Origin of the sequence: Polaribacter sp. P097 (assembly GCF_036864555.1) — a bacterium.
Classification (GTDB): domain Bacteria; phylum Bacteroidota; class Bacteroidia; order Flavobacteriales; family Flavobacteriaceae; genus Polaribacter.
In genome coordinates this window covers 57,672-115,342 of record NZ_JAZETJ010000003.1, presented here as the reverse complement: position 1 = coordinate 115,342, position 57,671 = coordinate 57,672, and the positions used below count along the sequence as shown (strand labels likewise).

Below are 57,671 nucleotides of genomic sequence, written 5' to 3'. Positions count from 1 at the left end.
TCATGTAGTCTTTACGAACTAAAAGATACACTTTAGAACAAATATTAGCCAAATATGTAGCCTCTTCAGCAGCAGTATCTCCACCACCTACTACAACAACTTCTTGACCTTTATAGAAAAAACCATCGCATGTTGCACAAGCAGAAACACCTCCACCAATTAATCTCATTTCGCTCTCTAAGCCTAAATATTTAGCAGTTGCTCCTGTAGAAATGATAATGGTATTTGCTTCAATCTCTTTGTCCTCGTCAATAGTAACTTTATGTATACCACCAACTTCGTTACTTAAATTAACTGCAGTTACCATACCAAATCGTACATCTGTTCCAAATCTTTCAGATTGCTTTTTAAGATCTTCCATCATTGCAGTACCATCTGTTCCTTCTGGATATCCAGGAAAATTATCAACCTCTGTAGTTGTTGTAAGCTGACCTCCCATTTGCATTCCAGTATACATTACTGGTTTCATATCTGCTCTTGCTGCATATATAGCTGCAGTATAACCTGCAGGACCAGATCCTATAATTAAACATTTTATTCTCTCAGTAGTTTCTGACATAATTAAATTCTCTTTTTTGAACAGTAAAAATATAGATTTTTATCACCTTATATAATGATTGTTTATAAGTTTTAATAATGAAAAAATAGAGGTTTAAAATAGCTATTCGTTAACCAAATCTATTGTGGTAAAAGTTTAATAATTCCTAAATTTTCTACGCCCAGATAAATAAAACCATCTAAGCCTTGTTCTATAGATCGAACTCTACCTATGCCTTCTAAAAGCTTAACTTCTTTAAAAACTATATCTTTCTTTACTATACATCTACTTAAATATTGAAATTTTAAAGAACCAACCAATAAATTACCCTTCCAATTACCATAAACATCACTATTAATAAAGGCCATACCACTTGGTGCGATTGAAGGAGTCCAATAATGAATAGGGCTTTCCATACCTTTCATATAAGTTTTATCTGTAAATTTTGTACCACTATAATTTACACCATAACTTACTTTTGGCCAGCCGTAATTTTTAGCTTTCTTAATTATGTTTATTTCATCTCCACCTTTTGGTCCATGCTCATGAGACCATATTTCATTGGTAAAAGGATTCATTACTAAGCCTTGAGGATTTCTGTGTCCATAACTATAAATTGCTTTTTTAGCATTTTTTACTGAAACAAATGGGTTGTCTGAAGGAATACTTCCATCATCATTTAAACGATAAATCTTTCCACAATCTCTGGTCAAGTCTTGAGGATTTACATCTCTATTTCCTCTGTCTCCAATACTAAAATAAACGTGATTATCTGAATCAAAAACAATTCTTGACCCAAAATGCTGACCTCTGTTTGAGTTAGGAGAAGCTTTGTAAAGCACTTCTTGGTTGATTAAAGCAAAATCTTTAAGTTGAGCTCTCATTAAAGTTGTATTACCTCCTCTACCTCCACCAATACTTGAAGCGTATGTAAAATAGATCCATCCGTTTTCTGTAAAATTTGGATGTAATTCAATATCTAATAAACCTCCTTGCCCTCTTAAGTAAATTTCTGGTCCATTTTTAATTGTAGTTTTTACGCCATTTTTAAAATGAATAATTTTTCCAGATTTTTCATTGATAAGCATTGAATTATCTGGTAAGAATACAAAACCCCAAGGATTTTTTAATTCGGGCACAATTACCTCATATTCCTTACTCTGAGCACTTAAAGCAATTGAAATAATACAAGAAAAAATTACAAGTGATTTTTTTAAAAACATATCTAGAAATTTCAAGAATTTTAAATACAATATATAAATATTATTCTATATTTGCAGTCCTAAATTGTTGACTAAATTTCGGGGTGTAGCGTAGCCCGGTCATCGCGCCTCGTTTGGGACGAGGAGGTCGCAGGTTCGAATCCTGCCACCCCGACTTTTAAGCCTTTAGATATATTCTAGAGGCTTTTTTTTGTGCCTGAAACAAACTTTAACGTAAGTTTTTGTTTAACTTAAATTATAATCCTTTAAACAATTTGTATCTTTGTTTATATCAACTAAAACAAAGTAATGCAAGTATTTAATCAAGAAGATATATTTAAACTGAATAAAATCTACAGAATCAATTTAATTAACAGTTGTTCTGGTTTTAAATCAGCTAATTTATTAGGAACAATTTCTGAAGAAGGCATCACTAATGTGGCTGTATTTAGTTCAGTTACTCACCTAGGTTCTAGCCCTCCAACCTTAGGTTTTATTTTAAGACCAACAACGGTTCCAAGAAATACACACAAAAATTTAAAAGATTTAGGGTATTTCACCATAAACCATATCTGGGAAGATGTTATTGAAGACGCACACCATACGTCTGCTAAATATCCTGATGAAGTTTCAGAATTTGACATGACTAATTTAGAACCCGAATTTAAAGGAGACTTTAAAGCTCCGTTTGTTAAAGGAGCTCCTGTACAAATGAGTATGAAATTCATAGAGGAAATCTATGTACCCTCTAATGATGTTATGTTAATCGTAGCACAAATTCAAGAATTATATGTACAAGATGAATTATTAGAAAGTGATGGTTTAATAAATTTATCTAAAGGAAATGTTGCCACAATTAATGGGTTAGACACGTATGCTATTCCTAAATTTAAGAAGCAACTTAGCTACCAAAGACCAAAAGAAACAAAACTATAAAAATGAAAATATTAGTAACAGGCGCAACTGGTTATATTGGCAAACGTTTAATTCCGTTATTATTAAACGATGGCCATAAAATCGTGTGTCCTGTTCGTGATAAAATTAGAGCAGAAAACTACTATAAAGATCAAACTAATGTTGAATTAATTGAGGCCGATTTTCTAAACAGACATACACTAGAAGCAATACCTAAAGATATTGATGCTGCCTACTATTTAATTCATTCTATGTCTAATTCTGCAAGAGAGTTTCACATATTAGAAGAGAAGTGTGCAACCAATTTTAAAACTTTTGCAGAAACAACTTCTATTAAACAAGTTATTTATTTAAGTGGAATTACCAACGACACTAAACTATCTAAACATTTATTATCTAGAAAAAATGTTGAAAAAACTTTAGCTTCTGGAAATTACGCATTAACCACATTTAAAGCAGGAATTATAGTTGGTTCTGGAAGCTCATCTTTCGAAATTATAAGAGACTTGGTAGAAAAACTGCCTGTAATGGTTGCTCCTAAATGGTTAAATACAAAAACACAACCTTTATCAATAAGAGATGTGCTTTCATTTTTATACAAGGCACTAGGTAAAAAAGAATTATTTAATACTTCTTATGACATTTTTGGACCTGAAGTTTTAACCTATAAAACAATGCTTTTGCAATTTGCAGAAGTTAGAAAACTTAAAAGAAGTATTCTTACGGTTCCAGTAATGACTCCAAAACTATCATCTTATTGGCTTTATTTTGTAACCTCTACTTCTTACAAACTTGCAAGTTCATTGGTAAATTCTATGGGCGTTGAAGTTATTGGAGAAAAAAGTGACATCAACAAAATACTTGATGTAAACCCAATGTCTTATAAAGATGCTGTAAAACTAGCTTTTAAAAAGATAGAGCAAAACAGTATTATTTCTAGTTGGAAAGACTCGTACATAAGTAGTGGTAAGTTAAAAAACTATGTGCACGAATTTATAAATGTACCTGAGTATGGTTGCTTTAAAGATTATAAAAAAAGAAAAATTACCAATCGTGAAAAAGCCTTAAATAAAATTTGGGCAATAGGTGGCGAAACAGGTTGGTATTATGGAACTGTTTTATGGAAAATAAGAGGGTTTATAGATCAGTTTTTTGGTGGAGCAGGTTTACGCAGAGGAAGAAGACACCCAACTGAATTAAATGCTGGGGATGCCCTTGACTTTTGGAGAGTTATTTATGCTGATAAAGAAAAAGGTAAACTTTTACTCTATGCTGAAATGATTTTACCTGGAGAAGCTTGGCTAGAATTTAAAATTAAAGACGGTACATTATACCAAACAGCAACCTTTAGACCTCATGGAATTGCAGGTAGGTTATATTGGTACTCAGTAGTACCTTTTCATTGGTTTATTTTTAATGGAATGATAAATAAAATTGCTAAAGCTTAACTTTATGAAAAAACAACACTTACCCACAAAAGATTGCCCTGTTTGTAATAGGCCATTTACTTGGCGCAAAAAATGGGAGAAAAACTGGGAAAACGTAAAATATTGTAGCGAAAAATGCAGAAGAAACAAAACACAACAGGCTTAATATGGTTTCGTAATAATTTACGAACTCAAGATAATACATCAATTCAAAAAGCAATACAGAATCACGATAAGATAATTGCAATCTATTTTTTTGACCCAAAATATTTCAAAGAAGATGAATTTGGGTTTCAAAAAACCGCAAAATTCAGAGCACAGTTTTTATTAGAAACTATAACTGATTTAAAACAGCAACTAGAAGAATTAAACATAACACTTCTTACTTTTTTTGATGCTCCTGAAAATCAGTTGTTAAATATTACAGAAACTTATAAAGTCGATACAATTTACACCCAAAAAGAATGGACCAAAGAAGAATTAGATACCAATCATCTAGTTTTAAAAACAATGTCTGATACTGTAAATTTTGTTGAAGACTATGATCAATTTTTATACCATCCAGAAACTGTTTCAAATAACTTTAGTAACATTCCAAATGTATTTACTCAGTTTAGAAAAAAGCTAGAGAAATACGTAAAAATTCAAGAAGAAGTTTCAATAGATAAGCTAGAAGATTCTAACTTAATACCAAATCCTACAGAAATACCTTCGCTTATAGAGTTAGGTTTTAATGATTTTGTTATGCCTAAGAAATCAGCTTTTCCTTTTAAAGGAGGAGAAACTGCTGCTTTACAACGATTAAATTATTACCTTTTTGAAAGTAATAAAGTAGGCTTCTACAAGAAAACAAGAAATGGTTTGGTAGGCATAGATTACTCCACAAAATTCTCTCCTTGGTTAGCAAATGGTAGTTTATCTGCTAGAACTATATATTATCAAATTAAAAAGTACGAAGCTGAATTTGGATCAAATCAATCTACGTATTGGGTAATTTTTGAATTAATCTGGAGAGATTATTTCAAGTACATTTCTTTAAAATATGGTGATGAAATATTTAAAATAGGTGGAATTTTAGAAAGAAATTATCAATGGAATGTAGATAAGAATTGCATACAAGATTGGATCAATGGAAACACAAAAGATGATTTTGTGAATGCTAACATGATTGAATTAAAAGAAACTGGATGGATGAGTAATAGAGGTAGGCAAAATGTTGCTTCTTATTTTGCTAAAGAATTATTACAAGATTGGAGAATTGGAGCCGCCTATTTCGAATCACTTTTACTAGATTATGACGTGCATAGTAACTATGGCAATTGGATGTATGTTGCTGGTGTTGGAAACGATCCTAGGGATAGAAAATTCAACACTCAATTACAAGCAGAAAGATATGATGCAAACCATAAATTCAGAAAATTGTGGTTAGTAAAAACCTTATTTTAAGATGAAGACCTTACGTTTAATTTTAGGAGATCAACTAAACAGCAAGCATTCTTGGTTTACAAACGATGATGACAATAGTACTTATTGTTTATTTGAAATGCGTCAAGAAACCGATTATGTAAAACATCATATTCAAAAGGTAGCAGGTTTTTTTGCTGCCATGAGAAAGTTTGCAGAAGAGCTTAATACTCAAAACAAAAAGGTTATCTATTTTAAATTAAATGATGAATTAAATACTCAAAGTTTAACTGAAAATATTAATTACTTACTTGAGCAACATCACTTCGAAAAATTTGAATATTTAACCCCAGATGAATACAGATTAGATCATCAACTTAAAGAATTCTGTGATTTATTAACCATAGAAAGCAAAGTATATACTACTGAACATTTTTACACTGACAGGAATGATTTAGCCTCTTTTTTCAAAGGCAAAAAACAATTTTTGATGGAAAGTTTTTACAGAAACATGCGTAAAAAACATCAAATATTAATGGTTAATGAGCAACCTGAAGGAGGAAAGTGGAACTATGATGCTAGCAATAGAAAAAAGTGGAAAGGAGAAACTTTAATTCCGTCTGCTAAAAACTTTGATAATGATGTTTCTGAAATTGTAACTGAAATTGAAAAAGCTGGAGTTGAAACCATAGGTAAAATCAATGCTAAATATTTTGAATATCCTATTTCTAGAAAGCAAGCGCGAACTCAACTTTCTTATTTCTGCGAACATTTGTTAGTTCATTTTGGCGATTACCAAGATGCCATGCATACAGACCAAGTTTTTCTTTTTCATTCAAAAATATCATTTGCAATGAACACGAAAATGATATCTCCTAAAGAAATTGTAGAAGCAACATTAGCTACTTACAGAAAAAGAAAAGATGAAATAGATATTTCTCAAGTAGAAGGTTTTATAAGACAAATAATTGGTTGGCGAGAATACATGAGAGGCATGTATTGGATGTTAATGCCAGACTACAAAAAAGAGAATTTTCTAAATAATAAAAACAAATTACCAGATTTCTTTTGGACAGGAAAAACAAAAATGAATTGTCTAAAAAATGCCATTCACAATTCATTAGATAATGGGTATGCCCATCACATTCAAAGACTAATGATTACTGGTAATTTTGCACTATTAACCCAAATAGATCCTGATGAAATTGATGCATGGTATTTAGGAATTTATGTAGATGCTATAGAATGGGTTCAACTGCCAAACACAAGAGGTATGAGCCAATTTGCAGATGGTGGAAAAATAGCAACAAAACCTTATGTTTCTAGTGGTAGTTATATAAGTAAAATGAGCAATTATTGTGATTCTTGTAGTTATAAAAAAACAAAGAAATTTGGTGATGATGCATGCCCATTCAACAGTTTATACTGGAATTTTCTTGACGAAAAACAAGATAAGCTTAGCACCAACTTTAGAATGAAAATGATGTATAGCTTATTGAATAAAATGTCTGCAGAAGACAGAACCAAAATAAAAGAGAAAGCAAATCATATTATCGAAAATTTAGATGAATATTAAGAGAGAAGAAATTAATGTAGTTTGGTTTAAACGTGATTTACGTTTGCAGGATAATGAGGCTATTCAAAATGCCTTGTTAGCTAAAAAACCTGTGCTATTTCTTTATGTTTTCGAAAATTCACTTTTAGAAGACCCTCATTATAATATTCGTCATTGGAATTTTATTAAAGAATCCATACAAGAGCTAAATGATGATTTAACCGCATTTAATACTAAAATTTTAACAGTAACATCAGAAGTAATTACAGTTTTTAATCAGCTACAAAATTTCTATAAAATTGATACTGTATTTTCTCATCAAGAAACTGGATTACTTAAAACATACAATAGAGATAAAGACTTTGCAAGATACTGCAGAAACAATTCAATAAATTGGATAGAAAACAACAACAATGGTGTTTTAAGAGGACTTTTAAACAGACATGATTGGTTAGAAAAGTGGGAAAATTTTATGTATGAACCACAAATTAAAAATGATCTTAAAAACAGAAATCTAATTTCGGTAGATGAAATAACAGCCATAGAAAACCATTTTATTGTTACAGATTTAGAAACGCCTAAAGAATCCAAATTTCAAAAAGGAGGATCAAAAATGGGCTGGAGATATGCTAATAGTTTTTTTGAAGAACGTTACAAAAACTATATGAACCATATTTCTAAACCAGCTTTATCTAGAAAAAGTTGCAGTAGACTATCACCTTACATAGCTTGGGGGAATTTGTCTATTAGACAGGTTTATCAAAAAGCTATTATGCTCAAAAACGATGAAAACAAAAGACAACTAGGTGCTTTTGTTAGTAGGTTAAGATGGCAAGCGCACTTCATTCAAAAATTTGAAATGGAGCATACTATGGAAGAAGCTAGTATCAATAAAGGATATCATAAATTAAAAAAGAACATTTCTACTAAATATCAAAAAGCATGGAGAGAGGGTAAAACTGGTTTCCCAATTGTTGATGCTTCTATGCGTTGTTTATCAGAAACTGGGTATTTAAATTTTAGAATGCGTTCTATGCTAGCCTCTTTTTTTACACATATTTTATGGCAGCCTTGGCAAGACTCTTCTCATCACTTATCGCAGTTATTTCTAGATTTCGAACCTGGAATTCATTTTCCTCAACTAAACATGCAATCAGGAGAGACTGGCATTAACGAAATAAGAGTTTACAACCCAATTAAAAATAGCTTAGAACATGATGAAGATGCGAATTTTATAAAAGAATGGGTGCCTGAATTGGCAAACTTACCTACAGCATTTATTCATCAACCTTTTTTAATGACACCACTAGATGAGCAATTTAACAACTTTAAATTAGGTGTAGATTACCCTAAACCTATTGTAGATTTTAAATCTGCTAGAAAAAGAGCAACACAAACTCTTTGGGACATGAAAAAAGATCCTGATGTACTTAAAGAGAATTATAGAATTCTAAAAACACACACGCTTTTAGACAGAAAGAAATTACTTCAAAATCAATAAATTATAAAAATATACAAATCAAAATATTTTGTTAATTTTTGTTTAACTAATTAAATAATTCATTAAACAAAACATTTTTTTGCGTATCTTTGGTATGTGATATACAATACAACACATAATAATAAGGATACTGAGAAAGCAATTAATAATTTGTTAGGTGCACCTTATTCTTTTTTTCAATCTATAAAATTAAAAGGCACAGGCTCTAAAAGAATGATTATTGATGAAGTAAGTATTGGCTTCAAAAATATAATGAATACTGTTGCTGATATTAATTACGGTAATATAGAATTACGAGAAAAAGGTTTGTTGGTTCACATTAACAAAGGATTAAAGAATTTTAGCTGGGCCATACCTTTTTATCAATTACATATTTACAAAACTAGCGGATTTAGCATTCATGCTCAAGGTAATTTTGTTCGATTTAAAAACAACAAATTGTTGAAAGAAAACAAGAAGTTTATCGACAAATTAATTGATTTAAAAATTAAAAATGACGAACAGTTTGATTTTCAAAATGTTCAATAATAATAACATGACAACTTTAAACAACATACAAATTGACAGAATTATTGAAATGGCTTGGGAAGACAGAACCACCTTTGAAGCTATTCAATTTCAATTTGGATTAAAAGAACAAGAGGTTATTAATTTAATGAGAAAAGAAATGAAGCCTAGCAGCTTTAGAATGTGGAGAAAAAGGGTTCAAGGAAGAAAAACAAAACACGAAAAGCTAAGAACATTTGAAAAAGGCAGGTTTAAATGTTCTAGACAGAAATCAATATCTAATAACTCTATTGCCAAAAGATAACTAACAGTGCTTTGCTTTTAAGTTTAGGGTACTTAAAGACAGCACATTAAAAAGATACTATTATGATTACAGATGTAATACTAAAAGAAAAGCAAACAGACCAAAAATTAAATGGTTTTTCATTCGAAGAAGTAGGTGATGATCATCTATTTACAGGTTTAGAAACCCCAATGAAAAAAGATGCTTTTAAACTTTCTGATCAAGAAAAGAAAGAAAAAATTGCCATCCTTTTTGAAGAAATTATGGATGTAATGGGCCTAGACCTTACAGATGATTCTTTACAAGGCACTCCAAAAAGAGTTGCAAAAATGTATATTGATGAAATTTTTTCTGGCTTAAACCCTGCAAACAAGCCAAAAGTTGCCTTATTTGATAATAAATACCAATACAACCAAATGTTGGTTGAAAAGAATATAACTTTTTACTCTAACTGTGAGCATCACTTTGTACCAATTATTGGTAAAGCACATGTAGCTTACATTTCTTCTGGTAAAGTTATTGGTTTATCTAAATTAAACAGAATTGTACAGTATTATGCAAAAAGACCTCAAGTGCAAGAAAGGTTAACAAACCAAATTGCAGAAGAGCTAAAAGGCGTTTTAGGTACAGAAGATGTTGCTGTTATTATAGATGCTAAGCATTTATGTGTATCTTCTAGAGGAATTAAAGACGATACATCAGCTACAGTTACCTCATACTTTGGAGGTAAATTCAATAATCAAGAAAAAATAGCAGAATTACAAAACACTTTAAATTATTAGTTATGGATTTAATTCAAAAAGCAATCGAGTTCGAAAACAGAAAAAAAAGATTCCCAACTACTAGCGATCGTATTTTGGCATCTAGAGAAGCAAAGTCTTTAATATTGGAGCTGAACGAAGTTTACAAACAAACTAAAGACAGCAATATTATGGATATAATGAAACGCTTAACTGTTATAAAACAAAAAATTGAAAAGCGTTTAAAAGGTAAACCTTTAACAGCGGCATAATAAACCTAGATTTTGCTTGATTTTCTAACAAATATATTTATATTGCCAAATTAGAAAATTACCAAAATTACATAATGGAATTATTAGAAAGAGCTACTGAGTTCGAAAACAGAAAATTTTCGTTTAAAACAACTAGCGACAGAATTTTAGCTTCAAGAGAGGTTAAAGCACTTATACTAGAATTAAACGAAGTATATAAACTAGAAAAAGATCCTGAAATCATGGATCAAATGAAGCGCCTTACAGCAGTTAAACAAAAAATTGAAAAGCGCTTGAAAGGAAGACGATAAAAAGATGAAAAACATTATAGTTATTGGAGGTAGTAAGGGTATAGGAAACGCAATTTTAACCTCTTTGCTAGAAAACAACAAGGTTTATAATATCAGCAGAACAAAACCAGAAATAAACCACAATAACTTAATACATCACTCCTTAGATATTTTGCAAGATGATTTGCCAAATATTGAAAGTGTAGACACTTTAATCTACTGCCCAGGAAGTATAAATCTAAAACCTATTTCTAGATTAAAATTAGACGATTTTAGAAGTGACTTCGAAATTAACGTTATTGGTGCAGTAAAAGCAATACAACATTATTTACCTTCTCTTAAAAAAGGTAACAAACCATCTATATTATTATTCAGTACAGTTGCTGCAAAATTAGGTATGCCTTTTCATGCCAGTGTTGCAGCAGCAAAATCTGCTGTAGAAGGAATTACAAAATCTTTAGGAGCAGAATTTGCACCTAACATTCGTGTAAACGCAATTGCACCAACTGTTACAGACACAGACTTAGCCTCTAAGTTGTTAAGAAATGACAGAATGATAGAAAATATCACAGAACGTCATCCTTTAAAAAAATACCTACAACCCAATGAAGTTGCAGATCTTGCAAACTTTTTAATCTCAGAAAAAGCAGCCTCTATATCAGGCCAAATTTTTGAATTAGATTGTGGTATTGTAAGCTTCAAAATATAAAACTTTACATTTTATGACTAATATCTACGATATTAAAATTGATAGTTTACAAGGTAAACCTATCAATCTTGGTGATTTTAAAAACAAACACATTCTTTTTGTGAATGTAGCTTCAAAGTGTGGCTTTACGCCACAATATAAAGATTTAGAAAAGTTACATCAACAATACAAAGACGAACTTATTGTAATAGGCGTTCCTTGCAATCAATTTGGAAGTCAAGAACCTGGTAATGCAAATGAAATTGAAGAATTTTGCGAGGTGAATTATGGCGTAACTTTCTTAATTACTGAAAAGATAGACGTGAAAGGTGTAAATCAGCATCCTTTATATACTTGGTTAACGTCTAAAGATTTTAATGGTAAAAAGAGTTCTTCAGTAAAATGGAATTTTCAAAAATATTTAGTATCACCAGAAGGCAAATTGATTGATTATTATTTTTCTATTACAAAACCATTAAGTTCTAAAATAACAAAACACATTTCATAATTATGTTTGGACTATTCAAAAAGAAATCAGAAGAGCAAAAGCTACAAGAAAAATATAAGAAATTAATGGAAGAAGGTTTTAAACTGCAATCTATTAATAGAAGTGATAGTGATCAGAAATACTTGGAAGCCGATGCTGTTTTAAAACAGATAGAAGCTTTAAAAGCATAATTTATTGTAAACTAATAAACCAATTTGCAACCAAACAAAAAATTAGCGCTAATTTCGATTGCCTCTAGGCTTGTATTTTAAATAACGAATTCAAAATAAATTTCTACTGAATTTTATTGCATTAAGTACACCTAAGGTTTTAACTTTTAACCTAACTAATGACGAAAATACAGTATTTAGAAAATGAATTATCAGATTTAAGAAATCAACTTAAACACCATAAATTATATAATAATCTTCATGAAATTGAAGATGTTAAAATTTTTATGGAACATCATGTTTATGCTGTTTGGGATTTTATGTCTCTTTTAAAAAGTCTTCAAAATCATCTTACCACTACTCAAGTACCTTGGACACCATCTAAAACGCCACAATTAGCAAGATTTATAAATGAAATTGTATTTGCTGAAGAAAGTGATGTAAATGAATTAGGTGAAGCAAAAAGTCATTTTGAAATGTACTTAGATGCTATGATGCAATTAGGTGCAAACACCACTAAAATTGATAACTTTCTATCATTTATTAATCATGGTAGCTCAGTAAAATTAGCCATAGAAAAAACAGATTTACCTCAAAAAATTACAGACTTTATCAACTTTACATTTTCTGTAATTAATACGCATCAACCTCATGTAATTGCTGCTGCATTTACTTTTGGTAGAGAAGACATTATACCAGACATGTTTTTGAGCATCATTAATAATTCGGAAAATCATCAGCAAAAAACAGAAAAACTAAAATATTATTTAGAACGTCATATAGAATTAGATGGTGATGAGCATGGACCATTATCTTTACGAATGATTGAACAACTTTGTGGAGATGATGATATAAAATGGAATGAAACTCTATTTATTGCTAAAGAATCTTTAACTCAAAGAATTGAATTATGGAATACTATTAATGAACTAATTCTGGAAAAAAAATACGTTGAACATTAGAAACTGCTATGAAAATATACACTCTTCACAAATCACAGAAATTACCAATTACTTTAGATGAAGCTTGGAATTTTCTTTCAAACCCTAAAAACTTAAAGATAATCACTCCAGATTACATGTCTTTTGATATTGTATCAAAAATAGACAGACCTCTTTATACAGGCCAAATAATTCAATATATTGTAACACCCTTATTAGGAATTAAAACCAAATGGGTTTCAGAAATTACGCATATAGAAGACAAGAAGTATTTTGTAGACGAACAAATGTATGGCCCATATTCTTTATGGCATCACAAACATTTCATTAAAGAAATAGAAGGTGGTGTAGAAATGGAAGATATTATAGATTATAAAGTTCCATTAGGTTTTTTAGGTCAACTTGTGCATCCCATTTTGGTTAAGCCAAAATTAGAAGAGATTTTTAATTACAGACAAAAAAAGTTATTAGAACTTTTTGGAGAATATAAATAAGCATGAAAGATACAGTTACTGTTTTTTGGTTTAGAAGAGATTTACGTTTAGATGACAATATTGGTTTTTACAATGCTTTAAAATCTGAAAATAAAGTTTTACCTATTTTTATTTTTGATAAAGAAATTTTATCAAAATTACCAAAGGATGATGCTAGAGTAACTTTTATTTATGATACGCTTCAAGAAATGAGAAGCGAATTACAAGATAAGTATGGAAGCAGCATTGCTATGTTTCATGGCAATCCTGAATCAGTTTTTTCAGAATTAATTAAAAATTATACTATTGATGCTGTTTTTACCAATCGTGATTATGAACCATATGCTACAAAAAGAGATGAGTCTATTCAACAATTGTTAAGTGAGAATGACATTGAATTTAAAACGTTTAAAGATCAAGTAATTTTTGAAAAAGATGAAGTTGTAAAAAAAGATGGAGCCCCCTACAAAGTCTACACACCTTACATGAAGCTTTGGAAAGAACAGTTTAAAAAAGAAGAGTTAAAAATTTATTATACTTATGATGTTTTAGATAATCTTATCCAAAATTCAAGGTTACCAAATTTAAGCCTATCAGATATTGGGTTTACAAAATCTAACCAAGAAATAACACCTTACACAGTTACTCCTACTTTAATTAAGGAGTATGAAGATACACGTAATTATCCTGCTCAAGACGCAACTTCACGTTTAGGACCACACTTAAGATTTGGAACAGTGAGTGTAAGAAAAATGGTTAAAAAAGCCATAGCAGAGTCCAATGAAGTTTTTTGGCAAGAATTAATTTGGAGAGAGTTTTTCATGCAAATTCTTTGGCATTTTCCACATACAAAAGACGAAGCCTTTAAAAGCAAGTACGATAGAATTGAATGGAGAAATAATGAAAAGGAATTTAAAGCCTGGTGTAAAGGAGAAACTGGTTATCCTTTAGTAGATGCTGGAATGCGTCAATTAAATGAAACTGGTTTTATGCACAACAGAATTAGAATGTTAGTAGGTAGTTTTTTATGCAAACATTTATTGATTGATTGGAGATGGGGTGAAGCCTATTTTGCAGAAAAACTGCACGATTATGAAATGGCCAGTAATGTTGGTAATTGGCAATGGGTAGCTGGTTCAGGAGTAGATGCATCACCTTATTTTAGAATATTCAATCCAACCACACAAATTAAGAAGTTTGACAAGGATTTAAAATATATTAAAAAATGGGTAAAAGATTATGAAAAATCTAGTTACTCTAAAGAAATTGTAGATCATAAATCGGCTAGAGAACGATGTTTAACCGTTTATAAGGCAGCAGTAAGTTAATCTTTTTAAGCACTTAATTTACACAAAAATACATCAGCATATTATCAACAATTTCTTGAGTTTGTAATTACTTATTGTAGTCAAAATTAATTATATTGCAGAGTTGCGAAAATTTTGATACTTTTTACAAATTATTCGTATTTTTTAAATCTGTAATAGTAGTATAAAATATGCCTACAAAAGCAATTCAAGATTTTTTAGATAATACTTTAGACGATTCTGTACAACAAATATCTGGTTCAGATGCTGCTTTCTTATATGCAGATTCTCCAACCAGCCCAATGCACATTGCAACTTTAACCATTGTTGAAGGTTCATTAGAATATCAAGACTTTAAAGATATTGTTGCTTCTAAATTGCATTTAATACCAAAATTTAGAAAAAGGTTACTTAATGTACCTATGAATTTAGATTATCCTTATTGGGTAGACGATCCTAATTTTGATATTGATTTGCATGTAAATCGTTTAAAACTTCCAGAACCTGCAGATTGGAGCACACTTAGAGAGTTAACCTCATCTATATTCAGCAGCTCATTAGATTTAAGAAGGCCTTTATGGTCTATGAGTTTTATAGAAGGTTTAGACAATGTATCTCAAGTGCCAAAAGGTTCTGTAGCCATTGTATCTAAAGTACATCATGTCATGATTGATGGTAGTTCTGGAGTAGGAATTATGGGTATTTTATTTGATAAAAATTTAGATGATAAAAACAAAAAAATACCTAAACCAAAACCTTTTGAACCTAATCCATTACCAGATGAATTAAATCTATTGCTTAAAAGTTCGGTCGGCTTTTTAAAAAATCCATTAAAAATTCCGAAACTTCTGGGAGAAACTGCATTTTCTTTTATTAAAGGAAATATTAAAACTCAGGTTGGTTTAAAAAAGCCTTTAAAAAGTTCTTTATTCACACCAAATACAATCTTTAATAAATCTGTATCACCAAAAAGAACTTGGGGAACAGCTATATTATCTTTTGATAGAATAAATACACTAAGAAAAATAATGAACGTAAGCATTAACGACATTATTTTAAGTATTTGTGCTGGTGCCATTCGAAAATATTTACAAGAAAAAGAAAAACTACCTGTTCAACCCCTTGTAGCTAATGTTCCTATTTCCATACGTGTAAAAGGAGAAAAGCAAGAGATGGACAATCAAATTTCTAACATGTTGGTTAGAATTGCAACTCATATAGATAACCCTATAGAAAGGTTAGAATATATTCAAGAACAAACTAGTTTAGGTAAATCAAGACATAAAGCTGTTGGTGCTAAAGCACTTTCTAAAATGGCAGATGCTGTACCTTTTGGCTTAGCTAATTTAGCAGCTGGCTTGTATAGCAAGTACAATATTAAAGAATTTCATAGGCCACCATTTAATGTAACTATTACCAATGTGCCTGGCCCACAAATTCCATTGTATTTAAGAGGCCATAAAATATTATCAATTTTTGGTTTAACCCCAGTTTTAGATGGTTTTGGGTTAATAATTGCGGCTTTCAGTTATAATGGTTTGGTATCTTTAACTACAACTTCAGACGCTAAAACAATGCCTGATGCAGATGTTTTTGCAAGATATATTAGAGAGTCTGCAAATGAATTAGAAGAACTAATATTAGCCAAACAAAAATTAGGCACTGATGACAAAATTCCATCAGTAAACCTAAAAAGCAGGGTGTTTTTTACGGCTTTTAAAAAGTATTTAAAAAGCAATCCAAAATTAATCAAACAGCATGCAGGTTTGTATGATTTTAAATTAAGTAATTCAATTGAAAAAATTAATTATCAGTTAGAAATTTCTGAGAAAAAACTATCGTTTCGAAAAAAGAGTACAGCCAAACCTTTAGTAAAAATTAGCATTGATGATGAAATACTTTATCACCTCTATAAGAAAAACTTACTATTAGATGAAGTTATGATTCAAGATAGGCTAAAGCTAAAGGGTACTAAAAAGAACACAGACAAGTTATTTAAATTATTCATTAATTTCTTTGATAAAAATTAATGGCAGTTATTACAAGTACGTTTACTTCTTTGGGTAATGAAGAAATATTTTATTATAGATGGAAACCCAAAGATGCACAAAATATTAAAGGAGTTGTCCAAATCTCACATGGAGTTGGCGAACATGCAGCAAGATATAAATCTATAGCCAAGGTTCTGAAAAAGCAGGGTTATGAAGTGTATGCCAATGATCATAGAGTACATGGAAAATCTGTAAAAACCAATGCTCATTTGGGTTTTTACGATGGTGATGATTATTTTTCTGATGCCATTTTTGACATGAGAAAGCTTACTGAAATTATAAAAGCCGAGCATCCTAATAAAAAAATTATTTTGTTAGGTCATAGTATGGGGTCTTTATTATCTAGAGCCTATGCAACCAAATATGGTGATGATTTAGAAGCATTAATACTTTCTGGAACTGCAAGTTTTATGAAAGGAATTGGCACTTTTGGTTTAATTAGTGCCAAAATCTTTACCAAACTAAATGGCAAACACAGAAGTAATGAAATTTTAAAAAATATATTTTTTAATCAATTTAATAAAGAATTTAAACCAAATAGAACCAAAGTAGATTGGATTAGCAGTGATAAAAATCAAGTTGATAAATTTGAAGCAGATCCACTAAGAGTAGAAGACTTTTCTTTAAGCGTATTTTTAGATATTTTAAAAGGTAGCAAAGAAATTAACGAAAGTGCTACTTTTGAAAATACCCCAAAAGAATTGCCTATTTATATTTTCTCTGGAGATAAAGATCCTGTAGGAGAAATGGGTAAAGGTGTTAGAAAAGTTGCCAAAAACTATAAAAAATATGGCAGCAAAGACGTAACCCTTAAAATCTACAAAGATGGCAGACATGAAATGTTGAATGAGGTAAATCGAAAAGTGGTTCAAAAAGATTTACTAAAGTGGCTTAACAGTAAAATTGAAGCCAAAAATTAAATTATGGAAAACAATAGAATTGTATATAAATCATTTGCAAAATTAGCAGTGGCTATTGCTGTTGCTCAAGGTGCGAGCCTTACTAAGGCAAAAAAACTTATTATTAAAAGTTTTGATAGACACCCTTACCAAGAAGATATTTCTAAAATTGTAAAAAAAGTAAAGCTAGAAAAAGAAAACTTAAACATATTAAGCAATAATTGTATTTCAATTTGTGAAGATTTTGGTCCTGACAGAGACTATGTAACACTCGTTTCTTTGTTAGAAAATATTTATCAAATAGAAGAATTCGAAGAAATTGAAAAAGATACCATTTCAAATATCATTACTACCTTTAAAACAGAAATAGAAAGAATTAATGCAAACATACCTCCTCCTCCACTTTATAATGTTCTATTAGAAACAAGAGCAGTAGCAGAATGGACGTCTATGCTTTGGCTTTATCCTTTTATTCCAAAACATAAAAGCAAAAAAAACAAGCCAGTACTATTAATGCCTCCTTATTTAGGGAACGATAATTCTACAACTTTTGTTCGAAAATATTTAAAATCTTTGGGTTTTAAAACCTACAAGTGGGATCTTGGTGTAAATATGATTAACTCCAAATCGCTCCCAAAACTCATAGAAAAACTAGATGAAATTTACGATAAGCATCAAGAAAAAGTAAGTCTTGTTGGTTGGAGTGGAGGTGGAATATTTGCTAAAATTATTGCAAATCGATATCCAGAAAAAGTAGAGCAATTAATTACAATTGGTTCTCCTGTTTGGGGTGTTAAAAATATGAAAACACCAATAATTAGAAGTTTAGAATTTATTAGAGGTACTAAACTAAAAGAACGAAATGATAAATTCATTAAAGAATTAGAAGAAATTCCTTTAGTACCCATAACCTGTATTTACACAAAAACAGATGGTTTAATTCCATGGAAAAATTGTACTGAAGCAGAAACGTATAGAGATGACATTAAAAATGTTGAAGTTTTTGGCAGTCATTGTGGCATGGGTGCTAATGCAACTGTGTTACTCACAGTTGCAAATGCATTGAACGCGAACATAGAAAAATCGTCTAAAAAATCTATCATAGAAAAATTTGAAACCTTATTCTTTCCTCATTTTTGGGAAGAGAAAGGATTCTCGAAATTCACCAATCTTTTTTTTAATTGATTATGGAAAACAATTTAAAGAATATTACCAATCACCCTAAGTATCAAGCAAGTTTGTTAGAAATTGCTAAATCAGAAAAAATTGATATTAGTGAAGTACAACAAAAAGGTGAAGAATATATTCAAGAATTGTATTCTCAACAACATCCTATAGCAAATTTATTATCGGTAAAAGGCTTCCAATTTATGATGTCTAAAGCCTACAATAATAAAATTGATGTAGATCCTCAAGAAATAAAAAAACTAATGAAATTAATGCGTCAAAACTCTGTCGCATTTATTTTAACACATAAAACCTATTTAGATACTGTTGTTTTGGTTACAACCTTAGCACAATATGGTATGCCTATACCTTTCACTTTTGGGGGTATCAACTTGGCTTTTCCTGGTTTAAAACAATTAGGTAAAAAATCTGGATTAATTTTTATTAGAAGAAGCTTTAAAGACGATTTAATTTACAAGGCTTCTTTAAGACACTACATTTCTTGTCTCATTGAAAATGGAGATCATCTTACTTGGAACATAGAAGGTACAAGATCTAGAACAGGAAAAATTGTGTATCCACAAATGGGTATTTTAAAATACATTATGGAAGGTGCAAAAGAAAGCACCAGAAAAATCAAATATGTGCCTGTATCCATTGTGTATGATTTAATTCCGGATGTAAAACAGATGACAGAGGAAGGTAGAGGTTTAGAAAAACAAGCTGAAGACATTAAGGGTTTTGTAAAATATTTTAGAAAATTAGGCAATGAATATGGTAAAGCTGCTATTCGTTTTGGAGAACCTGTAGAAGCAAATGAGCATCAAAATGCCATTATTCCAGATATAGAGGAAGACAGCTATTCAGATAAAAACACCTTACCACGTTTTGCTTTTGAGTTAATTCATAAAGCAAACATGATTACGCCTGTTACAACAGTTTCTTTAGTATGTAACGTTTTACTAAACAACTTTGCTTTAACCAAAAAAGAGATAGAATTTAGTGTTCTTAAGTTAATGAACTATATAGAACAACGAAAGAATGATGTTCTTATTGAACGTGGAAAAAGCATAAGTGCATCCGTTCAAAAAGCATTGAACCTTCTAAAGAGTTCAGGAATCATTCAAAAAAATAAAGCCGGTTATAAAACTAAATACACTTTAGAAACAAGAGAGTTTTTACCTGCAACCTACTATGCAAATATGGCCTCTGCCCATTTGTATCATAGAGCATTTATAGAAATTGCTTTGGTTAAAATCAAAGATGAAAAATCGAATCGAATATTATCTTTTTGGGAAGAAATTATGCGTCTTCGAGATATTTTTAAATTCGAATTCTTTTACACCAATAAGCCTCAATTTAGTTCAGAAATTGAAAGTGAATTAGAGTTATTTGATAAAAACTGGCGTAAAACGATTAGTGACAAAGATGCAGATCTTACCAAGTTACTGGCAAAACAAGAACTTTTTGTATCTAAAGGTTTATTACTTATCTATTTAGAGGCTAACAAAATAGTTTGTAAAACATTACAATCTTGGGATTTAGAAGATGATTTTTCTGATGAAGATTTTATTGAGCTTTGCTTATTTAAAGGAAAGGAATTGCATTGGAAAAATAGAATAAGCAGGCTTGAAAGTGCATCAAAACCATTTTTAATAAGTGCTTTACGTTTGGCAAAAAACAAGAACTTAACTCCTGTTGATAGAAAGCTAGAGTTTAAGAAATTAGAGGTCTGGATGTCTGAATTAGAGGAATTAACAGCCCGTTTACAATTCTTACAGAACTTAGAATCTGAATCTTTAAAGAAGATAAAAAAGCAAAAAGACGATACCAGAAAAGTACCTGGAGCAGAAATTATAAGTATTGCAGAAGAAGTCTTAGAAGATGAAGAAGGGCCACATATAGCAGCCTTTTTTGATTTAGACAGAACCTTAATTAATGATTTTTCTGCTAAGCAATTTGTAAAGTCTAGGTTTTTAAGTGGAAAATCTACTCCCAAAGAATTATTATCACAATTTGCCACTTTAGTTGCTTATGCTATAGGTAATAGAGATTTTGAAATTCTTACTAAAATATCGGCATTAGGTGTTAAAGGAATCTCAGAAAAACAGTTTAAAGAATTAGGAGAAGAAATTTATAAAGATCATTTGATCTCTACCATTTATCCTGAATCAAAAACACTAATAGCCTCTCACCTTGAAAAAGGTCATAAAGTTGTTATTGTTTCTGCTGCAACTCGTTATCAAGTTACACCAATCGCAAACGGATTAGGTATTAGTGATATTTATTGTACAGAAATGGAGGTTAAAAAAGGCAAATTTACTGGCCTAATTTCGGAAATGTGTTGGGCAGAAGGCAAAGCCAGAGCAGGTAGAAAATTTGCCAAGGAAAACAATATAGATTTATCAAAAAGTTTCTTTTATACAGATAGTATAGATGATTATCCTTTATTAGAAATTGTAGGAAAACCTGTAGCTACAAATCCTGATAATAAATTATCTCAATTGGCTTTCGAAAATAACTGGAAGATTTTGAGATTTAAGAAAAATACTAAAAAGCCTGTTGTTAATGGTTTAAGAACTGGCTTAGCTGCTGCAAGTTTATATCCTTCTGCACTTAAAGGTATAGTAAAGGGTACTTTAGCGATGTCTCAAAGAGAGGGAATTAATGCAACTATTACTAGTATTGGAGATTTAGGCACAAAATTAGCAGGTTTAGATATTAATGTTAAAAACAAACATAATTTAGAAGACCATAGACCAGCTGTATTCTGCTTTAACCATCAATCTTCAGCAGATTTCTTCGTAATTTTAAAATTACTACAAAAGGATGTTACAGGTATTGCTAAAAAGGAATTAGAGTTTACTCCTTTTGGTCCAATATTTAAAGCAATGGGTGCCATCTTTATTGACAGGTCTAATAAGAAAAAAGCACTAGCCTCAATGAAGAATGCTGCAAACGTACTTAAAAACGGAACCTCTGTGGCTATTGCTCCAGAAGGCACAAGAAGTGGAAGTAAAAAACTTGGTACTTTTAAAAAAGGTGCTTTTCATTTAGCTATGAAAGCAGGTGTACCAATTGTACCTATTGTTATTAAAAATGCATATATGGCTATGCCTAAAGGAAGCAATATCTTTAGTCCAACACATATAGAAGTAGTGGTTTTAGATCCTGTAGATACTGCAGAATGGAAACCAAAGCATATAGAAACTTACATTGAGGAAGTAAGAGGTTTATTTGTAAAAGAATTAGAAAATTAATCATCCAAACCAATAATATGAAACTACAAGTTGGCTTATTAGGTGGTGGTTCTTGGGGAACTACTGTAGCATCTTTAACAGCAAAAAATAGCAAAACAATACTTTGGGCTAGAAATCAAGATACTGTAGATGAAATAAATAATGATCATACCAATGAAAAATATCTACCTCATGCAAAACTAACACATAGCTTAATTGCATCTACCTCTATTAAAGAAACTGTAGAAGAAGCAGATGTTATTGTAATGGGTGTACCAGCACAAAGCTTTAGAGAAGTTCTAGAAGAAGCAAAACCACATATTAGACCTTGGGTGCCTATCATTAATCTCGCAAAAGGATTAGAGATTAGTACAAAAAAAAGAATGACAGAAATTATTGAAGAAATAATGCCTGGTCATCCTGCAGGAGTTTTAACTGGCCCTAATTTGGCAAAAGAAATTCATTTTGGTAATGCTGCAGCTGCTGTAATTGCTATGGTTGATAAAACAATAGCTTCAAAATTACAAGACGTTTTTAGCTCAGGTTTATTTAGAGTTTACACAAATACCGATGTTATTGGCTGTGAATTAGGAGGTGCTTTAAAAAATATTATTGCAATCGCTTCAGGTATGGGTGATGGTGCAGATGCAGGAGAAAATACAAGAGCCGCAATAATTACAAGAGGTTTAGCTGAACTTACAAGACTAGGAATTGCAATGGGTGGAAAAAAACAAACCTTTTATGGTTTGGCAGGTATGGGTGATTTGGTTGCCACTTGTTCTTCTACACAAAGTAGAAATCATCATGTAGGTTATGAATTGGGGAAAGGTAAAAATCTTGACCAAATTGTAAATGAAATGAATGAAGTAGCTGAAGGCGTAAAAACTGCTAAAGTAGTGATGGAACTTGCAAAAACATACAACGTAGACATGCCTATTTCTGAACAAATCTATAAAGTACTTTACGAAGGAAGCACTGTAAATGAAGCCTTTAAAGGATTATTAAGATATGAAGTAGGTTCTGAAAAAGAACCAGGATAAAATTTTAGACATGAAAAACAAACAAGAACAAAATGCCTCTTTCATGGTGCGTTTTCAACAGCAAATCTTTGAAGAGAATGGAGAATCTAAAATTCAATGGAGAGGTAAAATAACTCATGTCCAAGATGGATCTGAACAACGCTTTTCAGATTTTAAAGACGCTCTAGATTTTATGCAAAACACTTTAGCTGAATTAACTCACGAAGCCACTAAAGATGAAAAATCAGAAAAAAGAGAAAATCTAATAAACAAAAGTCTTTCTATGTGGAAAACCATAAAAGATGTTGGCCCAAAAGTTATTAGAGACACCATAAAAGATCCTAAAAAACAATTCGAAAATTTTCAAGATCAGATTCAAGATCAAATTTCAAACATTGGTGAGGAAATTTCAGAAAAAGTTCAAATTAATGAATGGAGAAATGCATCTAGATCTGACTTTAACAAAATTCAAAATCAGATAGACACCTTAACATCAGAAATAAAAAAATTGAGTACTAAATTGGACTCTATGAATAAGAGCTAACGTTAAATGTCAAATTTTCAGCAAGAACTTAATGATTTAGAAAACTTTCAAACGAATGCCATTATTCGTATTGAAACTCTAGGCAACTTTGTTGTTTGGAGAAACAACATCAAAGTTGAAAGTAAAAGCTGGGGAAGAGATAAAACCATACAATTATTGCAATATTTAGTTTCTTATAGACAAAGAAATGCACTTCATAAAGAAAAAATTATGGATAATCTTTGGGAAGACTGGAATGATAGAGATTTTAAAGTTGCACTTCATGGCATTAATAAAGCACTAGAGCCAGAAAGGCCTTCTAGAACCGAGCCTCAATTTATTGTAAGACAAGGAGTAAGTTATCAAATAGATTTAGAGAAAGTTTGGATAGATGTAGAAATTTTAGAGAAATATATTGTTATAGGTAATCAAAATTTTGGGATTGATAATAGCATTGCAAAAGAGGCCTATCAAAAAGCAATTGCATTGTATAAAGGAAGCTTTTTACCTAACAGAATTTATGAAGATTGGTCTTCAGAAGAACGAGAAAAGTCGCAACTTTTAGTATTGGGAGCGTACATAACTCTTGCTGATATTTTATTAGAAGAGAATCCTTTAGAAAGTATTCGTTTGGCACAAAATGCCTTGAACATAGATGCAACTTGGGAAGATGCCTACAGAATTCAGATGCAAGCATACATCAACAAAGGCAACAGACCACAAGCCATAAAGACCTATATGAAATGTGAAGCTATTCTAGAAGAAGAATATGGCATATCTCCACTTCCAGAAACGAAGAAACTACTCAAAAAGATAGAAGAAATCAACTAGCTATCAAATACTTAACTTTACTGTAACTCATTTGTAACTCCAAATATTTATTTTTGCTTAAAATTATTTAATTTAGAGTTTCACTAAAATTATTGGTAAATACTTTATTGCAACTCATCTGTAACTCTCATATTGTAAGTTTGTTACATAAATTTTAAAATACATTAAAAAAAATATATTATGGCAACAAAAAAGTCTAAAAAACAAGAAGACAAATTAGGTAAAGCAAAAGCAATCGTTAAAAGAATTAATAGCGATTTAATTGATGCTTCATTTAACGCTATTGAAACTACTGTAAAAACGGGAGAAAAATGGCAAAAATTAACGGCTAAATTAGTTAAGAAAGCAGAGCCTTTAACAAAACAACAAATCAATATGGTTGTTGAAACTGCAGAATCTATTAAAGGTCAGTTAGAAAATAGTACTGAGCGTTTAAAAACATTAGTGGGTTACGATCCTAAAATGTTAGAAGATGCAAAGAAAATGGTAAAAGAAAACCCATTAGTTGAGAAAGCTGAAGAAGTAAAAGAAAAAATAGAAAAAGAAGTAGCTAACAACAAGTACGTTAAGAAAGCAGAAAAAATGTCTGAACAGTTAAAGAAAAACATTTCTGAAACTATAGATGATGTAAAAGGTAAAATCGAAGATTATACAGAAGATGCTTTAAACAACGTAAACGAAAAGTTAGAAGATATTAAGCCTGTAAAAACAAAGAAAACTCCTGCTAAGAAAAAAGTAGTTAAAAAAGAAGTTGCAGTAGAAGAAAAAATCGTTGTAAAGAAAACAGATGTTAAAGACGATTTAAAAGTGATTAAAGGAATTGGGCCAGTATTAGAAAAATCTTTAAACGATTTAGATGTTACTGCTTACGATCAGATTGCGAAAATGACAATTAAAAACATGACAAAATTGTTAACTGATGCAGGAATCAATGCAAAAATTTACGATTTATCTGGCTGGAAAGCACAAGCCAAATTAGCTCTTAAAGGAGATATGGAAGCTGTTAAAAATTGGGAAAGAAAATAATTGATAAAATTTTAAGAGATGAAAACAAAGAAAATAGATACAAAGAAGATCACTAAAAAAGTAGAAAAGACTTTTAATAACGTAAAAACTGCAGGTGAAAAAGCAAACAATTATGCTTTAAACACAACAGAAAAAGTAGTTACTGAAACTATAGATCTTGCAAGTCAATTACAAAAGATTACAGATAAAGCATTAAAAAGAAGAATTGAACTTTTAGGTAACAAACAAAACTTAATGTTCGATACTTTAGAAGCTTATAAAAAGCAACTTCTAAAAGGAAAAAAGAAGTTAAGAAAAGCATTTGCTTAACAGCAGAATACTCCTAAATAAAACCAAGTTAAAATTTAACTTGGTTTTTTGTTTTTATAACGTTTGTTATGCGTTTATCGAGCAAACGTTTCGTATTTTTGTTTAAAGTTTTAGCCAAAATGAAAAACAAAAAGCAAAGTTCAAAATTAGACATCTTAACGCTTTATATGGATTTGGTTTCTGAGCATCAAGCAAAACCAGACAGTGTTGAAGATTTTTGTGAGCAAACCAATTTAGACGAAGCCAATTTCTACGAACATTTTAAATCTCTAAATAAAGTAGAGAAAACTATTTTTAAAGAATTATTTAAAAATTCTTTAGAGGTGCTAAATGAAAGTGAGGAGTTTTTGTCTTTTGATGCTAAAAATAAACTGATTAGTTTATACTTTACTTTCTTTGAAAATTTAACTTTAAATAGAGCTTATTTAGAAGTTGTTTTAAAAGGTTGTAGAAACAAACTACAATCTTACAAAACGCTTTCTGGCTTAAAGAAGAGCTTTATTCATTTTATAGATAGTTTAGAACTTACAGACAGCATCTTACCTATAGATGGTTTAGAAAAAATTCAGAATAACGTTATAAGTCATTCTGCATGGATTCAATTATTAATCACCATTAAATTTTGGTTAGAAGACACCTCTGACTCTTTTGAAAAGACAGATATTTTTATAGAAAAATCAATCAATACCAGTTTCGAATTAATAGAAAACAAGTTCCTAAAAAATGTATTTGATTTAGGAAAGTTTGTATACAAAGAAAAGTTTCAAAGAAATACGGATTAAGGTATGAAAAAAGCGAGTAAAATTCCGATTACAAAAATTCAACGTGCTTCTAAACTTGTAAAAACAGGTGCTAAAGTAGGTGTGAATTATTTAAAATATTATGGTGATAAAATTACCAAAACTGAAGAAGATGCAAGAGAGCAGTTGAATAAAAACAACGCAGAAGACATTTACGACAGTTTAAAAGATTTAAAAGGAAGCCCTTTAAAAGTGGCACAAATGCTTAGTATGGAAAAAAGCATTTTACCTAGAGCCTATGTAGAGAAGTTTTCTTTAGCTCAGTTTTCTGTACCACCACTATCAGAAGCTTTAGTTTTAAAGACGTTCAAAAAAAGCTTTGGTAAATTTCCATCAGAAATCTATGACAAGTTCGATGTAAAAGCATACAATGCTGCAAGTATTGGGCAAGTGCATAAAGCAGAGAAAGATGGTAAAAACTTAGCGGTTAAAATCCAATATCCAGGAGTTTCAGATAGCATAAAATCTGATTTAGCCATGTTAAAACCTTTTGTAATTAGAATGTTTAACATGAAAGGTAAAACCTCTGATGAATACTTTTTTGAAGTACAAGACAAACTTTTAGAGGAAACAGATTATGTTTTAGAAGTGCAACAAAGTCAAGAAATTGTAGATAGTTGTAGCCATATACCAAACTTGGCTTTTCCTACTTACTATCCAGATTTATCCTCTAAACAGATTATAACTATGGATTGGATGCAAGGTGTGCATTTATCAGAATTCACTGCAGTAAACACCAACCAAGAAAAGGCGAATGCAATAGGTCAAGCTTTGTGGGATTTTTACATGTTTCAAATCCATATTCTAAAAAAGGTACACGCAGATCCACATCCAGGAAATTTCTTAGTCTCTAAAAAAGGTGAATTGATTGCTTTAGATTTTGGTTGTATGAAAACTATTCCTTTAGATTTTTACAATCCATATTTTGTTTTAGCAAGAAAAGAAACCTTATCAGATAGAAAATTGTTCGAAGAAAAAATGTTCGAGTTAGATATTCTTAGAAAAGAAGATAGTAAAGAGGAATTCGATTTCTTCAATGAGATGTTTCATGAAATGCTATCAATCTTTACTCAACCGTTTCACGAAGAAGTTTTTGACTTTTCAGATGCCGCATTTTTTAGTAAAATTTCTGAATTTGGAGATCGCTATTCAAAGAATGTAGAACTAAGATCTTATAACGCAAGTAGAGGTTCTAAACACTTTATTTATATGAATAGAACCTTTTTTGGATTGTACAATTTAATGTTCGATTTAAAGGCACAAGATATTAAGATTAATAATTTTATGAATTTGTAAAATCTTTACTACTTTCGTAGAATAAAGAAGAACAAATCAAATAAATTTATGCTAATTATTGGAATTGCAGGTGGAACTGGAAGTGGAAAAACTACGGTTGTAAATCAAATTGTAAAAGAACTTCCTACAGATGAAGTTTGTGTAATTTCACAAGATTCATATTACAAGGCAACAGATAATTTGTCTTATGAAGAACGTACAAAAATCAATTTCGATCATCCAAGAGCAATAGATTTTGAGCTTCTTATTAAGCATTTAAAAGATTTAAAAAAAGGCAAAACAGTAAATCAGCCTGTATACTCTTTTGTAACGCACAATAGAACCAAAGATATTTTTAAAACCCACCCTAGAAAAGTGGTAATTGTAGAAGGTATTTTAATTTTTAATAGCGAAGAATTAAGAGATTTATTCGATATTAAAATCTTTGTACATGCAGAAACTGACGAACGTTTAATAAGAAGAGTTCGTAGAGATATTACAGATAGAGGTAGAGATATTGATGAAGTACTAAATCGTTATCAAAATACGTTAAAACCTATGCATCAGCAATTTATAGAGCCAACTAAAAACTTTGCTGATATCATAATACCTAATGATAGATACAATACTGTAGCCATAGATATTGTTAGAAGTGTAATTAACGAACGTTTGTAAATGAGCTTTTTTCAAAAATTAAAAAATAACGCCATCTTTAAATTCTTTACAAATATTTTTGTAATAATTTTAATTCCGTTTATCATTTGGATGTTATTTTTTGATGAAAATTCTTATTTAATTCATCGTAAATTTAATAACGAAATCGAAGATCTAGAAAGTACCATTTCTTTTTATCAAGATAAAATTGCAAAAGACAAAGAAACTATTAAAAAGCTTCAAGATTCTTTAGAGTTAGAACGTTTTGCAAGAGAAAAATATTTGATGAAAAAAGAAAATGAAGACATTTATATTATTGAATTTGATACCATAAAAGAATAATGAGTAAATTTCTATTTGATGAATTTGAACCTGTATCAGCAGCTACTTGGAAACAAAAAATTCAGGTAGATTTAAAAGGTGCAGATTACAATCAAACATTACTATCTCAAACTGATGAAGGGATAACTATAAAACCTTTCTACACCAAAGAAGATAGAAGCAACACAAACATAGGTTTACCTAAAAATGGGTTTAATATTTGTCAAACTATTTTTATTGATGACGAAAAAATAGCCAACTCTTTAGCTTTAGATGCGTTGAAAAGAGGTGCAAATACTATTCAATTTAAAGCAACAAAACCATTCAATCCAAAATCTCTACTTAAAGGTTTTCCAGGTAAAACTATATTATACTTTAAGTTAAACTTTTTAGATGCTGACTTTATAAACCAACTTTCTGAATTTTGTGATGACAACAACACTTATATTCAAACAGATATTATTGGTAATTTAGCTGAAACTGGCAATTGGTTTACAAACTTAAATGACGATCATAAAAAATTAGAGGCAATTGCTATAAATGCAAAGAATTGCATTACTGTTTCTGCTGATTTATATCAAAATGCAGGTGCAAATTGCACCCAGCAACTAGCATATGCATTAGCACATGCTAATGAGTATTTGAATCATTTAGGTAAAGATGCAGCGAGTAAAATTAATTTCAGTTTTGCAGTAGGTAGTAATTATTTTTTCGAAATCGCCAAATTAAGGGCTTTTCGAATTTTATGGAGCGCCCTTCTTAACGAGCATGATGCACCCAATCAAACAGCACATATTTTTACACAACCTAGCTTACGCAATAAAACATTATACGATTATAATGTAAATATGCTAAGAACAACCTCTGAATGCATGAGTGCAATTTTAGGTGGTTCAAATACCATTTCTAACGTTTCTTATGATGAAATATATCATAAATCTAATGAGTTTGGAGAGCGTATTTCTAGAAATCAACTGTTAATTTTACAGCAAGAAAGCTACTTTAAAGAAGCACAAAGTTTTGCAAATGGTGCTTATTATATAGATTCAATTACGAATCAACTAGCAGAAAAAGCTCTTGATATTTTTAAGATTATAGAAAAAGCAGGTGGATTTTTAAAACAGTTAAAAGAAGGCACCATCCAAAGAAAAATAAATGAAAGCGCTGCTAAAGAAGAAGAAAACTTTAGTAATAATAAAACTGTTTTATTAGGTACAAATTTACAAATCAATGCAGATGATAAGATGAAGCAAGATTTAGAATTGTATCCTTTTGTAAAGCAACGAAATATAAAAACATTAATCACTCCAATTGTTCGAAAACGCCTTTCTGAAACAGTTGAAAAAGAACGCTTAAACAATGAGTAGAAAAGATGTTTCAAATATAAAAATACCAGAGAGCAACAAAACAAAATCTGAAAATTACAAACATGAGGATTTTGTAGCTGGAATTGCTCCTAACTTAAGAGGCCCATATTCTACAATGTACGTTCGTAGGCCATGGACTATTAGACAATATGCAGGTTTTTCTACTGCAGAAGAAAGCAATGCTTTCTATCGAAGAAATTTAGAAGCAGGTCAAAAAGGGTTATCAGTCGCTTTTGATTTAGCTACACATAGAGGTTACGATTCAGATCATGAACGTGTGCAAGGAGATGTAGGTAAAGCTGGTGTTGCTATTGATTCTGTAGAAGACATGAAGGTTTTGTTTGATAAAATTCCATTAGATAAAATGTCTGTTTCTATGACAATGAATGGAGCAGTTTTACCAATTTTGGCTTTCTATATTGTAGCTGCAGAAGAACAAGGTGTAACTCCAGAATTATTATCAGGTACCATACAGAATGATATTCTAAAGGAGTTTATGGTTAGAAACACATACATCTACCCTCCTTCTCCTTCTATGAAAATTATTGCTGATATTTTTAAATATACCAGTAATAATATGCCTAAATTCAACTCGATTTCTATTTCTGGCTATCACATGCAAGAAGCAGGTGCTACTGCAGAAATTGAATTGGCATACACTTTAGCTGATGGTTTAGAGTACATTAAGAAAGGAATTGAAGCAGGTATGGATATAGATACTTTTGCACCAAGATTATCTTTCTTTTGGGCCATTGGTATGGATCATTTTACAGAAATTGCAAAACTAAGAGCTGCAAGAATGCTTTGGGCTAAAATTGTAAAACAGTTTAATCCAAAAAACACAAAATCTTTAGCACTAAGAACTCACTGTCAAACAAGTGGCTGGTCTTTAACAGAACAAGATCCGTTTAACAATGTAGCCAGAACCACAATAGAAGCAATGGCTGCAGCATTTGGTGGCACACAAAGTCTACATACAAATGCACTGGATGAAGCAATTGCGTTACCAACTGATTTTTCAGCTAGAATTGCTAGAAACACGCAAATATATTTACAACAAGAAACTCAGATTACCCAAACTGTAGATCCTTGGGCTGGTAGTTATCACGTTGAAAAACTAACAGAAGAAATTGCAAACAAAGCATGGAACCTAATTCAAGAGGTAGAAGAATTAGGAGGCATGACCAAAGCTATTGAAAAAGGAATTCCTAAATTAAGAATTGAGGAAGCTGCTGCTCAAAAACAAGCAAAAATTGATAGTGGACAAGATGTAATAGTTGGGGTAAATAAATATCAACTAAAGCAAGAAGATCCTTTGCATATCTTAGAGGTAGACAATGAAGCTGTGCGTAAATCTCAAGTAGAAAGATTAACAACTTTAAAAGCAAATAGAGATGCTAAAAAGGTTGAACAATGTTTAAAAGAATTAACTCAGGCAGCGAAAACTAATGAAGGTAATTTATTAGATTTAGCTGTAAAAGCAGCAAAAAACAGAGCTACTTTAGGGGAAATTTCTGATGCCTTAGAAGAAGTTTTTGGCAGACACAAAGCTGTAACTAAAACCATATCTGGTGTGTATAGTAAAGAAATAAAAGACGATAAACTTTTTAAAGAAGCTGCAGATTTAGCGAATAAATTTGCAGAATTAGAAGGTAGGCGTCCAAGAATAATGATTGCTAAATTAGGGCAAGATGGACATGATAGAGGCGCAAAAGTAGTGGCTACTGGTTATGCAGATTTAGGTTTTGATGTAGATATTGGACCATTATTTCAAACACCTCAAGAAGCTACAAAACAAGCTGTTGAAAATGATGTACATATACTAGGAATATCATCTTTAGCTGCAGGTCATAAAACGTTAGTTCCGCAAGTTATTGCAGAGTTAAAAAAATATGGTAGAGAAGATATTATGGTAATTGTTGGTGGAGTAATACCTGCACAAGATTATCAATATTTATTTGATGCAGGTGCAGTAGGCGTATTTGGTCCTGGTACTAAAATTGCACAAGCTGCCATTGATTTAATTACAATACTAATGGATAGTATTGCAGAGTAAGTAAAAACTGAAATGAATTAACTTTATTTCTTTTTACGTTAATTCAGGTTGTAAATAATTACCAAATTTGTTAAAAATCATTCATTATGGCTATTTTAGGAAACATCATTAAAGGAGTAATTAATTTAACAGACAGTTTATCATCTGAAGTTGATCATGTAGAAGCTCAAGAGAAAATGTTGAGAACTTTACTTGAAACTGCGAAAGACACTCAATTTGGTAAAAAATACAATTTTGAAACTATTCTTTTAAGTGATGACATTTGCGAATCTTTTGCAGATGTAGTTCCTTATTTCGATTATAATAAAATTAACGAAAAATGGTGGCATAAATTACACGAAGGTGAAGTAGATGTTACTTGGCCAGGAACACCTTCTTACTTTGCCTTAAGTTCTGGAACTACAGGAAAAAGCAGTAAAAGAATTCCGGTTACAGATGCAATGATTGATGCCATAAAAAGCTCTGGAATTAAACAAGTACTTTCTTTAAATCATTTTGATTTACCATCAGACTTTTTCGAAAAAGAAATAATGATGTTGGGTAGTTCTACTGATTTAAAAGAAAAAGACGATCATTTAGAAGGAGAGATTAGCGGAATTAGCGCAAGTAATATTCCATTTTGGTTTAAGGGGTATTATAAACCAGGAGAGGAAATTGCAAAAATTGATGATTGGGATGATCGTGTTTTACATATCGCCCAAAATGCAAAAAGTTGGGATATTGGAGCTTTAAGTGGAATACCTGCTTGGATTGAATTAATGTTACAAGAAGTTATTAAATATCACAACCTAAATAACATTCATGAAATTTGGCCAAATTTGCAAGTGTACACATCAGGTGGAGTTGCATTTAGTCCTTATGAAAAAAGTTTTAAAGCGCTATTAGGTAAACCCGTAACTGTCATAGATACTTACCTAGCCTCTGAAGGATATATAGCAACACAAACTAGACCAGAAACTGATGCTATGCAGTTGAATACCGAAAATGGTATTTATTTTGAGTTTGTACCCATGAATCCTGATTATATTAAAGCTGATGGTTCAATAAAGAAAAGTGCGCCTTCATTAACACTAAAGGATGTTGAATTAGACCAAGATTATATTTTAATTATCAGCACAGTTAGTGGTGCTTGGCGTTATTTAATTGGCGACACAATTGCATTTACTAATATTGAAAAAGCTGAGATTAAAATTACAGGTAGAACAAAATTCTTCTTAAACACAGTAGGTTCTCAACTATCTGTAAATAAGATGGATGATGCCATGAAAAATCTAGAAGAGAAATTCAACACAAAAATCACAGAATATACCATTTGTGCAAAACGTTTTGAAGATGGCGAATTTTATCATTCTTGGTATATAGGTGCAGACATAAACGCTGATTATGAAGAAATTGCAAATTCATTAGATGAATTTTTAAAAGACGCGAATAAAAACTATAGAGTTGCCAGAAGCAAAGCTCTAAAAGGCGTTAAAGTAACTGTAATACCTGTAGACAAGTTCTATGCTTGGAGCGATTTAAACAAGAAAAAAGGTGGACAAGTAAAAATGGCACGTGTAATGAAAGAAGACAAGTTTAAAGAATGGGAAGAATTTGTGAACAACTAATTTAGAACCAAAATATAATGTTGATGAGCAATTAGGCAAATTAGCAAAAAGAAGAATTAATGAAGAAGCCCTAGCCTAATCATTAATTAAATCATAAGAAAAGCGACCTTAAATAGGTCGCTTTTTTTATGCGTTTTTGTTATTCAATTAAAGAATTGTATCATTAAAAAGCTGTATTTTTAACTACACTACCAAATTAGCTTTAATCATTTTAAACTAAAGCCTAAATCACTCAAAAATAGCAACTTATGTCTTTTGAACGCACTTTAGAGAAACTAAAAATACTAGCAGACGCTGCAAAATATGATGTTTCTTGTTCTTCAAGTGGTAGCAAAAGATCTAATAAAAATAAAGGTTTAGGAGATTCTACAGGAATGGGTATTTGCCATTCTTACACAGAAGATGGTAGGTGCGTTTCTTTGCTGAAAATTCTATTAACCAATTACTGTATTTTTGATTGCGCTTATTGCGTAACTCGAAAAAGTAACGATGTAAAAAGAGCTGCTTTTAAAGTTCAGGAAGTAGTTGATTTAACTATTAATTTCTATCGAAGAAATTATATTGAGGGTCTTTTTTTAAGTTCAGGTATTTTTAAAAGTGCAGATTATACCATGGAACGTTTGGTAGCAGTTGCCAAAAAGTTAAGATTAGAAGAAAATTTCAATGGTTATATTCATTTAAAATCCATTCCTGGTGCTTCAGATGAATTAATGCGTGAAGCAGGGTTGTACGCAGATAGATTAAGTGTAAATATTGAAATCCCTACAAAAAGCGGCTTAAAATTATTAGCTCCAGACAAGAATTTTGATGATTTTATAAAACCTATGGAAAAGGTTAAGAGTGAAATTATTCAATACAAAAGTGAAAAGAAAATTATAAAAAGTACACCCAAATACGCTCCTGCAGGTCAAAGTACACAGATGATTGTTGGTGCAAGTGGAGAAAATGATTTCCAAATTTTAAAAACGGCAGAACATTATTATAAAAACTTCAACTTAAAAAGAGTCTATTATTCTGGCTACGTGCCAATTTCTTATGATGATAGATTACCTTCTATTGGAAGTGAAGTACCAATGTTGCGTGAAAATAGATTGTATCAATCAGATTGGCTAACCCGTTTTTACGGATTTCAAACTAATGAAATTGTAAATCAAAATCACCAGCAATTAGACTTAGATATCGATCCTAAATTGAGTTGGGCTCTGCGCAATTTGCACGAGTTTCCTGTGGATGTAAATAAGGCTGATAAAAGAATGTTGGCTAGAATTCCTGGTGTTGGTATGAAATCTGTATCTAAAATTTTAATGGCAAGAAAATACAGAAGGTTAAATTGGGATCATCTCAAAAAAATAGGTATTGCATTTAACAGAGCGCAATATTTTTTAGTTTGTGATAGCAATCAATTTCAACGAAGAGATTTAACCGCAGAAAAAATTAAAGCAAATATTTTAAGAAATTCTAACAGTAAATACGATAAATTACTTAGCCCTCAATTAAATCTTTTTAGCTAAATGCAACCCAAAACTTTAATTTACGATTGTAGTTTTGAAGGTTTTTTATCTTGTGTTTTTTACGTTTTTGAATACAAATTACAACAAGTAACCATTCAAAATGAGTTTGTACAACAAAATAATTTGTTTGATGAACATGAAATTATTAGTACAGATAAGCAAAAGTCAGATCGTGTTTGGAAAGGCCTAAAAAGTAAAGCATCAATAAAATCATCTACTAAAATCTATTACGCGTTTTTAAGTGAACTACCCAAAGTAGAAAATGTATTGCTAGACTACATTCAATATATATTTAACAGTACACAAAAAGTAGATACCGATTTTACGCAGCCTAGTGTTTTAAAAACCTCTCAAATTGCAAAAAATGTAAGCAGAGAAAAGCATAGAATGGAAGCTTTTGTTCGTTTTAAACTCACTAAAGACAACATTTACTTTGCAAATATTGAACCCGATTTTAATGTTTTACCATTAATTGCAAAGCATTTTAAAAGCAGATATGCAGATCAAAAGTGGGTTATTTACGATATTAAAAGAAATTATGGTTTGCATTACGATTTAAAATCTTTAGAGTTTATGAATATGGAATTCCCTGAGAATTTCGATTTTACGAAAACTGATACAGACTTTTTTAGTGATGAAGAATTTCATTTTCAAAAATTATGGAAAGACTATTTTGACAGCACAAATATTAAAGAACGTAAAAACATGAAATTGCATGTAAGACATGTTCCTAAACGTTATTGGAAATATTTAAGTGAAAAACAACCTAACTTATAATCTATTAACAAATCCCTTAGCCCAATCTTTAATTCTTGGCCCAAAACATTCTAAAATAGCATCTACCCCAATAACACTTCCTTTTGCCAATCTTCCTAAAACAGCAATGGGAATTTCTTTATTTTCGTCATCTAAAACAATAGTAGCATCTGAATTTGTTTCTATACCCAACTTAGAATGCGCAGGCTGTAATAGCTCATCATTTAATAAATTCATGATTAATGGTGTTGTAACTTCTAACAATTTAGGTGCACTTAAAACGCTGTTTATAACAACCTCGCAATTTAATCTAGTATCACCTTTTTCAAACGTCCAATAATCTGTATGGGTTGTAATTTTTGGATCATTTACAAACCTAAAATCTAAAATTTGAGCTTCATGCAAGGCTATTAACTGTTGCATACTTTCTATGGGTGGCCCATAAGAATACCTTTTCATCATTTCATCAAACTGAATGACATCTGCAAAAAGCGAGTCTTCCACTGCTGCATGTGAAAAAGCTGCGTATAAAGTGGGTTGTAAATGCCTAATTACTTGGCCAACACAAAAATCTAAAGAAATTTCAATTTCGTTGGCAGCCATGCTTACATAATTAGTTAGTAACGAAATAGTATTTCTTTCTGTATTTAATAAACACTCATGTTTATGCTTTTGATTTTCAAACCACATCAACAAGGTTTTTATTAAGTTTTCTGAGGAATCAGAACATTCAATCTTATTTTCTAATGTGTTGTAAACGGCTACTCCTATTTCAGCAAATAATTCTTTTAAGAAGTTTGCATTTTCTGCTTTCAATTTTCCATTAGCATATTTTAATACAACACTTTTAAATCTTTCTTTTTGCTTTTTTGATGGGTTAAATTGATGATCTATTTCTTTATTCAAAGGCTTAGGAACCATTGGCAAACCATCTAAAGAATAAGGTATAATTTTTTCAGCAACATTCTCAGAGGTAATGAATTTTGATGCAAATGTATCTTTATTCAAAATTTCAAACCTCCCTCCTTTTTCTACAGTTAAAGCTCTTATAGCCTCTATCATTGCCAAACCAAAACCTCTAATTGCAATATTTTTAGCTGTACTTGTAGCATCTGATTTAATTATTTTATAAATCGGATACGTTTCAGAAAAGAAAGTTTTATTGCTTTCTAAACTATCCACTTCAAAAGATGTCAGGTCTTCAGAAAGTTTTGTTGGTTGATGACCTATGGTTAACAAAATCTCATCACTTTTATAGATATCTCCAGTTAAACCTACTAACTCAAAAATAGTATCTACACACTTAATTTGAGTTACAAAGGTTTTATGCATTTTTACCAAGTTGTGCTTTTGCAATATTTCTACAATTGATTGCGCTCTTTCTTTTAAATACTTTCCTATGTCTCTTCTGGGAGGAAATTGGTCTGGCAAATGTTTTAAAGCTTCTTTTTCTTCTGCAGATAGTGAGTTGATGTAAGAAGGAAAAGCTGGGATTTTTAGGTTATCAAAATTTATTTCTGGTCTTCCTTCCAAATTTTTAAGTGCCCTAATTGTAATATTAGTCCAGTTTACTGCAGATTGTTTTGTGTTCCAAACTTGTCCTGCACCCAATTCATCTTCATTCTCAAATATATGAACCTCTATATCTGATTTATTTTTTTTAGATAGCTCTAAAAAAAGCATTTCTAGAGCATGTAATCCTCTAGGTCCAAAACCAATTATTGCTAACTTTTTCATGAATTTATTTTAAGAAAAATTAATCAAAAATAGCTGATACTTTTTTAAAAAATTAACTCAATTCAGAATTAATTGAACGCATCTAAAAAAAGACCAAAATCTTCTGTAATCCTTTAAAATTAACACTTTTTTGTACTTCCTAATAAAATTTTTGAACTCAAAATTTCTTAAATTAGAGGAAAATTTACACATGAAAATGAAAACATCAGACTTTATAATTCAGGCTTTAGAAAATGAAGGTGTAGAATATATTTTTGGATTACCAGGAGAAGAAAATTTAGATTTATTAGAATCCATAAGAAAATCAGACCAAATAAAACTAATTTTAACGAGACACGAACAAGGTGCAGGTTTTATGGCAGCCACCTATGGAAGGTTAACTGGTAAATCTGGAGTTTGTATGTCTACATTAGGCCCAGGAGCAACAAATTTAATGACACCTGCTGCTTATGCGCAATTAGGTGCAATGCCAATGGTGATGCTTACAGGCCAAAAACCAATTAAAGAAAGTAAACAAGGTAAGTTTCAGATTGTAGATATTTTAGAAATGATGCAACCTTTAACCAAGTTCTCTAAACAAATTACCTATGGTAAAAATTCTGGAGCTATTATAAGAGAAGCTTTTCGTTTATCTCAAGAAGAAAGACCTGGTGGAGTTCATATAGAAATTCCTGAAGATGTTTGTAAAGAAGAAGTAGCAAAACCTCACTTTTTCAATATTGTACATTCTAAAATACCATCTGCAAACTTAGCATCCATTTCTAATGCAGAAAAAATGATTAGTGCAGCCAAAAAACCTTTATTGCTTATTGGTGCAAGCGCTAACAGAAAGAGGGCAAGTGAAGCACTTACCAAATTTGTAAACACCTTAAAAATTCCGTTTTTTAATACACAAATGGGTAAAGGAATTATTGATGAACGAAATGAATTGTATTTAGGAACTGCTGCACTTTCATCTAACGATTTTATACATGAAGCTATAGAAGAGGCTGATTTAATTATAAATGTTGGTCATGATACAATAGAAAAGCCACCTTTTATTATGGATGCAAATGATAAAAGAAAAGTAATTCACATTAACTTTTTTGCAGCCGAAATTAACGAGGTGTATTTTCCTCAACTAAATGTTATTGGTGATATTGCTTATAGTATTGAAAAGCTGATGAATGCTTTAAAACCTTGTGCTGGTCAATGGAACACAGATTTCTTTTTAAACGTAAAGAAAAATGTTGCCAATCATTTATCAAAATATGAAGAAGATAATCGTTTTCCTATTTTACCTCAACGTTTGGTAAAAATTACAAGAGATATTTTAAACGATGAAGATATTGTTACTCTAGATAATGGAATTTATAAAATTTGGTTCTCAAGAAATTATCCTACTTACGCTCAAAATACGCTTTTGTTAGATAATGCATTAGCAACAATGGGTGCTGGTTTTGCTTCTGCAATTATGGCCAAAGAATTATACCCAAATAAAAAGGTAGTTTCTGTAAATGGAGATGGTGGCTTTATGATGAATTCACAAGAACTAGAAACTGCCATTAGAATGCAATTAGATCTTGTGGTTATCATTTTAAATGATAACGCTTATGGAATGATTGAATGGAAACAAGAAGGAGAAGGTTTCCCAAAATACGGATTGGAATATCAAAATCCAGATTTTATAAAGTATGCAGAAAGTTTTGGAGCCCATGGTTACAGACCAAAATCTGTAGAAGACTTTCAAGATATTTTTGAAAAAACATTGAATACAAAAGGTGTTCATGTAATTGATTTGGCTGTAGATTACTCTTTAAATCATAAAATTTTAAACGTATTATTAAAAGAAAAAACTAAAAACTAGACTTATGAAAAAAGTAACCACAATAAACCCTGCAACTGAAGAAGAGATTGCAAGCTATAATAGATTAAATACAGAAGAAGCCTTAACAAAAGTTAATAAAGCAAGTGAGGCATATAAAAGTTGGAAGAAAACCTCTTTTGAAGAGCGCTCTAGACTAATGAGCAAATTGGCTGATATCTTTGAAGAAAATAAAGAAGAATATGCGCAATTAGCAACTCAAGAAATGGGTAAAATGATAGGGCAATCTAGAAGTGAAATTGAAAAATGTGCAAGAATTTGTAGATACTATGCAGAAAATATTGACGAATTATTGGCTGATGAACCCATAGAAACCGAAGCTAAAAAGAGTTATGTTACTTATCAATCTTTAGGAGTTGTATTGGCTGTAATGCCTTGGAACTTTCCATTTTATCAAGTAATTCGATTTGCTGCACCAGCAGTAATGACAGGTAATACAGGTGTTTTAAAACATGCTTCTAATGTGCAAGGTTGTGCATTTGCTTTAGAAGAAGCTTTTAAGAAGGCTGGTTTTCCTGAGGGAGTTTTTACCAACTTAAATGTAGAATCAGATGATATTAAAGCCATTATAGAAGATAAAAATATTGTAGCTGTTACATTAACAGGTAGTGAACCTGCAGGAAGGTCTGTAGCAAAAATTGCAGGAGAAAACTTAAAGAAAACAGTATTGGAATTAGGAGGTAGTGATGCTTACATCATTTTAGACGATGCAGATTTAGAAAAAGCAACTGATTTAGCAACTTATGGTAGGCTTCAAAACAATGGTCAAACGTGTATTGCTGCAAAACGTTTTATTGTTTTAGAAGAAATTTATGATGATTTTCTAGCGCTTTTTACAAAAAAGATGAAAGAAGCTAAAATGGATGAACCCACCAATGAAGATGCTTATTATGGCCCAATGGCTAGAGTAGATTTAAGAGACGAAATACATGAACAAGTAGAAAAAACTATAAAAGAAGGTGGTAAACTAATATTGGGTGGTAAAGTTCCAAACCAAAAAGGTGCTTACTATCCTGCAACCATATTAGCCGATTTAAAACCTGGAATGACTGCTTTTGATGAAGAATTATTTGGCCCAGTTGCTTCCGTAATTAAAGCTGAAAATGAAATGGAAGCCATTGAATTAGCTAACAACTCAACCTTTGGTTTGGGTTCTGGAGTTGTAACTGGTAACTCTGAACGTGGAGAAAAAATTGCACTACAATTAGAGGCAGGAAATAGTTTTGTAAATAAACTAGTAGCTTCAGATCCAAGATTACCTTTTGGTGGAATTAAAAATAGTGGTTATGGACGAGAATTATCAGACTTCGGAATTAAAGAATTTGTGAATACGAAATCCATTTGGATTGACTAATAACCATAAAAAACCTTTGCTGTTGCAAAGGTTTTTTTTCTTTTGTAAATTTTAGAATATTATAATGCTTTTTCAATTTTCTCAGCCATTTTATCTCTGTCTTCAACTAAGAACATAATTTCTTCAGGAGATAAATAATATTTACGCATTCGCTCTTTATATACCTCAGAAATTTCAGCATGATTCAAAATAAAGTTTTTTGTTTTTAAAATATATGATTCCATTTTGTATTTTACAGCAAAACTATCTGCAGCTCTCTCTGCTTCTACAATATGATTTTCAGAAAACAAATATTTTAATCCAAACCAAATTAAGTTCAACTTACTTCGATCTTGGTAATCCATTATATGACCTAACTCATGACCTATCCAACCAATAAAAATATCATCTGGTATATCTAGTGTTGAGAATTCTTTATCAGAAATTTTAAATTTTTTACTAATTAAAATTAAAAATTTACGTTTCTCTTTAGGTTTAAAAAAGCTATCAAAAGTAGGTCTAGCCTGCATTGTAGATTTTTTAATATTCTTCTTTATTTTAAACTCTATATGTATATCATCCAGTTGAGGATAGTATTGCAAAGCAACTTCTACTCGCGCTCTAATTTCCTCTGGAATTATATGATTTTTATTCATAATTTAAATTCATTTTTAATACTTAAATATAGGGTTATCTAGCCCTTTTTTTGTGCTTTTATGCTTAAATTTGTAACTCTTATAAAAGCTTATTTTTTTCTTATGAAAAACTTTTTAAACTTCCTTTATTCTACACGTTTAATGGCAATTTTATTCATCCTATTTGCTGTAGCAATGGGTGTTGCCACTTTTATTGAAAACGATTATGGAACGCAAACTTCTAAAGCCTTAGTTTATAATGCATGGTGGTTTGAAGTAATAATGGTGCTGTTTGTCATCAACTTCTTTGGTAATATTTTTAGATACAGATTATATAAAAAAGAAAAGTGGGCAACCTTAATGTTTCACATTGCCTTTTTATTTGTAATTATTGGTGCTGCAGTAACCAGATATATAGGTTACGAAGGTATTATGCTAATTGATGAAGGTGAAACTACAAACACGTTTTTATCTGAAACAACTTACGTAAATGTTATTGTTGATAATAATGAAGTTCAAAAAAATGTACATGAACCTATTTTATTAAGTGCTTGGGGTTCTAATTCTTGGTCTTACTCAGACGATTTTAAGGGTACAGATTATTCAATTGATTTGGTAGACTATATTCCTTGGGCAGAGCAAAAATTAGTAGATGATGAAAATGGTGTTGAATATTTATTCTTGGTAGAATCTTCTAGTGGAAATAGACATGAACATTACATAAAATCTGGAACGGTTTCTAATATCCACAATATTTTAGTAGGCTACAATGCTAAAGATGGCAATGCTTCTATAAACATTTTTAAAAGGAATGATTCTTTAAAAATTAAAACAAAATTTGATGGTAATTATAAAATAATGGCCACTTTAACAGATGGTGTTGTTAAAAAGGACAGTGTACAGGAATTTAATTTACGTTCATTGTACAATGTTGCAGAATTGCCATTTGTAGTGCCTGAATTCCCTAAAAAAGGAATCATGAAAACCTTAAGTGGTGCTAAAGACGATGAAAAATTAGATGTTATTGTGGTTGATGTAACTACAAATGACCAAACCAAAAGAGTAGAATTAACTGGTGGTAAATTTAATGTAGACAATTCACAAGAATTTACGTTAGAGGGTTTAAATTTTAGAATGTGGTATGGGGCTAAAATTTTAAATGCACCATTTAGTATTAAACTAAATGACTTTCAGTTAGAAAAATATCCAGGTTCAGAAAGTGCAGCTTCTTACGCAAGTGAGGTAACTGTCATAGACAATGAAGAATCTTTTGATTACCGCATTTTTATGAATCATATTTTAGATCATAAAGGGTATAAGTTTTTTCAATCGAGCTATGATTTATCAGGAGAAAGAGAGCAAACACACTTATCTGTAAATCATGATTGGTGGGGTACATTCATTACCTATTTAGGATATTCTTTATTGTATACAGGTATGATTTGTATTTTCTTTGCTAAACATACTCGTTTTGATACCTTAAAAAAATCACTAAAAAAGATTAGAACTAAAAAAACAACAATGTCTTTAATCACTGCATTGTTTATTTCTTCTTTTGGCATTGCTCAAGATGCAGAGCATGATCATTCAGACCCAAATCATGTGCATGAGCCAGCCAAAACAGAGGTTGTTACTCAAAAACAAGATCCTCATAAGGTAAATAGAATTACTAATGCACAGATTGATTCTATTTTACAAGCCAATAAAATATCTTTAGAACATGCAGAGGAGTTTAATAAACTTGTAATTCAAGATGCAGGAGGTAGAATGAAACCTGCACATACATTTGCTTCAGAATTAGTTCGTAAAGTAAGCCAGGCAGAAACGTTGCATGGCATGCAACCAAGTCAGGTTTTACTATCAATCATAGAAAACTCTAGACTTTGGTATGAAGTTCCTTCTGTTTATTTAGAAGAAGAAAACATGAAAATTCGTGAGCAATTAGGTCTTGCTGATACTACAACCTATGCTCGTTTATCGGACTTTTTTACAAATAGAGGTGAATATTTAATTCGTGAGCAAGTGGCTGAAGCTCAGAAAAAAAATGTGCAAAATAAATTTGAAAAAGATTTAATTAAAATTGATAGAAGAGTTGGTTTATTGTATTCGGCTATTGGAGGTGGAATTTTAAAAATTTACCCTATTCCAGGTGACGAAAACAACAAATGGATTTCTCAACCAGAAACTTTAATGGAAAAAGGTTTTAAGGCTGCAGACACCATTTTTGTACGTAAATCGCTTCCATTATATGTTCAGTTATTACAAACTGCAAAAAAAACAAACGATTATACAAAAGCGAATCAAGTTTTAGACGGAATTAAAAAATTCCAAAAAACCTATGGTGCAGAAGTTTATCCATCAGAAGATAAAATTGAACTTGAAATTGCCTACAATAAATACAACATCTTTAAAATGTTAGTTCGTTATTATGGCTTTATGAGTTTATTACTTATTGGTTTTGTAGTTGCACAAATTTTTAGTTCTAAAAAATGGATTAATTATGTAGTAAAGGTTCTTATTGGACTAACAATTGGATTGTTCTTATTACATACTGGAGGTTTAATTGCAAGATGGTTTATTAGTGGAAATGCACCTTGGAGTAATGCCTATGAATCTATTATTTATGTAGCCTGGACAACCATGCTTTTCGGATTTTATTTAGGAAGAAAATCAGCATTAACCATTGCAGCAACCACTTTCATTACCTCAATTATATTATTTACAGCAAGTATGAACTGGTTAGATCCAGAAATTGCAAACCTACAACCTGTGCTTAATTCATGGTGGTTATTGGTGCATGTATCTATCATTGTAGCAAGTTATGGGCCTTTAACTTTAGGTATGATTCTTGGAATTTTCTCTTTGTTTTTAATTCTATTCACCAATAAAAACAACAAGAAAAAAATGGATCTTAATATTAAAGAGATTACCATTATTAATGAAATGGCTGTTACTGTTGGTTTGGTAATGCTAACCATAGGAAACTTTTTAGGTGGTATGTGGGCCAATGAAAGTTGGGGTCGTTATTGGGGTTGGGATCCTAAAGAAACTTGGGCTCTAATTTCAATTATGGTATATGCTTTTGTATTACATATGCGCTTAATTCCTGGTTTAAGAGGTAGATATACCTTCAACTTATGGACGATTATCGCCTATGCATCTATTATGATGACATACTTTGGAGTAAACTTTTATTTATCTGGATTACACTCTTATGCAAGTGGAGATCGTGTAATTACACCAAGTTCTGTTTACTATTCTGTAGGCTTTGTAATCATTTTAGGAACACTTTCTTGGTTTAAGTACAAGAAATACTATAAGAAGTAAGGCTATTTCTTATAAAAATGTATTTTTGCATTTCAATTTTAATCACTAAAAACAGACAATGTTTAATAAAAATATAAAGTTAGTATTAGCAGCCCTTATTTCTGTATGGGCAGTTTATGAATTTTCGCAAGGAAATATTTTAAATGGAATTTCAATTCTTTTATTGGCAGGTATTTTTGTATTGCTATATTTTAAGAATGAGTTTATTTTATTAGCGTTTTTACAATTGCGTAAGCAAAACTTTCCTGCAGCTCAAAAATGGTTGAGTTACATTAAAAATCCTGAGGCTGCTTTAACTACTAAGCAACAAGGTTACTATAACTATTTACATGGTATTATGCTTAGTCAAACTAACATGACTCAAGCTGAAAAGTATTTAAGAAAAGCAGTACGTTTAGGTTTGGCTATGGATCATGATTTAGCCATGGCAAAATTGCAATTAGCAGGTATAGCTATGACCAAAAGAAGAAAGCGTGAAGCAACTAATTTAATGGCAGAAGCTAAAAAATTAGACAAACATGGAATGCTAAAAGAACAAATGACCATGATGAAACAGCAGATGAAGAAAATCTAAGTTTCATATTTTAACACATAAAAAAAATCCGCTATAAGCGGATTTTTTTATGTCTTACACTCAAGATTATTTTAATCTTGTTAGTGTTAAATCTGGATTGTATTGTACAATATACAAACCTCTATTTTCGGTATTGCTATCTCTATAATCGAATCGTGTATCAACTCGTTGAGAAACACCTTCATCAAATGTTTTCTTTAAATCTTTACCAGAAGCCAATCGCATTAAAATATCAAAAGTAATGTCAAAACCTTTTGTTGCATAATAAGAAGGTAATGTATTGTTTTTTCTCTTAAACTGCTTGTTAAAAACTCTAGAAGCTAAAGACGAGGTATCATCAAAATCATCACTTACAAAGGTAAATCCTAATTTTGCTAATTTTCTGTTATCCACATTATCGTAAACTCTACCTTTATTAAAGGTAAATACCTTTGCTGTAGTTTCTTCTGGTAAACTAATTAAACTATTAATTACGTCTGAAACTACTATATTTTTATCTGTAGCTATGACAACCCAGTTATTTGTGTTTGGTTGTAATACTTCTAAAAATCGATCTTTCTGAATGAATCCTTCTGTTGGAGATAATACATGCACATTGCTAATGAATGCCCCAGATTCTAAAGAAGCTTTCATTTTGTTTGCTGTTAGTATTGAAGAAGCTTTCTCATCGCTTACAATAATAACATTACCTACAATTAAATTTTCTTTGATATAACTTTCTAGTTCTTCTCTAAAAACCCTTTTGTCTGGTGAAGTTTTGATGATGTTAGAAGAATAGAAATTGGCTTGATCATCTGAATAAACAGGATATACAATTGGAGTTCTAACATTAGAAGCCAAAGTTTGTACCTCTTCTGAATATAAAGGACCAATGATTACATCATTCTTATTTAAGTTCTCTTGAGCAATAATGCTATTAAATTGATTACTTCTTCTGTTTCCAGTGTCGTAAACATTCAATTCAACAGCTACACCTCTACTTCTTAAAGAATCTACTGCTATTTCTGCACCTAAATAAAAATCGGTTGCAATGTTTACGAGCGTAGCATTTTTAGCAAATATGTCTTTTAATTCAAGCGTATCCGCTTCAAATTTATTGGCTCTAAAAGGTAAAAGCAAAGCTGCTTTTATTTCTTGTTTTGGTTTAATGTAATCTAAATACATAAACTCATCAGCATTTACAACCTTAGAAATTCGCTTAATTTTTAAACTCATTCCTTCTTTTAAACCCTCTTTTAACTCAGGATTTAAAATTAAAAGTTGCTCTTTACTTACGTCGTACAAATTGGTTAAACTGTAAAAAGTATCGCCTTTTTGAACTTCATAAATTACAAACATCTTTTTTAAATCGTCTGTAAGCTCATTATTTACGTTTAAACTATCTAAGGTAATTTCTGTATCTAAAGAAATATCAGTAATATTCTCTTCGTTAGCCTCTACCTTATTTTTAAAATTGTTTAGCTTGTTTTCTGGAACAACAATAAAAGTATTTGGTTTGGGTTCATTCACAACATCTGGATTTAAACGAATTAAATCTTTAGTTTGCATGTTCAACTTCTGAGCAATTTTGCTCATAGTATCACCACTTTTAACCTTATACTGTATGTATTTTTTTTGTTGTCCACAAGAAACTGTAAACGTTAAAATACATAAGAAAACAAAAAACTTTAAATGCTTCATATATGTTATTCCCATTCTATAGTTGCAGGTGGTTTAGAGCTAATATCATACACTACTCTGTTTACACCTTTTACTTGATTGATTATTTTGTTCGATGTTTTTTGCAAGAATTTATAAGGTAAATCTACCCAATCTGCAGTCATTCCATCAGTACTTTCTACGGCTCTTAATGCTACCACTTTTTCGTAGGTTCTTTCATCACCCATAACTCCAACTGAGTTTACAGGCAATAACATTGCACCTGCTTGCCATACTTTATCGTACAAACCATCTTCTCTTAAACCATTAATAAAGATTGCATCTACTTCTTGCAAAATACGAACTTTTTCTGCAGTCACATCTCCTAAAATACGAATGGCCAAACCAGGCCCTGGAAAAGGATGTCTGCCTAACAATTGCTTATCAATTCCCATTGATGCACCTACTCTTCTTACCTCATCTTTAAAAATCATTCTTAATGGCTCCACAATTTTTAACTTCATAAAATCTGGTAAACCACCAACATTATGATGACTTTTTATAGTTGCTGAAGGCCCTCCGTTTACAGAAACAGATTCAATAACATCTGGATAAATAGTTCCTTGAGCCAACCATTTTACATCTTTTATTTGATGCGCTTCATCATCAAAAACATCAATAAATGTATTACCAATGGCTTTTCTCTTTGCTTCAGGATCACTTAAACCTGCTAATTTGGTTAAGAAACGTTCTGAGGCATCTACACCTTTAACGTTTAATCCCATTCCTTCGTATTGTTTTAGTACACTTTCGAACTCATTTTTTCTTAAAAGTCCGTTATTTACAAAAATACAATACAAGTTTTTGCCAATAGCTTTATGCAATAAAACAGCTGCTACAGAAGAATCTACACCACCTGAAAGCCCTAAAACTACTTTATCATTACCTACTTTTTCTTTGATAGCATCTACTGTACTTTCTACAAAAGAATCTGGTGTCCAGTTTTGTGCTACACCTGCTATATCAACTAAAAAATTTGCTAATAATTGTTTACCATCTGTAGAATGATACACTTCTGGGTGAAATTGAATTCCGTAAGTAGTTTCACCCTCTATTTTATACGCAGCATTTTCTACATCTGAAGTACTTGCTAATAACACTGCATTGGTTGGTAATTCTTTAATTGTATCTGAATGGCTCATCCAAACTTGGCTACCTTCTACTATATTTCTAAAAAAACTTTCGTCTTTTTTAATGTAAGATAAGTTTGCTCTACCATATTCTCTAGTATTAGATTCTGCAACTTTTCCTCCAGAAAAGTGAGCCAAATACTGAGCTCCATAACAAACTGCCAACATTGGCTTTTTACCTCTAATTGCAGATAAATCTGGATGTAATACTAGCTCGCCTCTAACTGAATTAGGGCTACCTGATATTATTACCGCTTTGAAATTATCTACATTGTCTGGTAAATGGTTGTAAGGATGAATTTCACAATAGATGTTTAATTCTCTAACTCTTCTCGCAATTAATTGAGTGTATTGCGAACCGAAATCTAAAATAAGTACGTTGTGTTGTTGCATGCGCAAAAATAATATTTTGATATTAGATTTAGCATATATACATATTAGAATTTTACAAACTTTTAGAATTTGCTAATGAATGCCTAGAATTTGTAGACAATAGCATTGATATTCATACCTGCACCAACAGAAGCTAAGATTACAACATCGCCTTTTTTTACCTCTTGATTTTCTATTTGCCCCTTTAAAACCAAATCTAATAAAGTAGGTACAGTAGCTACAGAGCTATTACCCAATTTATGAATACTCATAGGCATTACACCTTCTGGAATTGGTGTTTTAAACAGTCTGTAAAAACGTTTAATTATGGCTTCATCCATTTTTTCATTGGCCTGATGAATGAATACTTTCTTAACATCATCAATTTGTAAACCACTTTTATCTAAGGCCAATTTCATCGCTTTTGGTACATGCGTAATTGCAAATTCATAAATTTTACGACCATGCATTTTTATATAACGTACATCCCTATCATTCTGTGGATTGTAAGAACCACCAAAAAATAAGTAATTTGCCTCTTCTTTAGCAAAAGTTTGTGAAGCATGACTTAAAATTCCTGAATCTTTCTCTGAAGTTTGTTCTACAATACAAGCACCTGCTCCATCACTATAAATCATAGAATCTCTATCATGTTTGTCTACAACTCTAGATAATGTTTCTGCACCTATAACTAAACATTTTTTAGCAATACCTGCTTTTATAAACGCTTGAGCCTGAATTACACCTTCTATCCAACCAGGACAACCGAAAAGCACATCATATGCTACACAATTAGGATTGGCAATTTGCAATTTTGCTTTCACTCTGGTAGCTAAACTTGGTAGTGTATCACCTTGAATAGCTCCTGGTTTTACATCACCAAAATTATGAGCAAAAATGATATAATCTAATTCTTCTGGATTTACTTTTGCATCTTCTATTGCTTTCTCTGCAGCAAAAAATGCTAAATCTGAAGTATTGTAAGTTTGCTTTGCATACCTTCTTTCTTCAATACCTGTAATTCCTTTAAATTTCTCAATGATCACAGTATTGGTAGCCTCAAATTTTGAACCATCATTATTCAAAAAATCGAAATCTAAAAAGTCGTTATTTGCCTTTTTTAATGAAGGAATAAAAGTACCTGTTCCAGTAATTTTTGATGAAATCATTTTGTTTTTATTTTTCTAGGTCGAATTTACAACAATGAACCTACAATTATTTACTATGCATGCATAGTAATGGAAAAGTCAAAAAAGGCTTTTAAAAAAATAGTATTGATAAAAAAAAGCCTAATTATTTATACATATTCATCTTAAGCTTCATCACTGTTGCAATTGAGCTTGCCCTATTTTTCATTAAGCTAGCTTTAGCACCATTAAAATTGGCATCAATTACCTCAAAAAAATACGATATCCAAATGTCAAAATGCGACTTTTTAAATGCCATTTTTGCATTCGATTTAAGATGTTTCTGCATAACATTTTCTTGATAACTTAACGTGTCAAAAAGAATATCGTTCCAAAAATTAGTGATAAATTCAAGATGGACATCCAATTGATTTTCAGTTACAATTTCCTTGAAAAATGGGCTTATAGATGCATCACTCAACAATTTCTTATAAAAGGAGGTAATGATGAAATGAATATCCGCCTTTGATGATATATCAGGCGTCATTATAAATAAGAACTGTCAAAAGAAAACGGAAGTAAAGAGGCAAGAGAATCGGTTTTAATTACTTCACCCATTTCTCCCATAAATAGAATTGAAAATGGCTGTTTTTGTTTCATTTCATATTCAGATAATGATTGTCTGCAAGCACCACAAGGACCTACAGGTTTGTCTACTTTAGAAATAGCGGAACTGGCAGAAATAGCCAACTTTAATACTTTCATTTCTGGATATTCAGATCCAGCTCTCCAAATTGCTACTCTTTCTGCACACATACCTGAAGGATAAGCTGCATTTTCTTGGTTATTTCCCAAAACAACAACCCCATTATCTAACAACAAGGCTGCACCAACACTAAATTTAGAATAAGGAGCATAGGCTTTTTTTCTAGCCTCAATTGCTTTATCCATAAGCTGTTTGTCTTCCTTGTCTAACTCAGAAATGTCATTGTATACTATTGCAGAAGATTTTATTTCGATATTTTTCATATGTGTAAAGTCAAAAAAAGCAGCCTGATTAGACTGCTTTATTATTTTTTAAATCTACTAAAAAAAACTGAATTCTAGTAGTTGTCGTAAATTTCTCCTAAATCGAAAGATAATGTAAAACGTAATGAGTTTTCTAATGGATTATTCACATCTGAAGAATTTATCAAATAAGATAAATCTACGTTTAAAGCATTGGTTTTAAAGCCAGCACCTAAAGTAAAATATTGTCTGTTTCCTTTATCTTGACTTTCATGAAAGTAACCAGCTCTTAAGGCAAATGCATTGTTGTATAAATATTCTGCACCCAGTGCATAAGTGATTTCACTTAATTCTTCACTAAATCCTCCTGGAGCATCTCCAAAAGAACCAAAAATACCCTGAATCCAACCTTTTTCTTCATCAGAGCCATCAGGCTGTGGAGTTGGAACTAATAATTTGGTAAATTCAACATTCGTAGAAATGATATTATAATCGTCTAAAATAAAATCAAAACCACCTCCTACTTTTAAATTGGTAGGTATAAAATCTTCTTCACCAGGTGTATAAGAAACCTTAGGACCAATGTTTGCGATGTTAAATCCTAAACGATATCTACCATTAAAGTTTCCATAATTTTCTTCATAAGATTGATAGTAACCAGAAACATCTACTGCAAATGAATTTACGGGTTGTAAAGTATTACCAGCTGTACCATTAAAAGCGAGGTTAGATCTTATATATTTTAAACCAACTCCCATAGAAAATGTTTCACTTAGCTTTAAAGCATAAGATCCTGAGAATACAAATTCATTAGGGTTTATGGTTCCATTTGGGTTACCTTGATTGTCTGTCAAATCAATTTGGCCAAGACTAAAATATCTAAATTCTGCACCCCAAGCTGCATTTTCACTAAACCTATTGATGTAAGAAGCTGCACCTACAAAAATATCATCAGTTAAATTACGTAACCAAGGTGAGTAGGATAAACCTGTTTTTATTTGTCTGTCTCCAAAAGCAGTTTTTGCAGGGTTATGAAATAATGACCAAGCATCTGCAGAAGTTGCAACACCCATATCTCCCATACCTCCTGCTCTTGCATCTGGCACAATTAATAAAAACGGAGTTGCAGTTGTAATACCACCTGTTTGTTGTGTGTTGGTTTGTGCACCCACTTTAACCCCTACTAAAGCACAAAGTGCAATACAAATACTTAATTTTTTCATTTTCTTCTTTTGACGATTGATTACAAATATCTAATTTTTATTGAAGTATTACTAATTTTTCATATTTCTCTGACACCAAATTACTTACTGTAGCTTTTACAGTAAGTTTATAAACGTACACCCCTTTACCTATTTTGTTTCCAAAATCATCCAAGCCATTCCACGTAATATTCCTAGATAAATTACCTGTTGTTTGTACATTTCTGTTGATGGTTTTTACCAATTTTCCAGAAACCGTAAATACCTGAACCTGAACTTCTAAAGGCTCATTAGGTTTGTTATGATTGAACCAGAACTCTGTGTAATTTACAAAAGGATTAGGATAGTTTAAAACATTTTCTAAATTTAATATGGCATCACTAACAACCACAAAGTTTAACGTTGTTTCAGAAGAGTTATTGTATGTATCCCAAGCTTTAATTTTCAACGTGTGAGGGCCAGTTTCTAAATCTCTTAAAGTATAATTTACCTTTCCTGTTGTAAAATCATTAAGTTCTGTTTGATAAAAATCATTTAAAATTATTGGGTTGGCAGTATCACCATCTAAAATGGCAACAATATCATGATCTACTGCTGTAATTGAAGTATTGATACCATTAGCATCAGACAAAACTGCAATTAAATTGGGGGATGCATTTGTATTACCACCATCAATAAAAGACTCATCATTCATAAATAAAGAAATCTCTGGCCCAATAGTATCTTCAGGTGCATTCTCATTTATTCCACCAACTGTAACATCAAAATTGGCTCCTGCTTTTTCCACTTCTCCATCTTCAGCATAAAAACTCAATTTGCTTTTACCATAAGCAATTTTAATATCTTTTGGCACTACAAAATCGAAGCTAAATACACCATTTTCTACAGTTGCTTTTCCTCTAAACAGCTTACTGTCTTGTGTATCAAAAACCATTGTTACTCCAAAACCATCGTTATCTAAGGTGTTTTTTTCAATTACTTTATCAAAAACAGTGGTAGATAACGTTCCATTATAATTGGTTAAAACCGAATTTGAATCGTCTGTAACCACACCTTCAAACTTAATTTTTGACAATGCTTTAATAGTGTCTAAAGATTGGGATATTGGAACATCGTTCATTTTAGTAATTCTTACATTAGGCTTAGGAATTGCCAATTTCATGGCAGGATCTCCAAAAGAATAAATAAAGAATTTTTGTGTACTGTTAAATTGATTTTTGGTTGTTGCTAAGGCTTCTGCAATTGAGTAATCTTCTCCGTTAAAAGAGAGTAAAACACGAATTAACTGCTCATTAAATCGCTGACCTGTAGAAATAAAAACCTCTCTAGTAGTTGTAATCATACTTGCAGCTCCACCATCCGATTTTTTAAAGGTAATTTCACCTGCTGTAATTCTATTTGGATTGTCAAATCTTGAAAAGTCGCAAGTAACTGTAATTAATAAAGGAAGTGTATTTAAATTATTAAAAGATTGAATTTGAGAAACATCTAAAATACGCTCAGAAGCAAAACCATCTTCTCCTCCATGACCAAAATAATCGAAAACTAACGTTCCTTTTTCAATGGCATTGGTTATGGCTTCATTCACTTCTGGATAACGTTCACCTCCTGAAGAGTTTTCTTGCACAAAGGCATCTGCATAAATTTTATTGACATTAAATACAGGCTTGTTATCCTTAATTTCATCAGCAATAGATTCTACACCTTGCTCAATAACTTCCTCTCCAACCACATCAATATCATCTGCCAATAACGTAATTGTATTTCGCCAATCACCAATGGCATCTTTACTGTAATAAGACAAAATTTTATCTACCACAACAGATGCCTCTGCAATTGTAGAAACAGGAATTCTACTGGATGCCACATCCACAGTATGTGAAGTAGACATTGTACCTTCATTGTCATCTAACATCACAAAGAAATCATCAGTAACATAAGAACTCGCCAAATTAAAACTTATGGTTGATAATTTAACTGGTACAATATTATTGTTCGCTGCAATTCGATCTTTATAATCGTAAGACGAATCACCAAAAAAACAAACGTATTTTAGTTGAGTTGAGGGTGATGAATTTGTGGTGTATAAATGCTTGATGAAATCTCTAATTCCTGTAATGTCTTTAGAACCCGATGAAAATTCATTGTAAATTTCATCTAACAACACCACTTTACCAACCAAATTAGAATTTGTTTGATGATAGTCTACCAATCTTTGTGCTTCATTTGCCAAATCTGAATTGGTAATTACCAAATAGTTGATGTCTTTTAAACCATGTAAATCTTGATTGGTTACTCTAGAATTTTCTACAGTTTCAGGGATATAAAAGTCATTAGCATCCAAAACAACATATTCTTTCAATTCACCTGCATTTGCATTAAAGGTAAAATTGTTTCCTGATGAAGTATTCTGAAGTCTTTTTGGACTAATGGAATTGGAAACATCCCAAACTTGAAAAGCATTCGCTCCATTTGTAATTTCATAAGCTACAGTTCCTGAAGCAGTTGCTTGTTCAAAATTTCGAAACGAGAACTGAAAATCAGAATAGCTTAAATTTTTGGTTCCTACTACCTCTATATAATCTAAAAATGCATTTGCAGACGGATTTCCATTACTGTTATAGATAATTGAAACTGTAATATTTTCGGAAGTATTGTTCAAAGCTGCACTTCTTTCTAAGGCAAATGCTTTGGTTAATGAGGAAGGATTTGTAGCTGGATAATTTATACTGTACGCATCTTGCCCATTTACAACAACATCCATGGTAGAAGCCACTACCGAATTTGACACTCCTCTAGTTCTTACTGTAATGTTTTCTCCAGAAACTGCATTGGTAAAAGGAATTGTAAATGATTGGGTATTCTCAATATTAAAATCTTCGTTAAAAAACCATTGTGTACCCACTGCCAAAATGCTTCGTTCTTCTCTTTCAAAAAAAGTATAATCGTCAAAAGTGGCAAAAACATTGGTAGGAGCTGATGAAATTGGTGTTTCTGACTGAATTCTTTTTCCATCAGTTTCATTAACGGTTATAAAATAATATGCTTTATCAGAATAGATGTTTTGCCTATGTCTTGCTGTTTCATTGGCAAGATCTACTTCCCAATCATGAGGGCCTTTTGCATAAAATAGAATAAAATCATTAGTATCAAAAGAACCATCCTGTTCACCATCTATATAAATAGCATTTTCTTGCAGATCATCGTATCTAAAATCACTATTCAAAACAGGCAATAATTGGCCTCCATTACCATAAATATGAATTTTCTTCGGATCTAAATTATTGGTAGAAACGCCTATTTGCTGCAATAAATTTCTATCTATCTTAAAAACACCAGTAGTATCCACAGAAAACTTATACCAATCTCCACTAGCTAGTACAGAACTACTAACTTGAGCTATTGAATTTTGCATTAAAAACATGCAACTTAATAATAGGAATCCTTTTTTAATCATTCTAGATTTAAAAATAACGCAATTATATCTTAGTTATTTTAATAGTAACAAAGATAAATTATACTAAAGTAAAAATGCAATCGTTTATAAGATTATATGCAGAAAATGCATGCGTTAAAAATGTATATTTGCTTGTATAAAAGTATTTTTTTATTGTAAATTGCATCATTATATTAAAACCCTATCAATTTTAAATTAGATAATGAAAAACATATTTAAAATAACATTCATAGTTTTTGTCAGTTTACTTTTTGTGAATTGTAAAAGTTCTTCATCCAATAAATCTAGGTTAACAGGTTTATCTTTTAACGATCCTAAAAATGGTAATTATATTAGAGCCAATTCTTTTGATGGCCAAGAAACTCCATTAGGAATGGTTGGTGTAGAAGGTGGTTCTTTTACTATGGGACAAGTACAAGATGATGTAATGTTCGACTGGAACACTACCCCAAATAAAATACACGTTCGTTCTTTTTATATGGATGAAGCAGAGGTTACCAACTCTGAATATTTTTTATATGTACAATATATGAAAGATGTTTTTCCTCCTTCTGAAGCGAAATACAAAAACATTTACAGCTCTATTTTACCAGATACTTTAGTTTGGAGAAAAAGTTTAGGAAATACAGATATCTTGTCTGAAAACTATTTTCGTCATCCTGCTTATGCTGATTATCCTGTTGTGGGTGTTAGCTGGTTACAGGCTAACGAGTATTGTAAATGGAGAACAAATGCAGTAAACTTAAAAACCTTAATTGACAAAGGGAACATTAAAAATATTTTTGATATTGATACCATAAGTAACTTTTTTGATACAGATGTTTTCTTAGTTGATGATTCTAAGTTATTTGACGGTGACACCACTGTTTATAAAAGAGGTATTGGAAGAACTGTAAGAAAACGTGGCGAAGCAAGACCAGCAAAAGATGCTTTTCAAGGAAGAAAAATCACAAATGCAGATGGTGTTTTAACGCAACGTTTTCGTTTGCCTACAGAAGCTGAATGGGAATTTGCAGCAAAAGCAAATGTAGAAAACAGAGAATATAATAACATTAGAGGTAGAAAAAAATATGCTTGGAATGGTAAATATACAAGAGCTAAAAATAAAAGAAACAGGGGTGATCAACTAGCCAACTTTAAACAAGGAAAAGGAGATTATAGTGGACCTTCTGGTTGGAGCTCTGATGGAGCAGATATACCAAATGAAATTAAATCTTATCCTCCAAACGGATTTGGTTTATATGACATGTCTGGTAATGTTGCAGAATGGGTTGCTGATGTTTATAGACCTATTATAGACAATGAAGCAAACGACTTTAATTATTTTAGAGGTAATTTATTTACTAAAAAAATGATAGATAGTAAAGGGAATGTAGTTTTTGCAGGCGAACAAGGTGGTGCAGAAATAGAATATGACACCTTACCAAATGGTAAAGTAGTACCAAGATATTTACCAGGTTCTATCAAATATGTACCAATTACCAAAAATGATGCTACTTTAAGAAGAAACTTCTCAAAAGCAGATAATGCCAATATTGGTGATGGAGATGCAAACTCAACTCGTTTTTACGAAGATGATGAAGATGAGATTGCTAGAAGACCTAGTATGTACAACTCACCAAAATCGCCTACTGTTGAAATTGATCCTGTGACAGGAAGAGAAGTTTTAGTAAACGATGATAAAAAGAGAACTACTTTAATTAGTGATAGAACTCGTGTTTATAAAGGCGGCTCTTGGTCTGATAGAGAATACTGGTTAGATCCAGCACAAAGAAGATATTTACCTGAATATATGGCTACAAACTATATTGGGTTTAGATGTGTTACAGATAAATTAGGACCACTTTCTAACGGAAAAAGAAAAGCAAGAAATCCTAGTAGATAATTAATACACTATCAAAGAATTCAAACCTCATTGTTTTTAAATAATGAGGTTTTTTTTATCTTTATTTTATGGAAATAGCAAAGCTTTACAACCTTTATACACAGCATTATTTAGTAGATACAGATACTAGAAACATTCGTAAAAACACAATATTTTTCGCCTTAAAAGGTGATAATTTTAATGGAAATAGTTTTGCAGAAGAAGCACTAAAATTAGGAGCTATTTATGCTAT

The 57,671-nt window shown here is 31.0% G+C and carries 52 protein-coding genes and 1 tRNA gene (2 of these 53 cut by a window edge); 42 read left to right on the top strand and 11 right to left on the bottom strand.

All coding sequences use genetic code 11. The annotated features are described in order from the left end of the window. Together trxB and V7R38_RS12230 are read right to left on the bottom strand one after the other, a co-directional pair. Positions 1-559: the 5' portion of a thioredoxin-disulfide reductase gene (gene trxB / locus V7R38_RS12235; RefSeq protein WP_334058837.1), read on the bottom strand. 389 nt of this gene lie to the left of the window's left edge; 559 of the gene's 948 nt are visible here — the first part of the coding sequence; the start codon lies at positions 557-559; the stop codon falls past the left edge of the window. Between the two features lie 119 nt (positions 560-678). Beyond that, positions 679-1,761 (bottom strand): PQQ-dependent sugar dehydrogenase, encoded by a 1,083-nt coding sequence (locus V7R38_RS12230; RefSeq protein ID WP_334058836.1) that lies wholly within the window; start codon positions 1,759-1,761, stop codon positions 679-681. A 79-nt stretch (positions 1,762-1,840) separates the two neighbouring features. On the opposite strand from V7R38_RS12230, the gene V7R38_RS12225 reads away from it, so the two are divergent. The 36 genes from V7R38_RS12225 (at position 1,841) to V7R38_RS12050 (ending at position 36,111) form a co-directional block, all read left to right on the top strand. Continuing rightward, positions 1,841-1,915 (top strand) — tRNA-Pro (locus V7R38_RS12225). Positions 1,916-2,049: 134 nt separating this feature from the next. Further along, positions 2,050-2,676, top strand: a complete 627-nt coding sequence (locus V7R38_RS12220) for a flavin reductase family protein (protein WP_334058835.1) — start codon at positions 2,050-2,052, stop codon at positions 2,674-2,676. Positions 2,677-2,678: 2 nt separating this feature from the next. After that, positions 2,679-4,103 carry an SDR family oxidoreductase gene (locus V7R38_RS12215; RefSeq protein ID WP_334058833.1) on the top strand — a complete coding sequence of 475 codons (1,425 nt, stop codon included), beginning with the start codon at positions 2,679-2,681 and terminating at the stop codon, positions 4,101-4,103. 4 nt (positions 4,104-4,107) lie between these two features. Further along, positions 4,108-4,248, top strand: coding sequence for a DUF2256 domain-containing protein (locus tag V7R38_RS12210; protein ID WP_074613580.1), 141 nt, complete (start codon positions 4,108-4,110; stop codon positions 4,246-4,248). Beyond that, positions 4,218-5,528 carry a DASH family cryptochrome gene (locus V7R38_RS12205; RefSeq protein WP_334058830.1) on the top strand — a complete coding sequence of 437 codons (1,311 nt, stop codon included), beginning with the start codon at positions 4,218-4,220 and terminating at the stop codon, positions 5,526-5,528. Before V7R38_RS12210 ends, V7R38_RS12205 begins: the two co-directional genes overlap by 31 nt. Before the next feature lies 1 nt (position 5,529). Further along, positions 5,530-7,062 carry a cryptochrome/photolyase family protein gene (locus V7R38_RS12200; protein ID WP_334058828.1) on the top strand — a complete coding sequence of 511 codons (1,533 nt, stop codon included), beginning with the start codon at positions 5,530-5,532 and terminating at the stop codon, positions 7,060-7,062. Further along, positions 7,052-8,542, top strand: a complete 1,491-nt coding sequence (locus V7R38_RS12195) for a cryptochrome/deoxyribodipyrimidine photo-lyase family protein (RefSeq protein ID WP_334058826.1) — start codon at positions 7,052-7,054, stop codon at positions 8,540-8,542. Before V7R38_RS12200 ends, V7R38_RS12195 begins: the two co-directional genes overlap by 11 nt. A gap of 96 nt (positions 8,543-8,638) precedes the next feature. Next, positions 8,639-9,070, top strand: a complete 432-nt coding sequence (locus V7R38_RS12190) for a hypothetical protein (protein WP_334058824.1) — start codon at positions 8,639-8,641, stop codon at positions 9,068-9,070. 7 nt (positions 9,071-9,077) lie between these two features. Further along, positions 9,078-9,353 (top strand): TIGR03643 family protein, encoded by a 276-nt coding sequence (locus V7R38_RS12185; protein WP_015480837.1) that lies wholly within the window; start codon positions 9,078-9,080, stop codon positions 9,351-9,353. 62 nt (positions 9,354-9,415) lie between these two features. Beyond that, a complete protein-coding gene (gene folE, locus V7R38_RS12180; protein ID WP_334058821.1) occupies positions 9,416-10,114 on the top strand; it encodes a GTP cyclohydrolase I FolE in 699 nt (232 codons plus the stop codon). A gap of 2 nt (positions 10,115-10,116) precedes the next feature. Next, positions 10,117-10,344, top strand: coding sequence for a hypothetical protein (locus V7R38_RS12175; RefSeq protein ID WP_015480839.1), 228 nt, complete (start codon positions 10,117-10,119; stop codon positions 10,342-10,344). A 74-nt stretch (positions 10,345-10,418) separates the two neighbouring features. Further along, the gene (locus V7R38_RS12170; protein ID WP_015480840.1) at positions 10,419-10,634 is read left to right on the top strand and encodes a hypothetical protein; all 216 of its coding nucleotides are present in this window, start codon (positions 10,419-10,421) and stop codon (positions 10,632-10,634) included. A gap of 4 nt (positions 10,635-10,638) precedes the next feature. Next, a complete protein-coding gene (locus tag V7R38_RS12165; RefSeq protein ID WP_334058817.1) occupies positions 10,639-11,322 on the top strand; it encodes an SDR family NAD(P)-dependent oxidoreductase in 684 nt (227 codons plus the stop codon). Between the two features lie 13 nt (positions 11,323-11,335). Further along, positions 11,336-11,809 carry a glutathione peroxidase gene (locus V7R38_RS12160; protein WP_015480842.1) on the top strand — a complete coding sequence of 158 codons (474 nt, stop codon included), beginning with the start codon at positions 11,336-11,338 and terminating at the stop codon, positions 11,807-11,809. Positions 11,810-11,811: 2 nt separating this feature from the next. Beyond that, entirely contained in the window at positions 11,812-11,979 is a 168-nt protein-coding gene (locus tag V7R38_RS12155) for a Lacal_2735 family protein (RefSeq protein ID WP_334058814.1), read from the top strand. A 158-nt stretch (positions 11,980-12,137) separates the two neighbouring features. Then, positions 12,138-12,920 carry a DUF3050 domain-containing protein gene (locus V7R38_RS12150; protein WP_334058812.1) on the top strand — a complete coding sequence of 261 codons (783 nt, stop codon included), beginning with the start codon at positions 12,138-12,140 and terminating at the stop codon, positions 12,918-12,920. Positions 12,921-12,928: 8 nt separating this feature from the next. Next, complete coding sequence (locus V7R38_RS12145) at positions 12,929-13,393, top strand: SRPBCC family protein (RefSeq protein ID WP_015480845.1); 465 nt, start codon at positions 12,929-12,931, stop codon at positions 13,391-13,393. 2 nt (positions 13,394-13,395) lie between these two features. Beyond that, positions 13,396-14,700 carry a cryptochrome/photolyase family protein gene (locus V7R38_RS12140; RefSeq protein WP_334058810.1) on the top strand — a complete coding sequence of 435 codons (1,305 nt, stop codon included), beginning with the start codon at positions 13,396-13,398 and terminating at the stop codon, positions 14,698-14,700. 170 nt (positions 14,701-14,870) lie between these two features. After that, complete coding sequence (locus V7R38_RS12135) at positions 14,871-16,709, top strand: wax ester/triacylglycerol synthase family O-acyltransferase (RefSeq protein ID WP_334058808.1); 1,839 nt, start codon at positions 14,871-14,873, stop codon at positions 16,707-16,709. Continuing rightward, positions 16,709-17,650: an alpha/beta hydrolase gene (locus V7R38_RS12130; protein ID WP_334058806.1), complete on the top strand. Its 942-nt coding sequence runs from the start codon at positions 16,709-16,711 to the stop codon at positions 17,648-17,650. Before V7R38_RS12135 ends, V7R38_RS12130 begins: the two co-directional genes overlap by 1 nt. Positions 17,651-17,653: 3 nt before the next feature. Continuing rightward, entirely contained in the window at positions 17,654-18,814 is a 1,161-nt protein-coding gene (locus V7R38_RS12125) for an alpha/beta hydrolase (RefSeq protein WP_334058804.1), read from the top strand. Between the two features lie 2 nt (positions 18,815-18,816). Further along, entirely contained in the window at positions 18,817-22,056 is a 3,240-nt protein-coding gene (locus V7R38_RS12120; RefSeq protein WP_334058802.1) for an HAD-IB family hydrolase, read from the top strand. Between the two features lie 17 nt (positions 22,057-22,073). Beyond that, positions 22,074-23,075 (top strand): NAD(P)H-dependent glycerol-3-phosphate dehydrogenase, encoded by a 1,002-nt coding sequence (locus V7R38_RS12115; protein ID WP_334058800.1) that lies wholly within the window; start codon positions 22,074-22,076, stop codon positions 23,073-23,075. 10 nt (positions 23,076-23,085) lie between these two features. Next, complete coding sequence (locus V7R38_RS12110) at positions 23,086-23,598, top strand: hypothetical protein (RefSeq protein WP_015480852.1); 513 nt, start codon at positions 23,086-23,088, stop codon at positions 23,596-23,598. Positions 23,599-23,604: 6 nt separating this feature from the next. Continuing rightward, positions 23,605-24,408 carry a bacterial transcriptional activator domain-containing protein gene (locus V7R38_RS12105; RefSeq protein WP_334058798.1) on the top strand — a complete coding sequence of 268 codons (804 nt, stop codon included), beginning with the start codon at positions 23,605-23,607 and terminating at the stop codon, positions 24,406-24,408. Between the two features lie 180 nt (positions 24,409-24,588). Continuing rightward, the gene (locus tag V7R38_RS12100; protein WP_015480854.1) at positions 24,589-25,434 is read left to right on the top strand and encodes a hypothetical protein; all 846 of its coding nucleotides are present in this window, start codon (positions 24,589-24,591) and stop codon (positions 25,432-25,434) included. Positions 25,435-25,452: 18 nt separating this feature from the next. Beyond that, positions 25,453-25,743 carry a hypothetical protein gene (locus V7R38_RS12095; RefSeq protein ID WP_015480855.1) on the top strand — a complete coding sequence of 97 codons (291 nt, stop codon included), beginning with the start codon at positions 25,453-25,455 and terminating at the stop codon, positions 25,741-25,743. Between the two features lie 119 nt (positions 25,744-25,862). Further along, entirely contained in the window at positions 25,863-26,525 is a 663-nt protein-coding gene (locus V7R38_RS12090; protein WP_041383890.1) for a TetR family transcriptional regulator C-terminal domain-containing protein, read from the top strand. A 3-nt stretch (positions 26,526-26,528) separates the two neighbouring features. Further along, positions 26,529-27,839 carry an ABC1 kinase family protein gene (locus V7R38_RS12085; RefSeq protein WP_334058793.1) on the top strand — a complete coding sequence of 437 codons (1,311 nt, stop codon included), beginning with the start codon at positions 26,529-26,531 and terminating at the stop codon, positions 27,837-27,839. Between the two features lie 48 nt (positions 27,840-27,887). Then, on the top strand, positions 27,888-28,493 hold the full coding sequence (udk, locus tag V7R38_RS12080) for a uridine kinase (protein ID WP_015480858.1): 606 nt from the start codon (positions 27,888-27,890) through the stop codon (positions 28,491-28,493). Then, positions 28,494-28,814, top strand: a complete 321-nt coding sequence (locus tag V7R38_RS12075; protein WP_015480859.1) for an FtsB family cell division protein — start codon at positions 28,494-28,496, stop codon at positions 28,812-28,814. Beyond that, positions 28,814-30,160: a methylmalonyl-CoA mutase subunit beta gene (locus V7R38_RS12070; RefSeq protein WP_334058790.1), complete on the top strand. Its 1,347-nt coding sequence runs from the start codon at positions 28,814-28,816 to the stop codon at positions 30,158-30,160. The genes V7R38_RS12075 and V7R38_RS12070 overlap by 1 nt, the downstream gene beginning before the upstream one ends. Then, positions 30,153-32,216 carry a methylmalonyl-CoA mutase gene (gene scpA, locus V7R38_RS12065; RefSeq protein WP_334058788.1) on the top strand — a complete coding sequence of 688 codons (2,064 nt, stop codon included), beginning with the start codon at positions 30,153-30,155 and terminating at the stop codon, positions 32,214-32,216. Before V7R38_RS12070 ends, scpA begins: the two co-directional genes overlap by 8 nt. Positions 32,217-32,302: 86 nt before the next feature. Next, complete coding sequence (locus tag V7R38_RS12060; RefSeq protein WP_334058786.1) at positions 32,303-33,823, top strand: GH3 family domain-containing protein; 1,521 nt, start codon at positions 32,303-32,305, stop codon at positions 33,821-33,823. Positions 33,824-34,071: 248 nt separating this feature from the next. Continuing rightward, the gene (locus V7R38_RS12055) at positions 34,072-35,334 is read left to right on the top strand and encodes a putative DNA modification/repair radical SAM protein (RefSeq protein WP_334058784.1); all 1,263 of its coding nucleotides are present in this window, start codon (positions 34,072-34,074) and stop codon (positions 35,332-35,334) included. Beyond that, positions 35,335-36,111 carry a TIGR03915 family putative DNA repair protein gene (locus V7R38_RS12050; protein ID WP_334058782.1) on the top strand — a complete coding sequence of 259 codons (777 nt, stop codon included), beginning with the start codon at positions 35,335-35,337 and terminating at the stop codon, positions 36,109-36,111. Here the strand turns inward: V7R38_RS12050 and V7R38_RS12045 are convergent. Continuing rightward, on the bottom strand, positions 36,106-37,827 hold the full coding sequence (locus tag V7R38_RS12045; protein WP_334058780.1) for an FAD/NAD(P)-binding protein: 1,722 nt from the start codon (positions 37,825-37,827) through the stop codon (positions 36,106-36,108). The genes V7R38_RS12050 and V7R38_RS12045 overlap by 6 nt on opposite strands. Before the next feature lie 190 nt (positions 37,828-38,017). Between V7R38_RS12045 and V7R38_RS12040 the strand changes: the two genes are divergently transcribed. Beyond that, positions 38,018-39,673, top strand: coding sequence for an acetolactate synthase large subunit (locus V7R38_RS12040; protein ID WP_334058779.1), 1,656 nt, complete (start codon positions 38,018-38,020; stop codon positions 39,671-39,673). A 4-nt stretch (positions 39,674-39,677) separates the two neighbouring features. Then, positions 39,678-41,045: an NAD-dependent succinate-semialdehyde dehydrogenase gene (locus V7R38_RS12035; protein WP_334058777.1), complete on the top strand. Its 1,368-nt coding sequence runs from the start codon at positions 39,678-39,680 to the stop codon at positions 41,043-41,045. A 59-nt stretch (positions 41,046-41,104) separates the two neighbouring features. Here V7R38_RS12035 and V7R38_RS12030 read toward each other — a convergent pair whose 3' ends face one another. After that, positions 41,105-41,680 carry a hypothetical protein gene (locus V7R38_RS12030; RefSeq protein WP_334058775.1) on the bottom strand — a complete coding sequence of 192 codons (576 nt, stop codon included), beginning with the start codon at positions 41,678-41,680 and terminating at the stop codon, positions 41,105-41,107. A 102-nt stretch (positions 41,681-41,782) separates the two neighbouring features. On the opposite strand from V7R38_RS12030, the gene ccsA reads away from it, so the two are divergent. Continuing rightward, positions 41,783-44,986 (top strand): cytochrome c biogenesis protein CcsA, encoded by a 3,204-nt coding sequence (gene ccsA / locus V7R38_RS12025; RefSeq protein WP_334058773.1) that lies wholly within the window; start codon positions 41,783-41,785, stop codon positions 44,984-44,986. A gap of 58 nt (positions 44,987-45,044) precedes the next feature. Beyond that, positions 45,045-45,560, top strand: a complete 516-nt coding sequence (locus V7R38_RS12020) for a DUF2892 domain-containing protein (protein WP_334058772.1) — start codon at positions 45,045-45,047, stop codon at positions 45,558-45,560. A gap of 66 nt (positions 45,561-45,626) precedes the next feature. Here V7R38_RS12020 and V7R38_RS12015 read toward each other — a convergent pair whose 3' ends face one another. The 7 genes from V7R38_RS12015 to porU form a co-directional block, all read right to left on the bottom strand. After that, positions 45,627-47,255, bottom strand: a complete 1,629-nt coding sequence (locus V7R38_RS12015; RefSeq protein WP_334058770.1) for a LysM peptidoglycan-binding domain-containing protein — start codon at positions 47,253-47,255, stop codon at positions 45,627-45,629. Next, entirely contained in the window at positions 47,246-48,781 is a 1,536-nt protein-coding gene (guaA, locus tag V7R38_RS12010; RefSeq protein ID WP_334058768.1) for a glutamine-hydrolyzing GMP synthase, read from the bottom strand. Before guaA ends, V7R38_RS12015 begins: the two co-directional genes overlap by 10 nt. A gap of 83 nt (positions 48,782-48,864) precedes the next feature. Further along, complete coding sequence (locus tag V7R38_RS12005) at positions 48,865-49,929, bottom strand: 3-oxoacyl-ACP synthase III family protein (RefSeq protein ID WP_334058766.1); 1,065 nt, start codon at positions 49,927-49,929, stop codon at positions 48,865-48,867. 124 nt (positions 49,930-50,053) lie between these two features. Continuing rightward, positions 50,054-50,434 carry a group III truncated hemoglobin gene (locus V7R38_RS12000; protein WP_334058764.1) on the bottom strand — a complete coding sequence of 127 codons (381 nt, stop codon included), beginning with the start codon at positions 50,432-50,434 and terminating at the stop codon, positions 50,054-50,056. Then, positions 50,434-50,916 (bottom strand): cytidine deaminase, encoded by a 483-nt coding sequence (cdd, locus tag V7R38_RS11995; protein WP_334058762.1) that lies wholly within the window; start codon positions 50,914-50,916, stop codon positions 50,434-50,436. Before cdd ends, V7R38_RS12000 begins: the two co-directional genes overlap by 1 nt. A 74-nt stretch (positions 50,917-50,990) precedes the next feature. After that, entirely contained in the window at positions 50,991-52,118 is a 1,128-nt protein-coding gene (gene porV, locus V7R38_RS11990) for a type IX secretion system outer membrane channel protein PorV (RefSeq protein WP_015480876.1), read from the bottom strand. Positions 52,119-52,155: 37 nt separating this feature from the next. Then, positions 52,156-55,512: a type IX secretion system sortase PorU gene (porU, locus tag V7R38_RS11985; protein ID WP_334058759.1), complete on the bottom strand. Its 3,357-nt coding sequence runs from the start codon at positions 55,510-55,512 to the stop codon at positions 52,156-52,158. A gap of 244 nt (positions 55,513-55,756) precedes the next feature. On the opposite strand from porU, the gene gldJ reads away from it, so the two are divergent. Together gldJ and V7R38_RS11975 are read left to right on the top strand one after the other, a co-directional pair. Next, the gene (gene gldJ / locus V7R38_RS11980; RefSeq protein WP_015480878.1) at positions 55,757-57,439 is read left to right on the top strand and encodes a gliding motility lipoprotein GldJ; all 1,683 of its coding nucleotides are present in this window, start codon (positions 55,757-55,759) and stop codon (positions 57,437-57,439) included. A gap of 68 nt (positions 57,440-57,507) precedes the next feature. Next, positions 57,508-57,671, top strand: the 5' portion of a protein-coding gene (locus V7R38_RS11975) for a UDP-N-acetylmuramoyl-tripeptide--D-alanyl-D-alanine ligase (protein WP_334058756.1). Its footprint extends 1,093 nt past the window's final position; the window shows 164 of its 1,257 coding nt (coding positions 1-164); it begins with the start codon at positions 57,508-57,510; the stop codon falls past the right edge of the window.

Coding starts and splice junctions, on each gene's coding strand:
- guaA (WP_334058768.1), bottom strand. CDS start 48,781: ATGCAACAACACAACGTACTTATTTTAGATTTCGGTTCGCAATACACT.
- porU (WP_334058759.1), bottom strand. CDS start 55,512: ATGCAAAATTCAATAGCTCAAGTTAGTAGTTCTGTACTAGCTAGTGGA.
- V7R38_RS12230 (WP_334058836.1), bottom strand. CDS start 1,761: ATGTTTTTAAAAAAATCACTTGTAATTTTTTCTTGTATTATTTCAATT.
- V7R38_RS12140 (WP_334058810.1), top strand. CDS start 13,396: ATGAAAGATACAGTTACTGTTTTTTGGTTTAGAAGAGATTTACGTTTA.
- V7R38_RS12135 (WP_334058808.1), top strand. CDS start 14,871: ATGCCTACAAAAGCAATTCAAGATTTTTTAGATAATACTTTAGACGAT.
- V7R38_RS12100 (WP_015480854.1), top strand. CDS start 24,589: ATGGCAACAAAAAAGTCTAAAAAACAAGAAGACAAATTAGGTAAAGCA.
- udk (WP_015480858.1), top strand. CDS start 27,888: ATGCTAATTATTGGAATTGCAGGTGGAACTGGAAGTGGAAAAACTACG.
- V7R38_RS12030 (WP_334058775.1), bottom strand. CDS start 41,680: ATGAATAAAAATCATATAATTCCAGAGGAAATTAGAGCGCGAGTAGAA.
- V7R38_RS12155 (WP_334058814.1), top strand. CDS start 11,812: ATGTTTGGACTATTCAAAAAGAAATCAGAAGAGCAAAAGCTACAAGAA.
- V7R38_RS12055 (WP_334058784.1), top strand. CDS start 34,072: ATGTCTTTTGAACGCACTTTAGAGAAACTAAAAATACTAGCAGACGCT.
- V7R38_RS12095 (WP_015480855.1), top strand. CDS start 25,453: ATGAAAACAAAGAAAATAGATACAAAGAAGATCACTAAAAAAGTAGAA.
- V7R38_RS12205 (WP_334058830.1), top strand. CDS start 4,218: ATGCAGAAGAAACAAAACACAACAGGCTTAATATGGTTTCGTAATAAT.
- V7R38_RS12035 (WP_334058777.1), top strand. CDS start 39,678: ATGAAAAAAGTAACCACAATAAACCCTGCAACTGAAGAAGAGATTGCA.
- V7R38_RS12210 (WP_074613580.1), top strand. CDS start 4,108: ATGAAAAAACAACACTTACCCACAAAAGATTGCCCTGTTTGTAATAGG.
- V7R38_RS12165 (WP_334058817.1), top strand. CDS start 10,639: ATGAAAAACATTATAGTTATTGGAGGTAGTAAGGGTATAGGAAACGCA.
- V7R38_RS12115 (WP_334058800.1), top strand. CDS start 22,074: ATGAAACTACAAGTTGGCTTATTAGGTGGTGGTTCTTGGGGAACTACT.
- V7R38_RS12045 (WP_334058780.1), bottom strand. CDS start 37,827: ATGAAAAAGTTAGCAATAATTGGTTTTGGACCTAGAGGATTACATGCT.
- V7R38_RS12200 (WP_334058828.1), top strand. CDS start 5,530: ATGAAGACCTTACGTTTAATTTTAGGAGATCAACTAAACAGCAAGCAT.
- V7R38_RS12020 (WP_334058772.1), top strand. CDS start 45,045: ATGTTTAATAAAAATATAAAGTTAGTATTAGCAGCCCTTATTTCTGTA.
- V7R38_RS12145 (WP_015480845.1), top strand. CDS start 12,929: ATGAAAATATACACTCTTCACAAATCACAGAAATTACCAATTACTTTA.
- cdd (WP_334058762.1), bottom strand. CDS start 50,916: ATGAAAAATATCGAAATAAAATCTTCTGCAATAGTATACAATGACATT.
- V7R38_RS12105 (WP_334058798.1), top strand. CDS start 23,605: ATGTCAAATTTTCAGCAAGAACTTAATGATTTAGAAAACTTTCAAACG.
- V7R38_RS12130 (WP_334058806.1), top strand. CDS start 16,709: ATGGCAGTTATTACAAGTACGTTTACTTCTTTGGGTAATGAAGAAATA.
- V7R38_RS12050 (WP_334058782.1), top strand. CDS start 35,335: ATGCAACCCAAAACTTTAATTTACGATTGTAGTTTTGAAGGTTTTTTA.
- V7R38_RS12195 (WP_334058826.1), top strand. CDS start 7,052: ATGAATATTAAGAGAGAAGAAATTAATGTAGTTTGGTTTAAACGTGAT.
- V7R38_RS12110 (WP_015480852.1), top strand. CDS start 23,086: ATGAAAAACAAACAAGAACAAAATGCCTCTTTCATGGTGCGTTTTCAA.
- ccsA (WP_334058773.1), top strand. CDS start 41,783: ATGAAAAACTTTTTAAACTTCCTTTATTCTACACGTTTAATGGCAATT.
- V7R38_RS12070 (WP_334058790.1), top strand. CDS start 28,814: ATGAGTAAATTTCTATTTGATGAATTTGAACCTGTATCAGCAGCTACT.
- porV (WP_015480876.1), bottom strand. CDS start 52,118: ATGAAAAAATTAAGTATTTGTATTGCACTTTGTGCTTTAGTAGGGGTT.
- V7R38_RS12150 (WP_334058812.1), top strand. CDS start 12,138: ATGACGAAAATACAGTATTTAGAAAATGAATTATCAGATTTAAGAAAT.
- V7R38_RS12090 (WP_041383890.1), top strand. CDS start 25,863: ATGAAAAACAAAAAGCAAAGTTCAAAATTAGACATCTTAACGCTTTAT.
- V7R38_RS12060 (WP_334058786.1), top strand. CDS start 32,303: ATGGCTATTTTAGGAAACATCATTAAAGGAGTAATTAATTTAACAGAC.
- V7R38_RS12125 (WP_334058804.1), top strand. CDS start 17,654: ATGGAAAACAATAGAATTGTATATAAATCATTTGCAAAATTAGCAGTG.
- V7R38_RS12185 (WP_015480837.1), top strand. CDS start 9,078: ATGACAACTTTAAACAACATACAAATTGACAGAATTATTGAAATGGCT.
- V7R38_RS12040 (WP_334058779.1), top strand. CDS start 38,018: ATGAAAATGAAAACATCAGACTTTATAATTCAGGCTTTAGAAAATGAA.
- scpA (WP_334058788.1), top strand. CDS start 30,153: ATGAGTAGAAAAGATGTTTCAAATATAAAAATACCAGAGAGCAACAAA.
- V7R38_RS12075 (WP_015480859.1), top strand. CDS start 28,494: ATGAGCTTTTTTCAAAAATTAAAAAATAACGCCATCTTTAAATTCTTT.
- gldJ (WP_015480878.1), top strand. CDS start 55,757: ATGAAAAACATATTTAAAATAACATTCATAGTTTTTGTCAGTTTACTT.
- V7R38_RS12085 (WP_334058793.1), top strand. CDS start 26,529: ATGAAAAAAGCGAGTAAAATTCCGATTACAAAAATTCAACGTGCTTCT.
- V7R38_RS12220 (WP_334058835.1), top strand. CDS start 2,050: ATGCAAGTATTTAATCAAGAAGATATATTTAAACTGAATAAAATCTAC.
- folE (WP_334058821.1), top strand. CDS start 9,416: ATGATTACAGATGTAATACTAAAAGAAAAGCAAACAGACCAAAAATTA.
- V7R38_RS12215 (WP_334058833.1), top strand. CDS start 2,679: ATGAAAATATTAGTAACAGGCGCAACTGGTTATATTGGCAAACGTTTA.
- V7R38_RS12160 (WP_015480842.1), top strand. CDS start 11,336: ATGACTAATATCTACGATATTAAAATTGATAGTTTACAAGGTAAACCT.
- V7R38_RS12015 (WP_334058770.1), bottom strand. CDS start 47,255: ATGGGAATAACATATATGAAGCATTTAAAGTTTTTTGTTTTCTTATGT.
- V7R38_RS12005 (WP_334058766.1), bottom strand. CDS start 49,929: ATGATTTCATCAAAAATTACTGGAACAGGTACTTTTATTCCTTCATTA.
- V7R38_RS12170 (WP_015480840.1), top strand. CDS start 10,419: ATGGAATTATTAGAAAGAGCTACTGAGTTCGAAAACAGAAAATTTTCG.
- V7R38_RS12000 (WP_334058764.1), bottom strand. CDS start 50,434: ATGACGCCTGATATATCATCAAAGGCGGATATTCATTTCATCATTACC.
- V7R38_RS12175 (WP_015480839.1), top strand. CDS start 10,117: ATGGATTTAATTCAAAAAGCAATCGAGTTCGAAAACAGAAAAAAAAGA.
- V7R38_RS12120 (WP_334058802.1), top strand. CDS start 18,817: ATGGAAAACAATTTAAAGAATATTACCAATCACCCTAAGTATCAAGCA.